The organism is Micromonospora sp. DT231 (assembly GCF_049847025.1).
GTDB lineage: Bacteria > Actinomycetota > Actinomycetes > Mycobacteriales > Micromonosporaceae > Micromonospora.
In genome coordinates this window covers 1-55,784 of record NZ_JBNCNO010000002.1, presented here as the reverse complement: position 1 = coordinate 55,784, position 55,784 = coordinate 1, and the positions used below count along the sequence as shown (strand labels likewise).

50 protein-coding genes and 3 tRNA genes (1 of these 53 running past the window's edge) are annotated in these 55,784 nt (G+C 69.8%); 25 read left to right on the top strand and 28 right to left on the bottom strand.

The genetic code is table 11. The features are described from left to right. Together ACPXBU_RS05025 and ACPXBU_RS05020 are read right to left on the bottom strand one after the other, a co-directional pair. Positions 1-288 carry the 5' end (the start) of a transketolase family protein gene (locus tag ACPXBU_RS05025; RefSeq protein WP_425756798.1) on the bottom strand. Its footprint begins 606 nt before the window's first position, so 288 of the gene's 894 nt are visible here — the first part of the coding sequence; the start codon lies at positions 286-288; its stop codon lies beyond the left edge, outside the window. A 5-nt stretch (positions 289-293) separates the two neighbouring features. Then, complete coding sequence (locus tag ACPXBU_RS05020) at positions 294-989, bottom strand: transketolase (protein WP_425756796.1); 696 nt, start codon at positions 987-989, stop codon at positions 294-296. A gap of 47 nt (positions 990-1,036) precedes the next feature. Here ACPXBU_RS05020 and soxR point away from each other — a divergent pair, with 47 nt between their 5' ends. Then, on the top strand, positions 1,037-1,495 hold the full coding sequence (gene soxR / locus ACPXBU_RS05015; protein ID WP_387196171.1) for a redox-sensitive transcriptional activator SoxR: 459 nt from the start codon (positions 1,037-1,039) through the stop codon (positions 1,493-1,495). A gap of 5 nt (positions 1,496-1,500) precedes the next feature. Here soxR and ACPXBU_RS05010 read toward each other — a convergent pair whose 3' ends face one another. Continuing rightward, positions 1,501-2,475 carry an NAD(P)H-quinone oxidoreductase gene (locus ACPXBU_RS05010; protein WP_425756793.1) on the bottom strand — a complete coding sequence of 325 codons (975 nt, stop codon included), beginning with the start codon at positions 2,473-2,475 and terminating at the stop codon, positions 1,501-1,503. Positions 2,476-2,637: 162 nt separating this feature from the next. Between ACPXBU_RS05010 and ACPXBU_RS05005 the strand changes: the two genes are divergently transcribed. After that, a tRNA-Ser gene (locus ACPXBU_RS05005) sits at positions 2,638-2,724 on the top strand. 276 nt (positions 2,725-3,000) lie between these two features. On the opposite strand, the gene ACPXBU_RS05000 is transcribed toward ACPXBU_RS05005, so the two are convergent. Further along, positions 3,001-4,401, bottom strand: coding sequence for a pentapeptide repeat-containing protein (locus ACPXBU_RS05000; protein WP_425756791.1), 1,401 nt, complete (start codon positions 4,399-4,401; stop codon positions 3,001-3,003). 495 nt (positions 4,402-4,896) lie between these two features. Between ACPXBU_RS05000 and ACPXBU_RS04995 the strand changes: the two genes are divergently transcribed. Continuing rightward, positions 4,897-6,108 carry a helix-turn-helix domain-containing protein gene (locus tag ACPXBU_RS04995; protein WP_393364711.1) on the top strand — a complete coding sequence of 404 codons (1,212 nt, stop codon included), beginning with the start codon at positions 4,897-4,899 and terminating at the stop codon, positions 6,106-6,108. A gap of 644 nt (positions 6,109-6,752) precedes the next feature. Here ACPXBU_RS04995 and ACPXBU_RS04990 read toward each other — a convergent pair. After that, a complete protein-coding gene (locus ACPXBU_RS04990; RefSeq protein ID WP_425756789.1) occupies positions 6,753-6,905 on the bottom strand; it encodes a hypothetical protein in 153 nt (50 codons plus the stop codon). A 135-nt stretch (positions 6,906-7,040) separates the two neighbouring features. On the opposite strand from ACPXBU_RS04990, the gene ACPXBU_RS04985 reads away from it, so the two are divergent. Beyond that, a complete protein-coding gene (locus ACPXBU_RS04985) occupies positions 7,041-7,583 on the top strand; it encodes a YbhB/YbcL family Raf kinase inhibitor-like protein (protein ID WP_425756787.1) in 543 nt (180 codons plus the stop codon). Positions 7,584-7,692: 109 nt separating this feature from the next. On the opposite strand, the gene ACPXBU_RS04980 is transcribed toward ACPXBU_RS04985, so the two are convergent. Beyond that, positions 7,693-8,403: a class I SAM-dependent methyltransferase gene (locus ACPXBU_RS04980; protein ID WP_393364702.1), complete on the bottom strand. Its 711-nt coding sequence runs from the start codon at positions 8,401-8,403 to the stop codon at positions 7,693-7,695. Positions 8,404-8,615: 212 nt separating this feature from the next. Between ACPXBU_RS04980 and ACPXBU_RS04975 the strand changes: the two genes are divergently transcribed. Further along, positions 8,616-10,451 (top strand): hypothetical protein, encoded by a 1,836-nt coding sequence (locus ACPXBU_RS04975; RefSeq protein ID WP_393364699.1) that lies wholly within the window; start codon positions 8,616-8,618, stop codon positions 10,449-10,451. A gap of 12 nt (positions 10,452-10,463) precedes the next feature. On the opposite strand, the gene ACPXBU_RS04970 is transcribed toward ACPXBU_RS04975, so the two are convergent. Further along, positions 10,464-11,240: a hypothetical protein gene (locus ACPXBU_RS04970; RefSeq protein ID WP_393366993.1), complete on the bottom strand. Its 777-nt coding sequence runs from the start codon at positions 11,238-11,240 to the stop codon at positions 10,464-10,466. A 318-nt stretch (positions 11,241-11,558) separates the two neighbouring features. On the opposite strand from ACPXBU_RS04970, the gene ACPXBU_RS04965 reads away from it, so the two are divergent. Then, entirely contained in the window at positions 11,559-13,088 is a 1,530-nt protein-coding gene (locus ACPXBU_RS04965) for a peptide deformylase (protein WP_425756784.1), read from the top strand. A 70-nt stretch (positions 13,089-13,158) separates the two neighbouring features. Here ACPXBU_RS04965 and ACPXBU_RS04960 read toward each other — a convergent pair whose 3' ends face one another. Continuing rightward, positions 13,159-14,274 carry a globin domain-containing protein gene (locus ACPXBU_RS04960; RefSeq protein WP_425756782.1) on the bottom strand — a complete coding sequence of 372 codons (1,116 nt, stop codon included), beginning with the start codon at positions 14,272-14,274 and terminating at the stop codon, positions 13,159-13,161. Between the two features lie 145 nt (positions 14,275-14,419). Between ACPXBU_RS04960 and ACPXBU_RS04955 the strand changes: the two genes are divergently transcribed. Continuing rightward, complete coding sequence (locus tag ACPXBU_RS04955) at positions 14,420-15,190, top strand: CPBP family intramembrane glutamic endopeptidase (RefSeq protein WP_425756780.1); 771 nt, start codon at positions 14,420-14,422, stop codon at positions 15,188-15,190. Between the two features lie 4 nt (positions 15,191-15,194). Here ACPXBU_RS04955 and ACPXBU_RS04950 read toward each other — a convergent pair whose 3' ends face one another. Next, entirely contained in the window at positions 15,195-16,823 is a 1,629-nt protein-coding gene (locus ACPXBU_RS04950) for a hypothetical protein (RefSeq protein ID WP_425756778.1), read from the bottom strand. A 146-nt stretch (positions 16,824-16,969) separates the two neighbouring features. Here ACPXBU_RS04950 and ACPXBU_RS04945 point away from each other — a divergent pair. Together ACPXBU_RS04945 and ACPXBU_RS04940 are read left to right on the top strand one after the other, a co-directional pair. Continuing rightward, positions 16,970-17,060 (top strand) — tRNA-Ser (locus tag ACPXBU_RS04945). 35 nt (positions 17,061-17,095) lie between these two features. Next, positions 17,096-17,168, top strand: a tRNA-Arg gene (locus ACPXBU_RS04940). A gap of 78 nt (positions 17,169-17,246) precedes the next feature. Here ACPXBU_RS04940 and ACPXBU_RS04935 read toward each other — a convergent pair. The 7 genes from ACPXBU_RS04935 to ACPXBU_RS04905 all read right to left on the bottom strand — a co-directional run bounded on the left by ACPXBU_RS04935 (position 17,247) and on the right by ACPXBU_RS04905 (position 25,836). After that, positions 17,247-17,720, bottom strand: coding sequence for a tyrosine-type recombinase/integrase (locus ACPXBU_RS04935; protein WP_425756776.1), 474 nt, complete (start codon positions 17,718-17,720; stop codon positions 17,247-17,249). A gap of 357 nt (positions 17,721-18,077) precedes the next feature. Next, entirely contained in the window at positions 18,078-19,340 is a 1,263-nt protein-coding gene (locus ACPXBU_RS04930; protein WP_425757522.1) for a M6 family metalloprotease domain-containing protein, read from the bottom strand. A 475-nt stretch (positions 19,341-19,815) separates the two neighbouring features. Continuing rightward, positions 19,816-20,232 carry a hypothetical protein gene (locus ACPXBU_RS04925; RefSeq protein ID WP_425756774.1) on the bottom strand — a complete coding sequence of 139 codons (417 nt, stop codon included), beginning with the start codon at positions 20,230-20,232 and terminating at the stop codon, positions 19,816-19,818. Positions 20,233-20,301: 69 nt separating this feature from the next. After that, positions 20,302-20,946 (bottom strand): response regulator transcription factor, encoded by a 645-nt coding sequence (locus tag ACPXBU_RS04920; RefSeq protein WP_425756772.1) that lies wholly within the window; start codon positions 20,944-20,946, stop codon positions 20,302-20,304. Beyond that, the gene (locus ACPXBU_RS04915) at positions 20,934-22,172 is read right to left on the bottom strand and encodes a sensor histidine kinase (protein ID WP_425756770.1); all 1,239 of its coding nucleotides are present in this window, start codon (positions 22,170-22,172) and stop codon (positions 20,934-20,936) included. Before ACPXBU_RS04915 ends, ACPXBU_RS04920 begins: the two co-directional genes overlap by 13 nt. A 230-nt stretch (positions 22,173-22,402) precedes the next feature. Next, positions 22,403-23,350 (bottom strand): alpha/beta fold hydrolase, encoded by a 948-nt coding sequence (locus tag ACPXBU_RS04910; RefSeq protein WP_425756768.1) that lies wholly within the window; start codon positions 23,348-23,350, stop codon positions 22,403-22,405. Between the two features lie 182 nt (positions 23,351-23,532). Then, positions 23,533-25,836 carry a hypothetical protein gene (locus ACPXBU_RS04905; protein ID WP_425756766.1) on the bottom strand — a complete coding sequence of 768 codons (2,304 nt, stop codon included), beginning with the start codon at positions 25,834-25,836 and terminating at the stop codon, positions 23,533-23,535. Positions 25,837-26,122: 286 nt separating this feature from the next. Here ACPXBU_RS04905 and ACPXBU_RS04900 point away from each other — a divergent pair, with 286 nt between their 5' ends. From ACPXBU_RS04900 to ACPXBU_RS04885, 4 genes are all read left to right on the top strand, one after another. Further along, entirely contained in the window at positions 26,123-27,055 is a 933-nt protein-coding gene (locus tag ACPXBU_RS04900; protein WP_425756764.1) for a GNAT family N-acetyltransferase, read from the top strand. Between the two features lie 111 nt (positions 27,056-27,166). Next, the gene (locus tag ACPXBU_RS04895) at positions 27,167-27,760 is read left to right on the top strand and encodes a TetR/AcrR family transcriptional regulator (protein WP_393364650.1); all 594 of its coding nucleotides are present in this window, start codon (positions 27,167-27,169) and stop codon (positions 27,758-27,760) included. 26 nt (positions 27,761-27,786) lie between these two features. Beyond that, positions 27,787-28,422: a DJ-1/PfpI family protein gene (locus ACPXBU_RS04890; RefSeq protein ID WP_425756761.1), complete on the top strand. Its 636-nt coding sequence runs from the start codon at positions 27,787-27,789 to the stop codon at positions 28,420-28,422. A gap of 15 nt (positions 28,423-28,437) precedes the next feature. Next, positions 28,438-29,106: a lysophospholipid acyltransferase family protein gene (locus ACPXBU_RS04885; RefSeq protein ID WP_393364645.1), complete on the top strand. Its 669-nt coding sequence runs from the start codon at positions 28,438-28,440 to the stop codon at positions 29,104-29,106. Between the two features lie 58 nt (positions 29,107-29,164). Here ACPXBU_RS04885 and ACPXBU_RS04880 read toward each other — a convergent pair whose 3' ends face one another. After that, positions 29,165-29,440: a hypothetical protein gene (locus tag ACPXBU_RS04880; RefSeq protein ID WP_425756760.1), complete on the bottom strand. Its 276-nt coding sequence runs from the start codon at positions 29,438-29,440 to the stop codon at positions 29,165-29,167. Between the two features lie 96 nt (positions 29,441-29,536). Next, positions 29,537-30,178, bottom strand: coding sequence for a hypothetical protein (locus tag ACPXBU_RS04875; protein WP_425756758.1), 642 nt, complete (start codon positions 30,176-30,178; stop codon positions 29,537-29,539). A gap of 81 nt (positions 30,179-30,259) precedes the next feature. On the opposite strand from ACPXBU_RS04875, the gene ACPXBU_RS04870 reads away from it, so the two are divergent. Then, entirely contained in the window at positions 30,260-30,991 is a 732-nt protein-coding gene (locus ACPXBU_RS04870; RefSeq protein WP_425756756.1) for a maleylpyruvate isomerase family mycothiol-dependent enzyme, read from the top strand. On the opposite strand, the gene ACPXBU_RS04865 is transcribed toward ACPXBU_RS04870, so the two are convergent. Further along, on the bottom strand, positions 30,942-31,541 hold the full coding sequence (locus ACPXBU_RS04865; RefSeq protein WP_425756754.1) for a GAF domain-containing protein: 600 nt from the start codon (positions 31,539-31,541) through the stop codon (positions 30,942-30,944). The genes ACPXBU_RS04870 and ACPXBU_RS04865 overlap by 50 nt on opposite strands. A 451-nt stretch (positions 31,542-31,992) precedes the next feature. Here ACPXBU_RS04865 and ACPXBU_RS04860 point away from each other — a divergent pair, with 451 nt between their 5' ends. Both ACPXBU_RS04860 and ACPXBU_RS04855 read left to right on the top strand, forming a co-directional pair. After that, positions 31,993-33,606 (top strand): serine/threonine protein kinase, encoded by a 1,614-nt coding sequence (locus tag ACPXBU_RS04860; protein WP_425756753.1) that lies wholly within the window; start codon positions 31,993-31,995, stop codon positions 33,604-33,606. A 412-nt stretch (positions 33,607-34,018) separates the two neighbouring features. Then, complete coding sequence (locus ACPXBU_RS04855) at positions 34,019-35,563, top strand: non-reducing end alpha-L-arabinofuranosidase family hydrolase (protein WP_393364623.1); 1,545 nt, start codon at positions 34,019-34,021, stop codon at positions 35,561-35,563. Between the two features lie 99 nt (positions 35,564-35,662). Here the strand turns inward: ACPXBU_RS04855 and ACPXBU_RS04850 are convergent, their stop codons facing one another. Beyond that, positions 35,663-36,154 (bottom strand): class I SAM-dependent methyltransferase, encoded by a 492-nt coding sequence (locus ACPXBU_RS04850; protein WP_425756750.1) that lies wholly within the window; start codon positions 36,152-36,154, stop codon positions 35,663-35,665. Positions 36,155-36,697: 543 nt separating this feature from the next. Between ACPXBU_RS04850 and ACPXBU_RS04845 the strand changes: the two genes are divergently transcribed. Continuing rightward, positions 36,698-37,420 carry an SDR family NAD(P)-dependent oxidoreductase gene (locus ACPXBU_RS04845; RefSeq protein ID WP_393364617.1) on the top strand — a complete coding sequence of 241 codons (723 nt, stop codon included), beginning with the start codon at positions 36,698-36,700 and terminating at the stop codon, positions 37,418-37,420. Between the two features lie 116 nt (positions 37,421-37,536). Here the strand turns inward: ACPXBU_RS04845 and ACPXBU_RS04840 are convergent, their stop codons facing one another. After that, positions 37,537-40,767, bottom strand: coding sequence for a S8 family peptidase (locus tag ACPXBU_RS04840; protein WP_425756748.1), 3,231 nt, complete (start codon positions 40,765-40,767; stop codon positions 37,537-37,539). Between the two features lie 181 nt (positions 40,768-40,948). On the opposite strand from ACPXBU_RS04840, the gene ACPXBU_RS04835 reads away from it, so the two are divergent. Together ACPXBU_RS04835 and ACPXBU_RS04830 are read left to right on the top strand one after the other, a co-directional pair. After that, a complete protein-coding gene (locus ACPXBU_RS04835; RefSeq protein WP_393364612.1) occupies positions 40,949-41,449 on the top strand; it encodes a sigma-70 family RNA polymerase sigma factor in 501 nt (166 codons plus the stop codon). After that, positions 41,442-42,158, top strand: coding sequence for a hypothetical protein (locus ACPXBU_RS04830; RefSeq protein WP_425756746.1), 717 nt, complete (start codon positions 41,442-41,444; stop codon positions 42,156-42,158). Before ACPXBU_RS04835 ends, ACPXBU_RS04830 begins: the two co-directional genes overlap by 8 nt. A 42-nt stretch (positions 42,159-42,200) precedes the next feature. Here the strand turns inward: ACPXBU_RS04830 and ACPXBU_RS04825 are convergent, their stop codons facing one another. After that, positions 42,201-42,863, bottom strand: a complete 663-nt coding sequence (locus ACPXBU_RS04825; RefSeq protein WP_425756744.1) for a hypothetical protein — start codon at positions 42,861-42,863, stop codon at positions 42,201-42,203. A gap of 20 nt (positions 42,864-42,883) precedes the next feature. Here ACPXBU_RS04825 and ACPXBU_RS04820 point away from each other — a divergent pair, with 20 nt between their 5' ends. The 4 genes from ACPXBU_RS04820 (at position 42,884) to ACPXBU_RS04805 (ending at position 48,698) form a co-directional block, all read left to right on the top strand. Next, positions 42,884-44,251 carry a HupE/UreJ family protein gene (locus tag ACPXBU_RS04820; protein WP_425756742.1) on the top strand — a complete coding sequence of 456 codons (1,368 nt, stop codon included), beginning with the start codon at positions 42,884-42,886 and terminating at the stop codon, positions 44,249-44,251. A gap of 143 nt (positions 44,252-44,394) precedes the next feature. Beyond that, on the top strand, positions 44,395-46,368 hold the full coding sequence (locus ACPXBU_RS04815; protein WP_425756741.1) for a fibronectin type III domain-containing protein: 1,974 nt from the start codon (positions 44,395-44,397) through the stop codon (positions 46,366-46,368). Positions 46,369-46,459: 91 nt separating this feature from the next. Next, positions 46,460-47,527 carry a WxL protein peptidoglycan domain-containing protein gene (locus tag ACPXBU_RS04810; protein WP_425756739.1) on the top strand — a complete coding sequence of 356 codons (1,068 nt, stop codon included), beginning with the start codon at positions 46,460-46,462 and terminating at the stop codon, positions 47,525-47,527. 199 nt (positions 47,528-47,726) lie between these two features. Then, complete coding sequence (locus tag ACPXBU_RS04805) at positions 47,727-48,698, top strand: NADP-dependent oxidoreductase (protein WP_425756737.1); 972 nt, start codon at positions 47,727-47,729, stop codon at positions 48,696-48,698. 4 nt (positions 48,699-48,702) lie between these two features. On the opposite strand, the gene ACPXBU_RS04800 is transcribed toward ACPXBU_RS04805, so the two are convergent. The 4 genes from ACPXBU_RS04800 to ACPXBU_RS04785 form a co-directional block, all read right to left on the bottom strand. Further along, positions 48,703-49,296: an HAD family hydrolase gene (locus tag ACPXBU_RS04800; RefSeq protein ID WP_425756735.1), complete on the bottom strand. Its 594-nt coding sequence runs from the start codon at positions 49,294-49,296 to the stop codon at positions 48,703-48,705. Between the two features lie 16 nt (positions 49,297-49,312). Next, a complete protein-coding gene (locus ACPXBU_RS04795; RefSeq protein ID WP_393364592.1) occupies positions 49,313-50,569 on the bottom strand; it encodes an RNA polymerase sigma factor in 1,257 nt (418 codons plus the stop codon). Between the two features lie 2 nt (positions 50,570-50,571). After that, positions 50,572-50,919: a YciI family protein gene (locus tag ACPXBU_RS04790; protein ID WP_425757520.1), complete on the bottom strand. Its 348-nt coding sequence runs from the start codon at positions 50,917-50,919 to the stop codon at positions 50,572-50,574. Positions 50,920-51,027: 108 nt separating this feature from the next. Then, entirely contained in the window at positions 51,028-52,215 is a 1,188-nt protein-coding gene (locus ACPXBU_RS04785; RefSeq protein ID WP_425756733.1) for a low temperature requirement protein A, read from the bottom strand. On the opposite strand from ACPXBU_RS04785, the gene ACPXBU_RS04780 reads away from it, so the two are divergent. Then, on the top strand, positions 52,196-52,357 hold the full coding sequence (locus tag ACPXBU_RS04780) for a hypothetical protein (RefSeq protein WP_425756731.1): 162 nt from the start codon (positions 52,196-52,198) through the stop codon (positions 52,355-52,357). The genes ACPXBU_RS04785 and ACPXBU_RS04780 overlap by 20 nt on opposite strands. A 63-nt stretch (positions 52,358-52,420) precedes the next feature. Here ACPXBU_RS04780 and trpS read toward each other — a convergent pair whose 3' ends face one another. Then, positions 52,421-53,479, bottom strand: a complete 1,059-nt coding sequence (gene trpS / locus ACPXBU_RS04775) for a tryptophan--tRNA ligase (protein ID WP_393364582.1) — start codon at positions 53,477-53,479, stop codon at positions 52,421-52,423. Between the two features lie 266 nt (positions 53,480-53,745). Next, the gene (locus ACPXBU_RS04770) at positions 53,746-54,216 is read right to left on the bottom strand and encodes a PRC-barrel domain-containing protein (RefSeq protein WP_425756729.1); all 471 of its coding nucleotides are present in this window, start codon (positions 54,214-54,216) and stop codon (positions 53,746-53,748) included. Between the two features lie 502 nt (positions 54,217-54,718). Here ACPXBU_RS04770 and ACPXBU_RS04765 point away from each other — a divergent pair. Beyond that, on the top strand, positions 54,719-54,973 hold the full coding sequence (locus ACPXBU_RS04765) for an SCO4848 family membrane protein (RefSeq protein WP_425756727.1): 255 nt from the start codon (positions 54,719-54,721) through the stop codon (positions 54,971-54,973). Positions 54,974-55,784 lie beyond the last annotated feature (811 nt).

The window sequence follows — 55,784 nt, the reverse complement described above, 5'->3', positions numbered from 1 at the left end:
CAGGACCGCGCCCACGCCCTGGTGGTCCAGATCCAGCTTGATCTGCTCGTACGCCCGGTCCACCAGGAACGTCGCGTACGAGTGCACGATCGGGCGGAGCCCGGTCAGGGCGAGCCCGCCGGCCACACCGATCATCAGTTGCTCGCGGATGCCGACGTTGAGCACCCGGTCCGGGTGCCGTCGACCGGCCGGGGCGAACTGGCTGGCCGAGATGTCGGCCACGACGAGCGCGGTACGCGGATCCCCGTCGAGAAGCGCGGCGGTGGTGTCGATGAACGCGGTACGCATGGCTGTCATCCCCTGCTCTCGACGCGGGCGACCACCAGGTGTGGCTGCCGTGGGCGGTGCCCGGTCAGCGCCCCGTACAGGGCGGTGTGGTCCCGGCCGTCGACGGTGTCGGCGGTCCAGCCGTTGACAGTGAATCGGCTGGCGATGCCACCGGACCAGCCGTGGGTGGCCGACGAGTTGTCGACCACGATCGCGGTGAGGCTCTCCAGTCCGATTGCCCCGGCGTACGCGATCGCCTCGTGGTTGGATCCCTCGTCCAGTTCGGCGTCGCCGAGCAGCACGTACACCCGGGGGGTGAGCAGCCCCTGGGCCCGCAGGCCGAGGGCGGTGCCGACGGCCAGCCCGAGGCCGTGGCCGAGTGAGCCGGAGCCGATCTCGACCCCGGGCACCAGCGACCGGTCCGGGTGGTGGCCGAGCCGGCTGTGCGGCCCGGCCAGGTCGTCGAGCCAGGCGTCCGGGATGAAACCGTGCGCGGCGAGCACCGCGTAGTAGGCGGCCGGCCCGTGCCCCTTGGACAGCAGGAACCGGTCCCGTGCCGGGTCGTCGGCGGTGTCGGGGGTGACCCGCAGCACCCGGTCGTAGAGCACCTGGAGCACGTCGATGGTGGAGTGCGCGCTGGGCGCGTGCTTCTCGTCGCCGGTCAGTCGTCGGATCAGCCCGGGGAGCCGGGACCCGGTGTCGGTTTTCAGTGCTGTGGTCATGCCACTACTGTGTGACTTGAAGTGCACTTCAACTCAAGGACCTGGTGATGCAGGATCTACTGACGATCGGCGACCTGTCCGCCCGCTCCGGCGTGGCGCCGTCGGCGCTTCGCTACTACGAGCGACTCGGGCTGATCCGCGCCGACCGTACCGGCGGCAACCAGCGCCGGTACGCCCGCGCCGAGCTGCGCCGGGTCGCCTTCATCCGGATCTCCCAGCAGGTCGGCGTCTCGCTCGACGAGATCCGGGCGGCGTTGGAGTCGCTCCCCGAGGCCCGCACGCCCAGCCCGCAGGACTGGGCGCGGCTCTCCGCGAGCTGGCGGGGCCGGTTGGACGAGAAGATCCGACTGCTCACCAACCTCCGCGACGACCTGGACGGCTGCATCGGCTGTGGTTGCCTGTCCCTGCAACGCTGCACGCTCAACAACCCGGGTGACGCGCTGGCCGGCGAAGGGCCGGGCGCCCGCCTGATGCTGCCCCGCCCAACTGACGACACGCTCGTCTGACGGCCTCATCCGCGTGTGAGCAGCACCTTGCCGAAGTGGTCGTTCGACTCGACGAGCCGGTGCGCCGTCGCCGCCTCGCTCATCGGCACCCGCCGGTCCACGATCGGTCGGACCGTGCCGGCCTCGATCAACGGCCACACCTCGTCCCGTACGCCCTGGACGATCTCCGCCTTCTCGGCGAGCAGCCGGGAGCGCAGCGACGTCGCGGCGACACTCGCCCGCTTCGAGAGCAGCGCGCCGAGATCCAACTCGGCCTTCCGCCCGCCCTGCATCCCGATCACCACGAGCCGGCCGCCGGTGGCCAGCGCGGAGACGTTCCGGCCCAGGTAGGACGCGCCCATGATGTCCAGGATGACGTCCGCGCCCCGACCGTCGGTGGCCTGCCGGACCTCCTCGACGAAGTCCTGCTCCCGATAGTCGATCGTGTGGGCAGCGCCCAGCTCACGCAGCCGGGAGTGCTTGGCCTCCCGCGCGGTGGTCAGCACTGTCGCGCCGAGGGCCGCCCCGAGCTGGACCGCGAAGGTGCCGATTCCGCTGCCCCCGCCGTGCACCAGCAACGTGTCACCCGCGCCGAGCCGACCGACCTGGATCAGGTTCGACCAGACCGTACAGGCCACCTCCGGCAGCGCCCCGGCGTCCACCGGGTCGCAGGCCGGCACCGGCAGCAACTGCCCGGCCGGGACCGCGACCCGCTCGGCGTACCCCCCGCCGGCCAGCAGCGCGCACACCTGCTGCCCGACCGCCCACCCGGCGACCTCCGACCCGACCTCCGTGATCACCCCAGAGCATTCCAACCCGGGGTACGGGGACGCGCCCGGCGGCGGCGGGTAGTGCCCCTGCCGTTGCAGCAGGTCAGCGCGGTTGACCCCGCTGGCCCGCACATCCACGATCACCTCGTCGGGGCCCGGCTCGGGGTCGGGCACCTCGGCCCAGACCAGCGCGTCGGGTCCACCGGGTTCGGGAATGGTGATGGCTCGCATGGGCCCAGTCTTCCCGATCTCGCCGGGTGCCGCAGGCGCAACCGCAAGCCCACAGTGGACGGACGGGACGGCCTGGTCACCGCGATGGGGGAGGGACGCCGGGCCGACTGGCGGGAGCCGTGGCAGACTGTGCGTGGCCGTACGCCCGCGGGTGGCGGCCCAGGAGGGTTCGCCTAGTGGCCGATGGCGCTGGTCTTGAAAACCGGTAAGGCAGCGATGTCTTCGTGGGTTCGAATCCCACACCCTCCGCCCACCTGACAGTAAACGCCCACTGGCCAGCGCGAATGCTGGCCGGGGGGGCTTCCGTGAATGGCGAGGCAGTCTCACTTCGTCCCGTTCGGGGTCGCCGCGTCTCACTCGTCGCGGCAAATGGGCGGCAAAGTTCGTCGGCCGCTCCGGCGCTCTCGTGCTGGCCAGGAGTGGCTAGCGCCGGGCCGATGGCGGTCAGTGGTGGAGTCGGCAGAGAGGCTCAAGTGAGACCTCACCAATTATGCGAGCTGCCACCCGCTCTCGCGGCACCGTTGGTTATCGCGGCTCGTCAGCAGCTGAGGTAGAGCAAATTTGTTCTGCCGCCGTTTCATCTTCGGCCCGACGAGGTTGCGGAATTGCTATTACGGTGTAGAGGTCTCGAGTGTCTTCGTGCTTTGGTCCGCGTTTCCAGCCGGGAGGCAAGTGCTCATCACCGGAGGTGCCAGGTGCGAGAATAGCGCCTGCGAGATCGGCATCCTTATGAAAGGTGGAGGTGATGAAGAGATTCCCGCCACCTAAGCGCGTATTCAGAAATGTTGCATGACCACTGAAGTGGCAACCTTCAAAGTTTGCGTTACGCACGAAGTTCGAACTGTTGAATGTGACGTCGGCTTCGAACTGGGTTTCAACGAAGGTCGGCAAGTGGTAAAAAACGTTACGAAATGACGCGTAGTGGGAGAAGGTAGTGCCGGAGAAATCGCATACATCGCTGAGTGTGCCGAAAGTAGACTCATCGAATGTGGCTGTTCCACCGAACTTGGCTCGATCAAAGCTAATCGAAGTGGCCGCCGTCTTCGCAAAATCGGCAATCCCCTCGAACACTGCCTGAGAGAATCCGGCACGGTTGCCGAAGGTAGCGGAAGCGAAGGTGACGGGCCCGAACGTTGCACCATCGAAGATAGCGCCGAATGTAAAGTTGCAGTCCTCGAAGCTGCTGGAGCCCTCGAAGGTTGCTCCGGAGAAGTCCGCGTATCCGATGCACGCTCGCGTAAAAGTGAAATCGACTAGTCTTGCTCCCACTAGGCTAATAGCAACGTCCATGCCGCCCCAGAAGGCCGACTGGTGCCTGCGGCTCGCAAACTCCTTGAAGAGGTGTCGGTGCAAAATCCGCTGAACGGTAGAACGAACTTCTAGTTCCTCTCGAGCTGCAGCATGCTTGGCGGATTCATCATCAGTAGGTTCGGGGGACACTCTTACAAGTTGCGGGGAAGTGAAAGGCATTCTCAGGTAGGCGCACATCAAATCGATCACGGTTTGCCGGTGTCCTGAATTGTCCTGGGCTAGACGTTCCAGCGCATATAGGCTCGCTAGCCGTACCGCCGCCTTGTCTGACCCGAGTTGTTCGGCCGCCTTGACATACAGCTCCGTGATGCGGCGTTCAGTCGCGTCATGCTCGGTTGCGAGCTGGGTTTGCTCTGCGAGCCATTGCCGCCGAGCGGTAAGGAGCAGCAGTACCGCCCCGGCGGCTCCGGCACCTACGGTGAGTCCTGTTCGGATCGTCTCAACACGCAGCTTGGCTGCCTCAAGTGGGTCGGCATCTGAAGGTGGCCGTACCTCTTCCAGTAGCAGGCTGACCGCGAAGTAGGTGACCGCCCCGACAGCTAGCGTGGCAAGAGGGATCAACCAGACCGGCATGGCACGCCACGACTTACCTGCTCCGCTGTCTCGTTTAGCCATCGACTCATGATGCGCCGAATGTGACCCAAGCTCGCCGCGACGCAGCGTTTTGTCGTTCATCCGACGGCCAGTCGCCCCGAACGTAAGGCTTGCGGCAACGCGCCGGGGGTGCGCTGGCACTTGGACGCCTGGCCGCTCATCAAGCAGGAAGCTCACGACGCCCCGGCTTGCGACAACCCGACGGCGGTAAATGGCCGGCGATCACCAGTAGTTCAACGGTATTGGCCCTGGTCGGAAGGGGGTAGAACTAGGTCTTGAAACCGGTAACGCAGCGATGTCTTCGTGGGTTCGAATCCCGCACCCTCCGCTCACCAGGACGCCGCGCTTACCCACTCGGCTTCCCGGAAGGGGCGTCCCAAGCTCAGGAATGCCCCCGATATCACTGGGCCCGAGTGGATCATCTGCGTCGAGGAGCGCAGCGAGTAGGCATCGACGGGTGCCTCATCGCGGCGTACGGTCGGGGTACACGATGTACCCGATACGGCGAGGTGCCTCATGGCGGATCAGCAACTCACCCCCGGCCAGCGCGTCGAGCGGCTTCGTCGAGCCGCCGGCCTCTCCCGCGAACAGCTCGCCGGCCTTGCCGGACTGTCGCCGACCACGATCAAGTTCGTGGAGAACGGGCGTCGGAGCCTGACCTTGCGAGCCGCTCAGCAGGTCGCTCCGCACCTCGGCGTACGTGACCTTGGAGATCTGTTCGGGCCGCAGGTGACCTTGTCCCTGGATGGAAGACCCAGTCACCCCGCGATCGGTGATGTCCGTCGGGCGTTGACCGCCTGGCACATCTCCGTCTCTGGCGAGCCGGAGTCCCCCGACTATCTGCGCGGCGCTGTGGACTCCGCGTGGCAGACCTGGCACACCTCTCGGCATCAGCGCACCGAGGTGAGCGTCATCCTTCCCGGGCTACTCGACGCCACTCAGCGAGCTGCCCGGCTGCACACCGGCGACGACAGGCGGGTCAGCCTGGCCCTGCTGGCCCAGGCACATCACCTCGCGCAGGCCTACCTTGCTTGGCACGGTGACCGCGAGCTGTGTTGGCTGACTGTCGACCGCGGTATGGCGGCGGCCCTCGATGCTGACGACCCCCTCGCCATTGCCCAGTCCACCTGGTACGCGGCGCACCTGTTGCGCGCTGTCGGCCGGGGTGACGAGGCGTTGGAGCGTTTGCGGGAGGCGCGCGATCTGATCGAGCCGCGAGTCGCCGATGGTGGGAGCGAGTGGGCCGAGATGCTTGCCGACCTGCATCTCTGTACCGCGTTGACGCGGGCTCGTACCGGTGACCAGGGTGCCTGGTCCGACTGGGATGCCGCTCGTCGGGTGGTCGAGCAGGCCCTGCCGGCCGGCTTCGTCGGCCTTCGCACCCGGGTGTCGCGGCCATTGGTCGACGTGTACGCGGTGATGTGCGCGGTCGACCTGGGCGATCCTGACGAGGCGCAACGGCGGGCGCACTCGCTCGACCCGGCATCGATCCCGTCGACTGAACGGCGAGGCCGGCACTACGTGGAGTTGGCGCGCTCTGCCGACCTGGAAGGGGCACAGGAGGCGACGCTTCACCTGTTGGGCCTTGCGGAGGCCACCTCCCCTGAGACGGTCCGTTACTCACCGGCGGCTCAGGAGTTGGCAGGCCGATTGGCTAGGGAGGCGCCGGCGGCCATCCGCGCCGAGGCGATCCAGTTGGAGAGCAGGATCGCCGTACCGGAGCTGTAGGGGTACCTCCTGTCGCCGGGTACGCCGCGTACCCTTTGCGCCCTCCGTCGCTGCATACCGTGTTCTCGCGATTGCAGTGGGTTTGCGGCGTCACCCCCGATTTGAGGGCGATGTCCGCCGCCCCTGAGACGGGAGGGCACCGCAATGATGTGGCCGTTCAACCTGCTCCGTCGGCAAGCTAGGCGACTAGCGGCTTCTGTACCCCTCGGTGCTACCGGCCCGGCGATCCAACGCGCGGAGCAGGAAGCTGCCCGGGAACGCTTGTTGGCTCAAGCACGGCGTCACTCCGCCGGCAATCGCGACGGCGGTGCGGGCCGATGATGGGCGAGGTCCCCACCACGGTCAGAGCGGCCACGGATGCCCGATCGGTACAGGGGCAACGGGCCGCCGCCGTCTTGGCGAGCCGCCTCGCCGACCAACACATCCCGCGTCGACCCGAGTGGACCTGCCGTACCTGCGAGCAGGACACCCCGTGGCCCTGCGCCCCAGCCCGAGTACGGCTGTCCGAGGCGTACGGCGGTGATCGGGTCGGTCTGTCGATGTACCTGGGCAGTTTGCACGTGGTGGCGGTGACTGAAATGCCCGCCATCCCGGCGGCTGAACTGTTCGAGCGTTTTGTTCGGTGGGCGCGTTGAGCGGCCTGGTCACTCCGGCGGGTCAGTGGGCCGCTGCTCCCGGCGGATCGTCTCTTCGGCCAGTCGCTCGACCGCGCGTCGGCGTTCCCGGGCGAGCGACTGCTCGTCGAGCCTGCGGAGCGCGCTGATGACGGCGACCAGGAAGTCACGCCATATGCTCACGAATTTCCCCCGTGGACGTTGCGGCGGTGAGCATATCCGCGCGGCGACTCCGGACAGTGCCTAACCGGTCGTCGGCGGCCCCGGAACGGGGTAAGAAGGGGCTGATATCTCCGCACACCGGAAGGACGCGTTCTGATGACCCTGGAACGACCGATCGCCCCGGACCCGTACGAGCTGCTGCCGACGCTGCCCGCGTTCACGCTGACGAGTGACGACGTGCAGAACGGCGAGCCGATGGACTCCCGGCACGCGCACGGCAGCACCGGTGGTGACAACGTCTCGCCGCAGCTCAGCTGGTCGGATTTCCCCGCCGAGACCAAGAGCTTCGCGGTGACCTGCTACGACCCGGACGCGCCGACCGGCAGCGGCTTCTGGCACTGGGTGCTCGTCAACGTGCCGGTCGGCGTCACCCAACTGCCCAGCGGCGCGGGCGGCGCGGCGGGCACCGACCTCGGCGGGGCATTCTCGGTCCGCAACGACTACGGCGAGCAGGGCTACGGCGGTGCGGCTCCGCCCGCCGGTGACCGCCCGCACCGGTACGTCTTCGCGGTGCACGCGGTAGACGTCGACCGCCTGGAGCTGACCCCGGATGCGAGCCCCGCCTACGTCGGCTTCAACCTGACGTTCCACACCCTGGCCCGAGCGGTGATCCGCCCGACCTACCAGATCAAGGAGTGACCCGTACCCCGCGATCTTGCACTTTCTGTTCCGACATTCTCGACCTAAGGGGCGTCTGGACGACAGAAAGTGCAAGATCGCGGGGGCGGCATGCGGGGCGTGGGCAAGGTCAGGACGGGACTCGGGCCACCGCGAAGACCGACTGGCCGAACGGGGGGCGGACGAGCTGCTCGGCGGCCTTGGTGGCGGGCAGCACGAGGGTGTCGTACACCTTGACCATCGGGCCCTCCTTCGGCATCAGCCGGAAGACCTTCGTGGCCATGAAGTAGCCGATCAGCCCCAGCGCGTTGGCGTAGTGCATCTTCTCGATGGTCAGGCCAGCCTCGGTCATCGCCGCGCCGAGCGTCTTCTTCGTGTAGCGGCGGACGTGCCCGGTGGCGATGTCGGCCGGGCCCATCGCGAACTGGAACGCCGGCACGATGATGATCACGGCGCCGCCGGGTCGAACCAGGTCGCGCATGCTGCTCAAGGCGCCCACGTGGTCCTCGATGTGCTCCAGGACGTTGTACGAGACCGCAGCGCTGTAGTCGCCCCGGTCGTTGTGCGGCAGCAGCATCTGCCGGACGTCGATGTTTGGCCGGTCGGCGAGGCGCTCCTTGAGCTGCACCAGCCGGTCCGGGTCGGCCTCGGTCGCGGTGAACCTGGGCAGCAGCTCGGACCACTCCAGCGCGTAGTCACCGAGGCCGCTGCCGATCTCGATCGGGTCGTCGCCGAGGTACGGCACGGCCAGCTCGATGAACCAGCGACGGTGGTTGACAGCGGTCGCCAGACCTTCCAACACCTCGGACTGAACGCGCTGATCCCCAGTGATTTCTGCCATGCGTCGATTCCTCACGATATGAACTCGACCCGTGCCTGGACCGACAGAGTGAATCATCCGCTGGGACGGCAGAAGAATCGGGGCATCGGGGGTGGCCGAATTATGGTCGGGGGTGGGTTCGTGATCGGCGGTCGGCGAACCCGGCACATAGTACGGCAGTACCCCGAAACATGTCACGGCAGCGCGATGCCCTGACTACCCTGTGAATTGTCATGACTACTCCTGAGCCGGACGCGCCCAGCGACAGCGACGGTCCGGCCGTCGCACCGTCGGCGCAGGGGGAGTCGGGTCGCGCTCGGCCTTCCCGCAGGGGGAAGGTGGCCGATCTGGTCGCCGTGCTGAGCTTCGTGGTTCTCGGCCTGTGGGTGACCGCTCGGCTCTGGTTGGAGCCGGGCAGCGGCGTACGGGACAACCAGTCTGATCAGTCGCAATTCGAATGGATGATGGCGCACGGTGCGCGAGTCGTCACGCAGTTTGCGTATCCGTTCCATTCCAATCAGATGAACGTCCCGGACGGCGTGAATCTGATGGCCAATACGTCCGTATTATCCATTTCGCTGCCACTGACGCCTGTCACCCTGCTCCTGGGGCCGAGAGTGGCATTCCTGGTCTTCCTCACCATCGGCATGATCGCCACCGCCACCGCCTGGTATTTCCTGCTCTCCCGGGTCCTGATCGGCAGCCGCGGGCCGGCGTGGCTCGGCGCCGGCTTCTGCGCGTTCGCGCCGGCCATGGTGTCGCACGCCAACGGCCACCCGAACATCGTGTCGCAGTTCGTCGTCCCGTTGATCATCTGGCGGACCCTGCGACTCGGCGAACCGGGCCGCTGGCTGCGCAACGGGGTCCTTCTCGCGCTCGTGATCGTCTGGCAGGCCTTCCTCAACCTGGAGATCCTGCTGATGACCGCGATCGGGCTCGGCCTGGTCATCGGCGTCCTCGCCGTCGGCCGTGCCGAGCTACGGTCCCGGGCCCGGTCCTTCCTCGCCGGCCTCGCGGTCGCCGCCGGACTCGCCGCGCTGCTGCTGGCGTACCCCCTGTACGTGCAGTTCTTCGGACCGGACGCGTACTCCGGGCTGTCCCGGCTGATTCGCGGCTACTCCAGCGACCTGGCGTCGTTCGTCGCGTACTCCCGGGAGGCGCTCGCCGGCAGCCCACGCACCGCCGCCGGCCTGGCCAAGAACCCGACCGAGGAGAACAGTTTCTTCGGCTGGGCGTTGGTGGTGCTGGTGATCGCCCTGGTCTGGTGGTTGCGGCGCTCGATAGTGGTGCTCGCGCTGGCCGCGCTCGGGCTGCTCTTCGCGGTGCTCTCGCTGGGCCGGGAGGTCCGCTTCGACAACCGGGGTACGGGGGTGCCGGGCCCGTGGGCGGCGCTGGAGAACCTGCCGATCCTGCACTCGGTGGTGCCGACCCGGTGGGCGTTGGCGATCACGCCGATCATCGGGCTGCTCCTCGCCTACGGCGCCGAACGGGCCCGCGAACTGGCCGGCTCGCATCCGGCCGCCAGGGGACAGGTCCGCTTCGTCACCGCGACCGTGCTCACGATGGCCCTGTTGCCGATCGTCCCCACTCCGCTGCCCGTGGCCCACCTCGACCCGGTCCCCACGTTCGTGACAAGTGGGGCCTGGCGGGCGTACGTGACGGGTGGGCGCAGCGTGGTGACCCTGCCGCTGCCGGACAGCACCTACGCGGAGCCGCTGCGGTGGGCGGCGGAGACCCGGCTGGACATGCCGCTGGCCCGGGGCTACTTCCTCGGTCCGGACACCCGCCCGAGCGCCGATCCCCCGCGTGTCGCGTTGTTCGGTGCGCCGCCCCGCCCGACCAGCAGCTTCTTCGCCACCATCAGGCGTACCGGGGCGGTGCCGCCGATCACCCCGCAGGCGCGGGTCCGAGCGGTCGACGACCTGCGCTTCTGGCGGGCCGGGGTGGTCATTCTCGGGCCGCACGAGCACGAGACCGCGCTGCGTCGGGGGATGACCGAGCTGACCGGGATCCAGCCGGTCCGCACCGGGGACGTGTGGGTGTGGGACGTCCGGTCGTTCACCGACTGAGCCGACGAGGGGCTAACGGACGCAGCAGCCCTGGCAGACCTTGGGCCGGGGCAGGGTGAAGGCGAGGCAGCAGGTGCGCCGCTGCACGCTCGGCTCACCTGTCGGCCCCGGCACCAGCTCGATCAGGTCGGCCAGGTCGAGCGCGCCGAGCAGGGTGTCGATGCTCTGCACCGTCGAGCCGGGCAGGCCGTCGGCGGCCCGCAGGATGCCGTGCGCGATGCCGGAGGCGACCGAGCCGAGCAGCGTCCGGGTGCCCACCCGGACCTCCGACTGGATCGCCGTGATGAGCGGTGCGAGGTGCGCGTCGAGCAGTGCGGCGCGCAGCGCGGCCAGCAGCTCCGCCTCGTCGGCGACGACCCGCACCTCCGGCAGGCCGGCGAGCGCCAACGGGTCGTTCGGCAGCACCGCGACTGTGGTCCCCCGACGCAGGCCCATGGTGAGCAACTGCCGGTGGTCCTCGAAGTGGATCAGCACGTCGGCCGGGTCGACGAGCGGCACCCGGCGGGCCGAGGCCCAGCCGAGCACGACCGGCAGCGACGTCCAGTAGCTGTACGACTTCCAGGCCAGCGCCGCGCACGCGTGCGGCGTGCCACCCCAGCGGGTGGCGGCACCGTGCAGCAACTCCGGCAGCCGGCTGCCGTCGATCAGGGTGGTGGCGGGCGCCCAACCGAACTCGTCGTCGACAACCAGGCCCCGGGCGAGCCCGGGTACGTCGTCGGTGCCGAACATGGCCCGCAGCGCCGCGGTGACGGGGGCGAGCGGCGTGGCGACGGCGTCCCGCCTCGGCATCACCGCTGTCACCTGAGTCATCCCCCGTCTGCGTGACCGGGAGTGCCCCGGCGGACGACTCGTGCCGTCCTGAGCTAAGGCTAGCCTAACCAGGCCGTCGACCGTAAGGGAAGCCTCACCTTGGTCATATTCCGGCGAATGTCACACCCGTCCGACGGGAGTGGTGCGTCGCTTACTACCCGGAGTCGCCCCTGGGAAACGCTGCCGCACCATCGACGACTGTCGGTGGATTGTCAAGCGGTGTGTCGAAAACATGCCAGTTGCGTGTGTGCTCGCGCACAGAACGTGAAACTTAATGCCCCGGCCACGAGGAAGCTGATGACGACCTCACCCCTCGAACGGGCTGCCGACTCCTTCGCGGCCGAACTCGCCCGGCAACGGACCGGGCGCGGGCTCTCCAAGAAACAACTGGCCATCCTGATGGGGTTCGACCCGTCCTACGTGAGCCACGTCGAGGGACGCCGGCACCGCCCCACCGAGGACTTCGCCCGCCGGGCCGAGGCGGTCCTGGAAGCCAACGGCGCGATCTGGCAGCGCTTCCGGGAGTACGACGACCTGCGGCACGCCCGCACGGGTCAGCCGCACCGCGAGTCGCACCTGCCCGGACAGTGGCTGCCGCCCGGCACCGGCCTCGTCGTGGAACGGGAACTCGCCACCCTCACCCACACCGACGGCGGTTACCGGTGCATGATCCACCGGGAGCTGTACAACGCCGGGACCGAGCCGGTCACCCGTTACCTGATCCGGGTCGCCGTCGACCGCTATCCGAACGATCCCGGCCGCTCCAACCGGCACCACCGCGAGCACCAACTCACGTTCGCCGAGCTGCAACTACAGGCCCGCCGAGACGACGGCGGCGGCGAACCGGAGCCGATGCACTGGCGAGCCAAACACGACCGGGACGCGTTCAAGGAGGTCTGGCTGCTCTTCGAGAACGGGGAACGGCGCTTCCCGCTCTACCCGGGCGACCGAGCCACCATCGAGTACTCGTACAGCGTCGGGCACGAGAAGTGGGGTCCCTGGTTCCAGCGGGCCGTCCGGCTACCCACCCGGCAACTCGCCGTACGCCTGGATCTGCCCGCGGCGCTCGACCCGCAGGTCTGGGGCGAGGAAACCTCGCTCTCCACGGAGGAGGGCCCGCTGCGGACGGCGCCGCAGCGGCACGACGAGGGCGACCGGGCGATCTACGAGTGGCAGACCGACGACCCACCCCTGAACGCCCGCTACCGGATGCAGTGGCGCTTCCGCGCCCGCCCGGAAACCGAACCCGACAGTGCCCCGAGCGGTGTCCGGGTACGACCCAGCGACCGGATGCGCGGCCTCGGCATCGTGCAGCGCGGCGACGACCTGCTCCGCCAGCGCGCCCGCCCGTTCGACCTGCCGGCGGAGGAGCACGTCGCGCGGGACGTCGTCGACCGGCTCACCACGGCCCTGGCCCGACTCGACGAGCTGCACCCGTTCAGCAAGGGGGTGGGCGTCGCCGCCCCACAGTTCGGCATCGGCCGGGCGGCGGCCGTGGTGCGGCCCCCCGACCGGTTGGCCGAGCCGGTCGTGCTGCTCAACCCACGGGTTGTCGACGCCGCCCCGGACACCGACGAGCAGTACGAGGGCTGCCTGTCCTTCTTCGACCACCGAGGTCTGGTGCCCCGGCCGCTGCGGCTGGACGTGGAGCATGCCCAGTGGGACGGCAGCCGGATCATCACCTCGTTCGAGTTCGGCATGGCTCGGCTTGTCGCACACGAGATCGACCACCTGGAGGGCCAGCTCTACGTCGATCGGATGGCGCCCGGCGTGCCGCTGGTGCCGGTCGAGGAATATCGGGAGACCGGGCACCCCTGGCGCTACTGACGGACGAGGGGGACCGGGGCGCGTGCCCCAGGGGGCGGGGGCACGCGCCCCGGTGTGGGGGGAGGAACGTCTAGAGGTCGCCGAAGGTGTCGTAGCGGATGTGCGGCGGCGGCACCTCGTCGGCGGCGAGCACCCGCAGCGTGGACCGGACCATCCGGGCCGAGCCGGAGACGTAGCAGTCGTGCGCGGTCCACGGACCGTACCGGGCCACCACCTCGGGAATGTCGCCCAGCTCACCGTCGAAGTCCGGGTCGTCGCTGCACGCCGCGGTGACCGACAACCACGGGTGTGCGGCGACCAACTCCTGCAACCCGTCCAGGCCGTAGAGGTCCGCTGCCTGGCGAGCACCGTAGAAGACGTGCACCCACCGGGTGCGGTTGAAGGTGGCGAGATCCTCCACCAGCGCCTTGATCGGTGCCAGGCCGACACCGCCGGCCACGCAGAGGATGTCCCGTTCCGAGGAGCGGTCCAGGGTCATCGACCCCATCGGCGCCGCCAGGCGGAGTAGCTCGCCCGGCCGCACCCGACGCACCAAGGCACCGGACACCCAACCGGCCCCCGGCGACCGGACGTGGAACTCCAACACGTTGTCGTCGTTCGGGGCGTTCGCCACCGAGTAGTTCCGCCACTCCCGGGGGTGGTGGCGCGGCACCTCCAGGCTGACGTACTGCCCAGCCTGCCAACGCAGTGGATGCTGCAACGCCTGGCAGGTCAACACGGCGGTGTCCGGGCCGTAACGCTTGTGGGTCAGCACCTCGGCGTGCCAGAACGGCGGGCCGTCGTCATCGGCCGCGCCGGCCACCATCAGGGCGGCGACCGCGTCGTACGCCTCCCGCCACGCCTGGTCGTACTCCAGGTTCCAACCGTCGCCGGCGATGCGGCGCAGCGCGTCCAGCAGCGCGGTGCCCATCGTCGCGTAGTGCCGATCGTCGACGTGGTACTTCCGGTGGTCGCGACCCAGCGCCCGGAGGAACTCGGCGAAGGTCTCCGGGTCGTCGACCGTGTGGATCGCCCTGATGATCGCTTCCAGCAGTCGGTCGCCCTGGCCGGTCATCTGCACCGGAAAGAGGTGCCGCAGGGCGGGGTCGAGCAGGAACACCCGGGCGTAGAAGTGGTCGGTCAGTCGGGCCCGATCGTCCTCGACCAAGGTCCAGCTCTCCTTCAGCAACCGTGCGAGGTTGTCCACGAGGCGCTCCTCCTCCAGTCGACAGCGGATCGGGCGCCCATAGAATCTCCACGGAGAGTGTCGACTGGTCGCACAGAATGTGCGATCGGCTCATGCTGGTCGGTCGGCCGTGCCGCCGGTGCCACTCGTCGGGCAGAGTGGTGCGGTGACAGTTGAGCTGACCCGCCCGGTGTCCCGCCGCCTGCTGGGCACCGAAACACTGCTGGTCCTCGGCCTGTCCCTCGGCCAGTCGGCGGTCTACGCGGTGGTCTCGATCATCGCGAAGCTGACCGCCGAGGGCCCGCTCTCCAAACAGACCGCCTCGCTGAACACGTCGGCGTCGACCCGGCCCTGGCTGGACCTCACCTACCAGCTCCTCGGCATCGTGTTCGCGCTGCTGCCGGTGCTGCTGGCCGTACACCTGCTCAGCCGTGACCCCGGCGACCCGGCGCGGACCCTCGGCGTGGACGCCCGGCGGCCCGGCCAGGACCTGGCCCGCGGCGCCGGCCTGGCCGCGCTGATCGGCCTGCCCGGACTGGCTCTGTTCTTCGTCGCGGCCCAGCTCGGCCTCAACGCCACGCTGGTGCCGGCCGCGCTGCCGCAGGTCTGGTGGGCGGTCCCCGTGCTGATCCTCGCCGCCGTGCAGAACGCCGTGCTGGAAGAGGTGATCGTGGTCGGCTACCTGATCACCCGGCTGCGCCAGCTCCAGTGGCGGCTCGCCGCGATCATCGCGGCCAGTGCGCTGCTGCGCGGCTCGTACCACCTCTACCAGGGCTTCGGCGCGTTCGTCGGCAACGCGGTGATGGGCGTGATCTTCAGCCTCTTCTACCTGCGCACCCGGCGAGTGCTGCCGCTGATCATCGCGCACACCCTGCTCGACGTGGTCGCCTTCGTCGGCTACGCGTCGCTGCCCCGGGAGTGGTTCGACTGGCTCTGACGGATCAGCGCCGGTAGACGGCCACCGTCCGAGCGGCGAGCCGGTCGGCCGCCGCCGCGTCACCCAGCGCCGCCGCGAGGACCGCCGCACCCGGCAGCAGCCGAGCCACCAGCCGCAACGCCACCCAACCGCCGGCCTGCGCGACAAGCGGCGCGGCCAGCCGCCAAGCCGCCTCCGCGGCCCGCGGCCACGCCCCCTCGACCGGGTCGCCAGCCGTCTGCGCCGCGGTCAGCGCCTCCCGCGCGCTCGCCGCGTCCGGGTGCACCTGGGTCAGCACCAGCAGCTCGACGGCCCGGTCGGGATGGGCCGGATCCCTGCCGTACACCGCCGCCAGGTGCAACACCAGGTTCGCCTGCGTCCACAACACCGAGGCCAGCTCGGCGAGCGGCGCGAAGAAGCCAGCAAGCGCCGCGGTCGCCCCACCCACGCCCGCCGCCCGCACGTACCGCCGGGTCACCATCCGGGCCAGGCCGTCCGCCGGAGCGTCCGGATACCTGTCCCGCAGCCGCGCGGCCCACTCGGCCGCGCCGGGCCCGAGCGACCGCACCGCGGCAAGCGCCAGCAGCTCCGGCGCGAAGCCCGGGTGATCGAGCACGCGCGCGGCGACCGCCCGCAGCTCCGATTCCGGGGTACGCCCCAAAGCCGGCACCGGGTCACCGACCAGCACTGGGGTCGCCGGGGGTTGTGGTGTCGGGGTGGGTTCGGTGGGTGTGGCGTTCTGGGGCGGGGTTGCCGCGGGTTGTGGTGTCGGGGTGGGTTCGGTGGGTGAGGCGCTCCGGCGCGGGGTCGCCGCGCGCTTGGCCGCCGAGGCAGTGCGTCTGGCCGGGGTGGCGGATTGCGTGGTTGGGCTGGTCGCGCTCGTGGTCGGGGCGGCGCTCTCGGTCGGGCTGGCTGCCTTCCTGGTCGGGGTGGCCTTCCTGGTCGGCGCGGTCGCCGCGCTGGCCGGGGTTGGCGCCTGGCCGGTCGGCCTGTCTGTCGTGTCGGTCACAGCTGGCGGAGCCGGGGCGGTGCCGGTCGATTTCGTGGCCTTCCGGGCGGTGGCCTTACGCGGGGTGGCGCGAGCCGACGGCGTGCGTGCCGACATTGCGGCGGATGGTTGCCGACCGCCTGCGGCTGGATCGGCCGCCTGGTCGGCGGCGGCTGAATCGGCCTGGTCGGCGGCGGGCGGCGTCTCCTCGGGCGGACCGGGCTGGTCAGCGGCGGGTGGGGTCTCGTCGGCCGGGCCGGTCCGGTCGGCGGTGGGTCCGGGCTCCTGCGGCGGGCCGGCCTGGTTGGCGGCGGGTGTGGCCTTCTTGGGTCGGCCGGCCTGGTCAATGGCGGGCCGGGCCGTCTCGGATGGGCCGGCCTGGTCGGTGGCGGGTGCGGCGTCCTCGGGTGGGGCGCTCGGTGCGGGGGACGATCGGCGCGGCTGCCGAGGCAGCGGGCGGTCCGGTTCCGGAGGCTGGAAGAGCACCGCCGGGGCGGCCTTGGCCCGTCGAGGGCGCGGGCTCGCCGGAGCGGCCGCCGGCGGTGGCACCGTCTCCCCGGGCTGCTCGGTGGCGGTCGGAGGTGTGAAGGTGGGCCGCGGGGAGCGCCGACGCGCTCGTTCAGCAGGCTCTCGACGGGTCGACTCGCTGGGCGGCTGCTCCTGCATATCGATGGAGCGTAGTCCCGATCACGCCGTCGCACAGCGCCGAAACACGGGGGCGGGACGGCCCTGGTCGGCGTACCCCGGAAGTCGTTTTGCTCCGGGCGGGTGGCGACCTGTATCCTCGGGCGCGGTGGTCTGCGGATCACCGGGGAGACTTCGCCTAGTCTGGTCTATGGCGCCGCACTGCTAATGCGGTTGGGGTCTTAAAGCCCCTCCCGGGTTCGAATCCCGGAGTCTCCGCGCGAAAGCCGGGTGTGTAGACTGGCTGAGCACGAGCGCCCGTAGCTCAATGGATAGAGCATCTGACTACGGATCAGAAGGTTAGGGGTTCGAGTCCCTTCGGGCGCACAAGATCATCAAGGGTCTGACCTACGGTTGAGTAGGTCGGGCCCTTTTTGCTGTCTGGCTCTTCGCGACCCGTGGGTGTCACGTGGGTGCGATGTGGGTGTCGTCGTTTGTGTTGACTTGCCGCCGCGCTTCGGCGTCTTGACCTGCGACTTCGTGCCGTGAGCTGGGGTGGGTGCACCCGTTTCGGTCGGGGGTTCGGCCGGTTCTTGCGGGCCCTTTCTTGATCTTTCTGCGGCTGCGGCTGCGGCTGCGGCTGCGGCTGCGGCGGGCTGAGGCGAGGACGAAGCGGGCGGTGGCGTTGGCGTTGGCGCAGCAACGTTGTACGTCGGGTAGGACGCTGGTGTGGGTGTCGGCGGTAGTGACGATGCTGGCGTGTCCGAGTAGGTCTTGCAGGGCTTTGAGGTCGAGGCCGGCTTCGTGGGCGAGGGATGCGGCACCGTGGCGCAGGTCGTGCAATGCGACCGGGGGCAACTCGGTGCGTAGGACGAGTTTGTGGAATCGGGTGGTGGCGTAGTTCGGGTTGATGGGTGGTCCGTCGGTGCGGAAGAACACGTATTCGCTGTCGGGTCAGGGTTTGCCGTCTTCGGTGGCTTGGGTGCGTTGGTCGAGTCGCCGACGTCGGTGCGCGCGCAACACCTGCACTGTGCGTTTGTCGAGGGCGATGGTGCGGTGGCCAGCGGGGGTTTTGGGGCTGCCTTCGACGTTTTGGTAGCCGGCGGTGGTGCGGTTGCGCTCCACGGTCAGTTCGCCGTGGTCGAGGTCGATGTTCGTCCAGCGCAGTCCACAGGTCTCGCCGCGGGTCCCATGCCACGTTGGCCTCGGCGTACGACTCTCGGCTGGCTGACCCGGGCGCGTCCGGCCCGCCCGGGAAAGCATCCCAGGCGGGCCGGACCAGCGGCTATCCGTGTGTTAGGGAACAGTGACCTGGACGCTGCGGTTGGACCCGGAATGCCCGGTCACCCGGACCGTCACGCCGGCGACGGTGACGGCGTGATTGACGGCCGTGAGGGTGGCATTGGCGAGTTCGGCCGCACGCGCGTCGCAGCCGGCGATCGTCGAGTTGGGCAGCCTGTCGGCGACGCGGATCGGCCGTGGACCGTCCGGGACGGGGGTGTTGCTGCCCGGCGGGATGCCGCCCCCGCCGACCGTCGTGGTCACCCGGTACACGAGCACCCCCGGTTGGAAGCAGGAAGAACTCACATCGAGCTGGCTGACCTGCCGGTTCTCGACCACGACCGCGTCGCGCTCGCCGGTGCGGACCACCAGCGCCTTGGTGCCGCCGCTCGCGCCCAGCGGCGTCAGCGTGGCGGGCGTGCTACCCGAGCCGTCCTGGCAGACGATCTGGGTGTCGGCCAGCCAGCCGAGCTTCCACTTGTGCCAGGCGAACAGATCGGGCGCGGGACCGGAGATGAGCCCCATCAGGTCCCAGCCGCCGGCCGCCTGGTGCTGGTCGGCGGCGTACGCGTAGAGGTCCGGCAGCCCGAAGACGTGGCCCGTCTCGTGGTTGAGGACCTTGTAGCCCCAGTGGGACAGGTCCTGTCCGAACGTAGCCCCGTGTCGCAGCTCGACGCCGTCGGCCCACGCACCCCAACCCACGCTCGCGATGAACGACGGCGAGTTGGGTAGCGACGACGCATTACTCGGGGCCACCACGTAAACGAGGTCGTACTGGCTGAAGTTGATCGCTGGGTCTGCGACATTCACCGCGTCCTGCACGTACGCCCGCTGGACGTTGAAGTCCACGTTGTATCCGCTGTACGTGGTCTGGGAGTTCGGCAGCTGACGCCACACCGTGTCGAAGGTGAGTTGTAGCGTCACCCCGCCATACGAGGACTGGCTGAACCAAGCCGGCGCCCCCGACAGCAGTCTCTTCCGCTGCGCCAACTCGCCAGCGGGCGGAGTCACACCAGGAAACCCTACGAACAGTACGATCCCCCGCAACGTACCGGTCGGTTGGAGCCAGCGTCCGTAGTCGGCCGGTCCCTCATGCTCGTTGTAGACGTCCGCAGCTGGTAACAGGCAGTCCGTCGGCGACGCCGGAACCGCCGCGGCCTGGTTCGACCCGGCCGGGCCGGCTGTGGGCGGGGCCGATGCCGCCGGCACCGCCGTGATCCCGAGAGCGACGGCGACCGCCCCCGAGATGACAGCGGCAGCCTTCGATCGGAGAGGCATTCGCATCCAGATCCTCCTATGCGTAGCGCCAAATGCTCTTAGCGCCAATCCTGCCAACGGGTTTGCTGGGTTCGCGTCGGCAGAAATTGCCTAGTTGCTGGGGCGGCTGCGGTCGTGTTTCGTTCGGACGCGGACGCGGACGCGGACGCGGACGCAGGCGCGTCGGTATCTCTCGGCGCTGGTCATTGGGGTTCCCAAGCGCAACGGTTGGGCCATCGCGGAGCAGGTCGGGGACATGTGTTCGCTGAGCGCAGAGGCTTTCGAGCCGACGGTGCCGGCAGCACGTGTGGGTGATGGCGTCCGCTCGAGCCAGGTGGGTCCGTCCGCTCGACGACAAAGCTCAGCGGCGACCAGGTCAAGCCGGCGGTAGGGCGAAGGCGGCGTCAGCCGACAGGACGAGCAGGCCGGAGACGATGGGCGACATGGGCCGACAGAAGTCTTGATCTTTGCAAGGCAGGGGCGGGAACCATTCGTTCTAGGCCAGGCAGTGCGCCCACACCACGACCCTCGACGGCCCGTGGCCGCTGTCGCGGATGGTGAGAATCCCGAGCTCCACCCGCTGCCCAAACGAGCCGGGGGCCAGGCAGGTGGGACGGGTGCCGCCGTAGGTCTCGCCTGCGGCGTCGGTCCACGGAATGTCCGCTACCAGCGGTAGACCCTCGCCGTCGCGATCCCCACCGTCGGCGGTAAAGCCGATCGCCGTACCGTCGGAGTTCACCGCGGTCACCGTTCCCTGGACGATGGCTGGCTTGCCATTGTCGGCAGTCATGCCCCAGGTCGCCGCCCCGCCCAGTAATACGCCGGCGACCACCATGAGGAGTAGCGCCCAGACCGGAACCCGCAGAGAGCGGGACAGTCCCGGCGGCACGTGACCTGTGGCAGGTGTCGTCATTGCCGCAGTTTAGTGATCCAGCCCCGTCCGTTGTGGACGCTCGGCCTTGGTGGGGCAGAGGCCAAGGACTCAGCCTTCCAGGTAGGCGAGGACCGCCAGGACGCGGCGGTTGTCGTCCTCGGAGGGCTTGAGACCGAGCTTGGTGAAGATGCTGTTGCTGTGGTTGCTGACGGTTTTCTCGGTGACGAACATCCGGGCGGCGATCGCAGCGTTCGAGCGGCCCTGGGCCATCAGGGTGAGGACCTCGTGCTCGCGTGGGGTCAGCTCCAGGAACTTGGGGTCGCTGGAGCGGTGGGTGAGTAGCGCACTCACCACGTCGGGGTCCATAACGGTGCTGCCGGTAGCGACCTGCCGGACACTGGCGACGAATTGCTCGACGTCCGTAACCCGGTCCTTCAACAGGTAGCCCACCGCGCCCGCGCGATCTGACATCAGCTCCCTGGCGTAGATCTGCTCGACATACTGCGACAGCACCATGATGGGCAGCCCTGGAATCTGGCGGCGGGCCTCGATCGCGGAACGCAGCCCCTCGTCGGTGAAGGTCGGCGGCAATCGCACGTCGACGATGGCGACGTCGGGGCGGTGCGTCGTCAGCGACCGGATCAGCGCGGGGCCGTTGTCGACGGCTTCCACGACCTCGAATGAATTGGCCCGCAGGATCCTGATCAGGCCCTCGCGGAGCAGGGCGAGGTCCTCGGCTATCACGATACGCACGGCAGTGACATCCTCACCTCGGTAGGTCCGCCCGGCGGGCTGTCAACGGTCAGCGTGCCGTCGAAGGCCGCCAGGCGACGGACGATGCCGCGCAGGCCCGTGCCGGAATCGATCGAAGCACCCCCACGGCCGTCGTCGGACACCAGCATCGTCAGTTCCCCGGCAGCGCCGCCCCGGTGGGGTGCGAACTCCACGGTGATCCGGATCTGCTGGGCCTGGGCGTGCTTGATGGCGTTCGACAATGCCTCGGCGACGGCGAAGTAGGCCGCCGACTCGATCGGGGCCGGCAGCCGTCCGGGTAGGCGGGTCACCACCGTGGTCGGGATCGGATTGGCCAGGGCCAAGGCCTTGAGTGCGCCGTCCAGGCCACGGTCGGCAAGTACCGGCGGATGGATGCCTCGTACCAGGTCGCGCAGCTCGGTGAGGGCGCTGGAGGTCGACTCGCGGGCCTCGGCCAGCAACTGCTGGACGGCCTGCGGATCGTTGGGCAGTAACTGTTCGGCCAATCCCAGGCTCATGCCCAGCGACACCAGCCGGGCCTGCGCGCCGTCGTGCAGGTCGCGTTCGATTCGGCGCAGTTCACCGGCCTGGGTGTCGACGGTCTCAGCTCGGGAGGTCGCCAACTGTTGGACGCGGGCCCGCAGGCGCGCCTGTTCGGTGGGGCCGAGCAGAGCGCGGATCACCCGAGCGTTGAGGTTCGCGAGGCGCACCGCGGTGACGTACCAGAGCAGAAGGAAAACCGGACCGAGCGGTACCAGCCCGAACGACTGCGCGACGCTGTGCAGCCGGAAGCCCTCCCCCAGCGGAGTGCGGAATACCTGAGAAGGCGTCAGTTGGTAGATGAGCGGATAGGTCAGGTAGACGACTCCGAGAAGGAAGAACAGCAGCGACAGTCCGCAACTCAACCAAATGGTGATCGAGTTGACCGCCAACCAGATCCAGTCCCGCCACGTCGCCGGGTCGCGCAGGATCGTCCAGAGCCGCACCGGCCACCCGGCGTCCGGCGTCGGCTGATAGGGCCGGGCGGGCACCGGTTCGCCGAGCCGGTCGGCGGCCCACTGGCGATGCAGGTCGGCAAACCAGCGCACCAGTACGGTCGCGAGCAGGGTCAGTGGGATTCCGACGCCAAGCGCGGCGACCGATATCGAGGTGATCCAGAGTGTGGCCAGCACGGCACCTAGGGCCGCGCCCGACAGCAGCACCAGCGACCAGCCCAGCAGGCTCATCCGCTGGGCCAGCGCGGAGCGCGGATTCGTACCGCTGCTCGTGACGCGACCCGGCCCGGAGCCCTCCCGCGAGGGCGAGGAACCGCCGGACCTGGCGGTTCCGCTGTTATCGGTCATCTCACTCCATCATCGCGCATCGTGCCGTCTCCGCGGACTTGTTGACCGAGAACGCCGGGGCGGCGCCGGTCAACCAGGCCCGTCGGTCCCGTCGGCCGTCGGCCCGATGGCCTTTACTTGACGCTGGTGGTCATCTGTTCGATTTCCCTGAGCACCAGGGCGGGCTTGTCCTGGGGAACGTCGTGCGAGCTCCCCTCGGCGATGACGAGTGCGCGGTCGGGCCCCGCCTTGGTGAACGCCGCTGCCGCGTCGCGCCAGGCCTGCGCGTCCTGCGGAGATCCCTCGAAGGGCGTCTTGTCCGACACGATGTAGATGACGGGAACGCCGTCGGGCCAGGAGACCTTGTGGTACGCCTGGTGCGTGGGACCGAAGTTGTCGGCCGTGGCGATGAGCTGGCGGTTCGCCTTCGTCGACGGCGCCTTCTTGAGCTCTTCGATCTGCGGTGTGGTCAGCGCGACGAGGCGTTGGGTCTGGGTGTCGGTGAAGAATTGCGGCACGTTGGCATCGACGAGCACCGCCCCGGAGACAACGCCGGGGTTCGCGAGGACGAAGTAGTGGGCCACCTCTCCGGCCTGCGAGTGGCCCGCGAGGACCACGTTCTGGGTGACGCCGAGTTCACGCAGACCGGCCTGCAGGTCGGAGGCGGCGGCCTTCGGGTCCCATGGGCCCTTCACCTCCTCACTGGCGCCCAGACCGGCCCGGTCGTAGGTGATGATCTGCGATCCGGTGGCCTGCGACAGCTGCGGCACCAGGGCATCCCAGTACGAGGAGTCCTCGCCACCGCCGGCGTCCAGCACGATGGTGGGAGAACTTCCGGGCGTGACGTGGAAGGCAAGCTGATGCCCGTTGTTGGCGATCATGTGCAAGCCCGCTGCGGGGGCCGCACCTGCCGGGGCGGCCGCGCTTGTCGAGGTCGAGGGAACCGCGGCTACCGAACTGGCCGCGGGCGGGGCCTTCGGCGCCGCCGAGTCAGCACACCCGGCGACTGCCGCTGTCACGGCGACGGGAAGGACGAGGGCCAGGGCGGCCCGCTGGAACCGGAAGATCTTCTGCGTGGTCATGGAAATGAGCTTCCACGGTTTCTAGATCTTGCTCGATCCTGCTGCCGCCCAGTCGGGTTGGGAGTTACCCCTACCCTCGCAGCGCCCGGCTGAGCCGCACCTGCCGAACGCCTGACGCTCGGGCGGCGGTGGGCCCCGGTCGCACCGGGACCCGCCGCCGCCGCTCTGTCCTAGGGCGTGTCCTATCGCGTGCCGATGGTGACGGCGCGCCCGCCGGGCCGGTACAGCAGCAGATGGTCCGCGCTGCCGGTCTGCCCGAAGTCATAGGCGACGATCCGGTCCTGGGCGTTGCGCAGGTCGAACCAGCCGACGCTGCCGACGCCCTGGTGGGAGACGTGGACCGCCGAGTACGTGTCGGTGGGGTCGTGCCGCACCATGTCCAGGTAGCCGGTGCCGGGCCGGTAGACGGCGAGGTGGTCGGCCATGCCGGCGTGGGCGTAGTCGAAGGCGACGATGCGGTCCCGCGGGTCGGCGAGGTCGTAGCCGCCGATGCCGCTGGACGACATGAGGTGCGGCCAGAAGGTGTTGCCGGCCGCGTGCCCGACGATGGTGACGAGCCCGGCGCCGGGGCGGTACAGCAGCAGGGCGTCCTGCTTGCCGGTGTGCGCGTAGTCGTAGGCGATGACCTGGTCGTTCGGGCTGGTCAGGGCAAAGCCGTCGATGCCCTGACGCGACCCGACGACAGTCGTGAACGGCCCCGCGGCGCTGTGCTGCAGGATGAACAGCACGTTGTCGCCGGGCCGGTACGCCACGAGGTGGTCGAGCTTGCCGGTGTGCTCGTAGTCGTAGGCCACGAGCCGGTCCTTCGGCGACGCCAGGTCGTAGCCGCCGATGCCGCTGGTCGAGGTGTACACCGGCCAGAAGCTGCCGTCCGACGCGTGGCCGACGACGTGCACAACGCCCGTCCCCGGCCGGTACAGCACCAGGTAGTCCTGCCGGCCGGTGTGCGCGAAGTCGTAGCTGATGATCTGGTCGTTGGCGCCGGTCAGATTGAAGCCGCCGATCCCGTTCGTGGACCTGAACACCGTCTCGAAGCTGGGCCGCTCGGTGCCGACCGTCGTCTTCCGCCGCAGCACGTAGACGATCCCGGTGCCCGGCCGGTAGACCAGCAGGTGGTCGAGCCGCCCGGTGTGCTCGTAGTCGAACGGCACCACCCGGTCTCGGGGATCGGCCAGGTCGTACCCGCCGATCCCGCCCTGCGACTTGAACGGCACCCGCAGGTCGGGGTTGGTGAACGCCAGGCTCAGGTCGTCGTAGAGCGTCACGTCCTTCTTGACGAAGCCCTCCTCGGTGACGACGCCGTACGGGTTGTTTTCGGAGTCGCGGTACGAGAACAGGACGAGCGGGCCGGTGTAGTCCAGCGCCTGCCACATCCGGACGCCCTTGACCAACTGGTCCCGTTTCTCCGACCACCACGAGGCGGGATTGGGGTAGATCAGCCCGTAGCCCCACTCGGTGCCCCAGATCTTCTTGTCCGCGTCGCCCCTCCGCACCATCACGTCGCGGACCGCAGCGAGCTCACCACAGATCTGCCCGGGCGTGTCATCGGCCGGCGGTCCGAACAGGTTCTCCCAGGGCGCGCCACACTTCGGCGTGTCCGGGGCGTCGTGCATGTCGGAGTACGGATGATGGGCGACCGCATCGAACGTGTCCTTGTAACCGTGGGCGTAGCCCCAGTCCAGCCACGCCGACGGCGACCTCGCCGCGCTGAGCCCCGCCGACCCGCCGGCCAGCACATAACACTGGCCGCACGTGGTGTGGATCTCCGTGGACGCGATCCTGACCAGCTCCCAGTACCGGGCCAGTGTCGCGGTCGCGTCGGCGGCCGGGTCGTAGATCCCGTCCCCCGGCCGGATGACGCCGTCGTCCCCGTACACGCCGTCGTACTTGCCGAAGCCGACGATGTTCGGCTCGTTCCACACCTCGAAGGCGTCGACGATGGGCGGGGTGCCGGGCGGCGAGCCCGGCGGCGGCCCGTAGTGCTGCACCGTCTGCTCCACGAGCGTCTTCCAGCCCTCGCTGTCCATCGGCAGCCAGGTCTCCGGCGGGTCCTGGTTCGGTTTCTCCGTCCAGCCGTGGCCGCCGTTGAGCCAGCTGGGCGAGCCGAACAGGGTCACGAGCGGTCGCATGCCTTTGCGGTGCGCCTCCATCACCACCTCGTCGAGGTGGTCGAAGTTCATGGTGATGGCACCCGTGACATCGTCTTTCGACGCGAACGTGTGAAAGTCGGTCCATGCCCTGATGATCGGCGTGCGGCCCGGGACGAACCCCTGCATGCGGTCCAGATGGTCGCCGATAGCGCCCGGGGTGTCGAACTTGAAGCCGACCTCGGAGAAGCCGACGTCACGGTTGCTGTAGGGGTAGCGCGACTGCACCGGGTCAGCGGACGCCGGGGCGGCGTCGCCGCCGGCGGCGACGAAGACCGTGGCCGCCAGCGCCATGAGGGCCGCCGCCGACAGGGAGACCGGGCGTTGTGCTCGGATCATCGGTGACCGTTCCCGCCTTCCGCTCAGAACGCGCCGTGAAACGGTCGCTCATACACGCGGACCCGGGGCGGACAGGCTTGTCACCGTGCAACGCACCCGCGGCGCCCCATGCTGACATCCGCGTGCCAGCCGCCGCGCGAGGAATGTAGCTGATCTTCGATTCGTCAATCAAGAGCGTAAGGTGAACAGCTCACTACCGCCCGTACGGTGAGCGCCGGTCGGCCCCGGACCAGCGGAGCCCCTCGGCGCGCGCGGATCATGGGCTGAGTTTCGCTAGCCTCTGCAGGTGATCTCCTATCGCGCCACCGCAGCCGCGGACCTCGACCGCGTGACCCCGTGGATCGTGACCGAGCCCGTGGGGTGGATCCCCGCCGACCGTTACCTGGCCGAACTGGCCGAGGACATGTACCGGCCGGAATGGACGTGGATCGCCGAGCACGACGGCCAGGTCGTGGGACGGGCCTTGTGGTGGGGGCCGAAGGGCAGCCCGCATCCGGTCGCGCTCGACTGCCTCGACGTGGATCCAGCCGTGGGCGACCGTGCCGCCGTCGCCGCCGAGCTGATCAGGGCCGCGCTGGCCGGATTCCCGGAGCCGGTGGAGTACCTGATCGAGGTCACCGGTGGTTGGCGTGACGATCCGGCCACGTTGGCGGCCGTGGAGTGGCGGCGGGCGGCGGCGCATGCGGCGGGCCTCACCCGCGAGGTGGAGCGGCTGCAGTTCGAGTGGGCACCCGCCGACGGGGCGCCCCCCGCGGCCGGCAGGCTGCGGTTCACCGAGGCCTCCGACGAGGAGTTCCTCGCGGTGTTCAGGAGAATCGCCGAGGGCAGCCTGGATGCCCAGACCCGTGCGAGCCTTGCCGCCAAGGGCGTGGACGCGACCGCGCGCGAGGAGATGGGCTTCTATCTCGGGGCGCCGGGCAAGCGGGAGTGGTGGCGGATCGCCTACACGCGCGAGGGCGAGGTGGCGGGCCTGGCGATTCCCTCCGCGACCCCGTACAACGTGAACGTCGGCTATCTCGGGGTGGTGCCGGAGTTCCGGGGGCGCGGCTACGTGGACGAGGTGCTCGCCGAGATCACCCGCCTTCACGCGACCAACGGGGAGTCGCGCATCACCGCCACCACCGACATGGGCAACGCGCCCATGGCGGCCGCTTTCCGTCGCGCCGGGTATCGCAACACGGGGATCCGGATCAACCTTTCCAACGACGCCCAGCCCTAGGGCGGTGCCGACATCGCGACGCACGAGCTCGGACCGCCTCGCCGACGTTATGGATCGCAGGAGATAGCGACGCGATAGACACCGTCTACGTCGACCTGGTAGACAGTGTCTATGCCGGAGTCGGACGGGGGTCTTCGCGCTCGCCTGGTCGAGGTTGGTGTCGACCTCGTGACGCGAGAGGGCACACCAGCCCTCTCGTTGCGCGAGATCGCCCGTCGAGCGGGGGTGTCGCATGGCGCGCCCCGTCGTTACTTTCCCAGCCACCACGCCCTGCTCGCCGCCATCGCGCGGGAGGGCTATCTGCGCCTCGGTCGGCAGGTCACCGACGTGGTCGGCGACGACGACGGGGACCCGTACGGGCAGCTACTCGCACTGGGCCGGATGTACCTGGAGTTCGCCCAGGCCAACCGCGGCATGTTCGAACTGATGTTCCGCCACGACCTGTTGCGGGGCAACGGCATGGGCCTGCGGGAGGCCAGCGGCCCCCTGTTCGGAGTTTTGGTCGACCTGGTCACCAGAGCCTCACCCACACCGCCCGGCGGCCCGGCGCCTTCGGTCGTCGCCGGCGCACTGTGGGCCAACCTGCACGGCATCGCCCAACTCTGGCTGTGGGGCAGCCTGCAGACGGTGATGGAAACCGACGACGCCGAATCGCTGCTGCACGCCGCGCTGGACGCGCATCTCCGGCCGACACGCAGCCTCTGATCAGCCACCTCACGGGAGCGGCCCAGATGCAGATCGCCATCCTTCTCTTCGAACGGTTCACCGCACTCGACGCCGTCGGGCCCTACGACGTTCTGTCCCACCTGCCCGGCGCCGAGACCGTCTTCGTCGCGCAGCACTCGGGTCCGGTCGTCAACGAGGTGGGCACCCTGCGTCTCACCGCCACCGCCACCCTCGCCGACGTACCGAGACCAGACGTCATCGTGGTGCCGGGCGGGCCGGGCTGGCACGCCCAGATGATCGATGGCCCGGTACGGCAGTGGCTGCGTGCCGCGGACGAGCACAGCACGTGGACCGCGTCGGTGTGCACCGGATCGCTCCTGCTCGCCGGGGCTGGCCTGCTCACCGGTCGTCGAGCGACCACCCACTGGCTGGCGCATGACCAACTGGCGCCGCTGGGCGTCGTCCCGGTCGCCGAACGCGTCGTCATCGACGGCAAGTACCTGACCGCCGCCGGGGTTTCCGCCGGCCTGGACATGGCATTCACCCTCGCCGGACGCATCGCCGGCGACACCGTCGCCCAGACCATCCAGCTCGCCCATGAATACGATCCCCAACCGCCCTACCGTGCCGGTTCTCCGGACCAGGCCCCGCGTGGCATCGTCGACGCGCTGCGCGCCCGCCGCAACGCCATCCTCTACTGACAGCGGAGGGGACACATGCTGCTGCAAGCGACCGTGCGGCTGGTGATCGCACCGCTCGCCCGGCTGCTCTACCGGCCCGTCATCGAGGGGAGCGAGAACGTCCCGCGGCGCGACGCCGTGATCCTGGCCGCCAACCACCTGTCCTTCATCGACAGCATCGTGATCCCACTGGTGACGCCGCGACCTGTCGCATTCCTCGCCAAGGCCGAGTACTTCCGACAGCCCGGAATCAAGGGATGGCTCACGCGTACCTGCCTGACCGGCATCAACGCCATCCCGGTGCAACGAGGCGGCCACCGGGCAGCCCAGACATCGCTACAGGTCGCCCTCGACGTCCTCGCAGACGGACGAGCCTTCGGCATCCATCCGGAAGGCAGCCGGTCACGCGACGGGCGGATCTACCGCGGCCGTACCGGCGTCGCCTGGCTCGCGCTCGCCTCCGGCGCTCCGGTCATCCCCGTTGCCGTCCTCGGCACCGACCGGATCCAGCCCGTCGGTGCCCGACTCCCCCGAGTCGGCCGGATAACCGTGCGCTTCGGCGCGCCGCTGTACTTCGCGCAGCCTCCGACCGGCAGTAACGGCCAGACCCGACGCGCTGTCACCGACGAAATCATGGCCGCAATCCAGGATCTGTCCGGTCAGGAGCCGGCCAACCGCTACAACGAACTGTCGACAGGTGCCTAGCGACCGACGAACGCCCGCAAGTCGGCCGGTCTGCGCCGGTACGAGCGGCGCCCGTCGGTCACTGGGCCCGCACGCCCGGTACGCCTGCTATCCGGCGCTGCTCCTCGGCAACCATTGCCATGAAGCTGATCAGCACGGGCAACGGCAGCTCGCCGACGTCCAGGAGCACGCGCGGGTCCGCGGACGCCTCGTCGGTGAACAACACCGTCATGAGGGCCGGTCCGAGCCCGTCGCTGGCGAGCTCGGCCAGCTCGATTGCCTGGGCGTCATGCATGGCGTCGACGTAGGCCATGACCTCGAACCGTCGCTGACCATGATTCAGCTCGATGCTCACCCACGAATCATCTCCCGCGTGCCTCCGTTATTGACAGCGTTGGTGACGGCAACCCCCGACCGCGTGCGACGGACTGGCGCACCTGTGCGCGGAGTGTCAGCGTGCCCGGCTGACGGACACGACCCGCGGGTCCGCGGAGTAGCGGCGAACGACGTCGTCGGCGTCGCCAGCGGTGGCACCGGGATCGAACAGCACCTCCAGGCACGACGGTTGCAACTCCTCCAACCCGAAGCCCTCGACCACCTGATGCGGGTCGAAGCGGTGGTTCTCGCGTACCAGCTCAGCAGCGGACTCCCCCTGCCGTACGCAGACCACCGCTTCGGGTTGAGGACCACCCCAGGCCAGTGCGGGAGCCGCCACACCGATGGTGAGCACCACTGCCGAACCCACGCCGATCACTGTCGTCCGGCCAAGCCCTGGCCGGCTGGCCGGCGAGATCACCGCGACCAGGGCGGACAGCGCGTACACCCAGAGAGCCCGCTTGTCCGCCGAGTCATGGAGGGCCAACGCGACGACGCCGGCCCCGACGGCATGGGTGACCAGGCTGATCCTCCGGAACCCCGGTGAGTCGACGAGCGCCGCCGGTATCGCGGTAAGCGCACCGAGCACCAGGAAGAGCACGACCAGCCCGTACGCACTCCATTCGTGGCGCGCGTCCAGGGCGAGCAGCACGAGGGCAACCACGAATCCGCAGACGACGAGCGGCGGACGGAGGAGCGCCAGGAGGCGTACGACCATTGGAAGACCGTACGCGAAGTGGCCGACGTGGATAAGGTTTCTCCTCGGCCGTGCCCGGGAGAACTCAGTATGGTGATCTCTATGCCCGCGCCGTCCTTCGCGGATTCCCCCACCGGCCTGCTGCCGCGCGTCACCGAGGCTGCCGGCCGGGTGCTGGCGACAATTGAACGCCTGGGTGAGGACGAGGTACGCGGCCCGTCCCGGCTGCCGGGCTGGAGCCGCGCGCACGTCATGGCTCACCTCAACCGGGGCGCTGACTCCCGGGTGCGGCTCCTGGAATCGGCCCGGACCGGCCGGGTGATCCGCCAGTACCCGGACGAGGCCTACCGGGAACGGGAGATCGAGCAGTGGGCGGGTCGTAGCCTCGCGGACCTTGTGGCGGACTTCCGGGTCTCGGACGAGCGACTGCGCGCCGCCATCGCGGACCATCCGGCCGACTGCTGGGGGCGCAACGTCCGTTGGCTCGGTGCGGAGGAGCGCAGCGTCGACGACGTGGTGCCCAGCCGGCTTCGTGAACTGGAGGTCCATCACGTCGATCTCGACGCCGGATACGGGCCGCGAGACTGGCCGGATTGGTTCGTCCAGGCCGAGCTGCCAGGTGTTGTCGACAGTCTGCGGGATCGGCCGGAGGTCCCCGACCTGCGACTTGTCGTCTCGGGGGAGGACGCGGCCTACCAGTTCGGGGCGCGGCCGACCAGGACGGTCGAGGGTGAGTCGAGTGTGCTCCTGGCGTGGCTGACGGGGCGCGGTGACGGCGGAGGCCTCACCGTCGAGCCGGCTGGCCCCCTGCCGCAGCTGCCCGACTGGAAATAGGAAGCGCGGTCGCCTCGTGCAACTGCCGGGCGAGGCTGGCGGTGCTATCGCAGAGCCTCGCGTTGGCCAGGGCCACGGCGGCGTACGCGGCGAGGGTTTCCAGCACGGTGATGGTGTCGTCGTCGAAGGCGAGCGGGGTACGGGCGTGGACGTTGAGCGCGCCGACGACCGCCTCCTGGACGGGCATTCCGATCGACACGGAGCTGCCCACTCCGATGCTCCTGGCGCGCTCGCCCCACTCGGGCCAGCGGTTCTCGGTGCCGAGATCGGGCACGGAGAGGACGGCGCCGGTGGTGGCGGCGTCCAGACACGGGCCGCTCCTCGGGGCGTACCGCGGCTCGTCCAGGTCGAAGGCCAGGTCGCCGGCGGACGCCGCGACGTGCGCGGCCTCCCCGCGAAACAGCGTGACCGACACCTCCACCGGCACCGGCAGCACCCGTTGGGCCATCTCCGCGACGTGTTGCAGAACGTCGTCGAGGCTGGTCTCGCCGAGCGCGATGCGGCCAAGTTCGGTGAAGGCGTCGGTTGGGTCCATCGGTGAGTGGGTCATCGCGTCAGGTCCTCACGACCGGCGTGCCCGTCGGGGAACCAGATAGACGGTCTGGGTGGGCACGCGGATGGCAGCCCGCGGATCGTGGGCCACTGCACGGACCCTTAATGGGCGGAGCCGGGACCAACGCCGGTTGCTCGACGCCGATTCGCCACATCCGCAAAGACGGGTGTGAACTACAGGTACCCGACGATACTCCCGGCCGTCAGTCGGCGACCACGAGCGCCTGGGGTGCGGCGGCCTTCATCCGGGTACGCGGCGGCCTGACCACGCCGGCACCCGCTGCGGCATCCGCCCCCACGGCGTGCCGACGGGTCACCTCGACGTGTGGACGGCATCGACGGGGGTTGGTGGGCGGACGATAGGCTGCGGGCGGCAGTCGAGTGACCTAAGGGGAACGGGTGACAGGCGGAACGGTTCGCGCGGTGATCGCGGTCTGCGGGCATCCGGCGTGAGCAACGGGTTGCGTCCCGGGGACCCGGCCCGCCTCGGTGGGTACGAGGTGCTCGACCGGCTCGGCGACGGGGGCATGGGCACTGTCTTCCTGGCTCGGTCACCGCAGGGCCGACAGGTGGCGGTCAAGGTCGTCCGTCCGGAGTTCTCGCATGACGAGGAGTTCCGTGGGCGGTTCCGAAGTGAGGTGAACCGCGCCCGCCAGGTTCCACCGTTCTGCACCGCCGAGGTCCTGGACGCCGACCCGGACCACAACCCGCCGTACCTGGTGGTGGAGTACGTCGAGGGCCCCAGCCTGGCCCAGGTGATCAGGGATCGAGGGCCGCTGGGGGTCGCGCAACTGCACAGCATCGCGGTCGGGGTGGCTACCGCGCTCACCGCCATCCATGGCGCCGGGGTGATCCACCGGGACCTGAAGCCGGCGAACGTCCTGGTCGCGCCGGGTGGGATCAAGGTCATCGATTTCGGCATCGCGCGAGCTTTCGAGGCGACGAGCCACCACACCCGGACCAACCAGATGGTCGGGACCGTCTCGTACATGGCTCCCGAGCGGTTCGACGCGACGTCCGGCCGCCCGGTGGGCCCGGCTGCGGACATCTTCGCGTGGGGTGCCCTCGTCGCTCACGCCGCTACCGGCCGCAACCCGTTCGGGGGCGACTCCCCGACCGCTGTCGCGATGCGGATCCTCACCCAACCGCCGGACCTGACCGGCCTCGGCGGTGCGCTGCGGGAGTTGGTCTCCCGGGCGCTGGAGAAGGATCCCGCTGCCCGGCCCACCGCCCGGGAGTTGCTCGACGGGCTGTTGACCGCGGCGAATCAGGGGAATGCGGACGCGACGGCCCAACGCCTGGCGGAGATGCCGACGGTGCGTGCGGCGCAGGCTGGCGGTGGCGCCGACCAGGGGCGGCGTGCGAAGTCCTCCGGCCCGGCCGGTCGCGCGGGCTCGGGCCGGCGTGGCTGGCTCATCGCTCTGGGCTCGGTCGTCGCGGTGGTCGCGGTGCTGGTGCCCGCCTTCCTGTTCGGCCCGCGTCTGCTGGATGACAAGGCTGGACCTGCCCCGACCGGCTCGAAAGCGGCCGGGAGCCCGGCGACGGGCGGGGCGTCGGCGTCCGCGTCCACGCCGGCGGCGACTACGCCAACCAAGCCGCCGTCGGCCGCCGCGGACCCTACCGAGGCCATTCTGGCCGGACAGCGGCGAATCCTGGTGCACGTTGTGGAGATCGACCGCGATCTGTCGTTGCCGTCGGACGGCGAGATCGCGGTCGGCGGCGGGACCGGCAAGGACGCGCTCTTCGTGCTCGAACCGGTAGGTGTCAACTTCATGATCAAATCGACGAACCCGGAGATCGCCCACCGACCGTGCCTCGGGGTCGAGCGGGACGGTGAGGGAGACAAGTCGCTTGTGGGAGCCGACTGTCGGCCGACCAAGGCAACCCTGTTCGCGATATCCCCGGAGGGCAGGGATGACAAGGGGCGCACCTCCTACGTCATCTCCAACACGGAGTACGGCGTGGTGCAGTGGAGCCCGACCCTGAGCGAGATCTACGTCGAGTTCATGGGTGACGCCCCGGTCGACACCACCTTCAGCCTTGTCGACCGAGGCGCGGTCTGAGGCGGGGGTACCCCGACTGAGGTTGCCCAAATAATGGGCAAACGTCGATGTTAGCGCCAACGCGGCGGCTCCTCAAGGGCTCTCGTCGCGGTCGGTGCTGACGAGCTGGGGGCAATGCCCGCAGAGGTTCTGTGGGAGGCGATCTCGTCCTGGGCCACGACCCGTCACCGCCTGATGTTCCCAGCACGTTACGTCTTGACGAACGGCATGTTATCGCTCACAGTCGATGGCTAAGGACGACGACATCCATGGCTTACCGGGGAAGCCTGCTTCGTCGACCCTCGAATCGGTCGTGCGTCAGGGCATGTAGGCGTGTTGTTAGCGCTAACTTCCCCGACACATCGCCCGGACACGCGTCGCGGTGCGCCCACCCTCGGGCAGGCCGTTCGGCTTTGGTCACTGAAGGAGGATCATGTCTGCCCTCGATAGGTCTCCATCGATCGCACCGCCGTCACGGCGGCGTTGGTGGTTGCCCCGCATTATCGCCGCCGGCGCGGCGGCGGTGCTGGTCGGCGGTGCTGCCGTAGCGGTGGTGTCGTCACCCGCCGCCGCGGCGACCGTCGACACGAGCGCGTGGTACGTGTTGATCAACCGCAACAGCAACAAGGCCCTGGACGTGTACAACCTGGCCACGACCGACGGTGCCCGGATCACCCAGTGGACGCGCAACAACGGCAACCAGCAGCAGTGGCAGTTCGTCGACTCCGGCGGTGGCTACTACCGGGTGAAGTCGAGGTTGTCGGGCAAGGTGCTCGACGTCTCCGGCCGCTCGACCGCCGACGGCGGGCCGATCGTGCAGTGGTCCGACAACAACGGCACCAACCAGCAGTTCCGGTTGGCCGACTCGGACAGCGGCTACGTCCGGCTGGTCAACCGCAACAGCAACAAGGTGATGGAGGTGCAGGGCGCCTCGACCGCCGACGGCGGCAACATCGTGCAGTACGCCGACTGGAACGGCACCAACCAGCAGTGGCAGCTCGTCCGCGTCGATGGCGGGAGCAACCCCACCACGCCGCCGCCGTCGTCCCCGCCGCCGGGTGGTGTGTGTGACCTTCCCTCGACGTACCGCTGGTCGTCGAGTGGCGTGTTGGCGACTCCGAAGTCGGGTTGGGTGTCGCTCAAGGACTTCACCGTGGCCCCCTTCAACGGCCAGCAACTCGTCTACGCCACCACGCACGACTTCGGCAAGAGCTGGGGTTCGATGAACTTCAGTCTGTTCTCGAACTGGTCGCAGATGGCCTCGGCCACGCAGACCGGGATGAGCTCGGGGACCGTCGCGCCGTCGTTGTTCTACTTCGCGCCGAAGAACATCTGGGTGCTCACCTACCAGTGGGGGGCCGGGGCGGCGTTCCACTACCGGACCTCGACCAACCCGACCAACCCGAACGGCTGGTCCGCGGCGCAGCCGATGTTCACCGGGAGCATCACCGGTTCGGGTACGGGGCCGATCGACCAGACGGTCATCGCCGACGACACGACCATGTACCTGTTCTTCGCCGGCGACAACGGCAAGATCTACCGGACCAGCATGCCGATCGGGAACTTCCCCGGTAACTTCGGCAGCAGCTACACGACCATCATGAGCGACACGCAGAACAACCTGTTCGAGGCCCCGCAGGTCTACAAGCTGCAGGGTCTGAACAAGTACCTCATGATCGTCGAGGCGATCGGTTCGACCGGCCGCTACTTCCGCTCGTTCACGGCCACCAGCCTGAACGGTACGTGGACGCCGCAGGCCGCGAGCCAGAGCAACCCGTTCGCCGGCAAGGTCAACAGTGGCGCCACCTGGACCAACGACATCAGCCACGGTGAGCTGCTGCGCACCAGCGCCGACCAGACGATGACTGTCGACGCCTGCAACCTGCAGTTGCTCTACCAGGGTCGTTCCCCCAGCTCCGACGGTGTCGACTACGGCCTTCTGCCGTACCGGCCGGGTCTGCTGACCCTGCAGCGCTAACACCGCCTGATCGCGAAACGGGCGGGCTCGGCATTCGCCGAGCCCGCCCGAATCGTGTGGCCGACGTGCGGTGCCAGGAGCACCGCGATCAGCCCAACCTCATTCGACGGCGGTGCCGGTGACGCAGGTGAGCACCTGGCGCTGACCACGAGTGGCGCTCGACGTGGTCGTGTCGAAACCGTGGGATTCGAGCAGCAGCCGGGTCGTGGTGAGGTTCGCGGTGGCGTGTGCGGCCGTGGGTCGCTCGCCGAACACGTACAGTCGCCCGCCCGGGGCCAGCAGGCTTCGCATCCTGGCGATCTGCTGCGCCGCGTCGCCCAACCAGAAGAGGCTGACGTTCACCGCGAATATCTTGGTGAAGCGGTTGGCGGGGAGGTCGGCCGACTCGAACCCGGCACATCGAATCTCGGCCCTGCCGGCGCTGACGTGGTTCAGGTTCCGTTGGGTCGCGAGCCGCACCATCGTCGCGGCGCGGTCGATGGCGACGATCCGGCCGGTGGTGAGTCGGCTGGCGACCAGGGACACCGCGGCCCCCCGACCGCACCCGATCTCCAGCACCTGGTCGTCGGGTGCGACGGCCATCGTTTCCACTGCCCAACGTTGCCGGTGGGCGGTCGTGGCCCGGACCGGCTCGTCCGCCGCGAAGGCGGGGCCAGCGCCCGGGGAACCCGGATCGCGGTCGGAAAGGGTGGACCTCACGACGTCACCCGCCGGTGCCTCTTCTGCTCACACATCTGATTCCACCCCCTCCGACGTGTCCGTGCACCGTGTCCTCGGTCACCACAACGCCGGGAGTCGTACCGGTCGGTACACGGGCACCGCGCCAGACGCGATTATGGAACGAGCACCACAGAATATTGCGTCACCAAGAGTCCCCGCACCTCATCCTAGGGCAACGACGGGGCCGTTTTGGACGTCTGTATCGCACTATTGGGTGGGCCGTGTGAGCGCAGTTACTTTGTCGAGCGTTCCAGAACTGGCTAGCGTTCCGCCTCGTGAAGCCCCACGGACCGTCGATGAGGTCCGACACCTCCGTTGTCAGTCCGTGGATCTTCAGCCCCGCCGCGCAGCGGCACACCGGTCGAGGAGATGTGGGACGAGATGTCTGGACGGTTGGATTCGAAGGTGCTGGTCGTGACCGGCGGTACGCAGGGCATGGGCCTGGCGTTCGCGCAGCGGGCGGCCACGGAGGGGGCGCGCGTCGTGATTGGCGCCCGGGACAAGGACCGGGGCGAGGAGGTGGCCGCGCAGATCCGCGACGCGGGCGGTAGCGCCCTGTTCGTGCCGACCGACGTGACGGTCGAGGAGGAGATGGCACGGCTCGTCGAGACCGCGGTGTCGGAGTTCGGGCGGCTGGACGGCGCGTTCAACAACGCCGGCGGCGGCCCGATGGCAAGTGTCCGCGAAACCGACAGTGACGACTGGCAGCGGTCGCTCGCCCTCAACCTGACGAGCGTCTTCTACGGCCTCAGGTACGAGATCCCGGCGATCATCGCCTCCGGCGGTGGCGCGATCGTCAACAACGCCTCCGTCTCCGGCATCAAGGGCGACGCGACGCAGGCCGCCTACAACGCGTCGAAGCACGGCGTCATCGGCCTGACCCGCTCGGCGGCACTCGACGTCGCCCGTTCCGGTGTGCGGATCAACGCCCTGGTCACCGGCCTGATCGACACGCCGCTCTGGCAGGGCGTCGTCAGCCAGGCCCCGGAGATCGCGGAGCGCTACCTGTCGGCGCAGCCGACCGGACGAGCCGGCACCTCCGACGAGGTCGCCGCGCTCACCGCCTTTCTGATCAGCGACGAGGCCACCTTCATCAGTGGCGCGTCCATCGCCATCGACGGCGCCCTCACCGCCTGAGGCGTCGCGGACGCCCCGAGTGCGGGAGGCGCCCTCACCGCCTGAGGCGTCGCGGACGCCCCGAGTGCGGGAGGCGGCCCGAAACAGCCGCCCGCCTCGCACTCGGGGCACGCCCGTCAGGCGATCCGGTAGGCCCGCTGGATCGTCTGCGTGACCGTGTTGCCAGCGGTGTCCGCCGCCGTCACCCGCAGCGACACGAAGCCGGGCCGGCGGGGGTGAGCGATGAGAGCGACACCCCGCAGCACCGGCAACGCGATCCACGTCCTGCCGTCGTCGAACGACGCGGAGACGCCGAGTTTCCGATTGGCCGCCGCCGTCGACCCCGCCTGCCGGTCCAGCGCCACCGGGATGGCCATGACCCTGCCCGTCCGGGCCGTGTTGGTGTCATCCAGCGCCGGTGTCGGCCGGGCCGTCGTCAGCGGCAGTCGCTGCGGTGACGACGTGTGCGCCGAGGTGAAGGTCCACGCCACCGAGACCGAGGTCGACAGCGTGTCCGGGGCGGCGCGGGTGATCGTCGCCTCCAGTCGGTAGGTGGCCTTGCCGGCGGGCACGGCGAACTCCGCCCACGGGCTGTCCGAGCTGCCGATCTCCGTGCCGTCGCGCAACAGCCGGAGCCGCACCGGCCGGTCGTCGCGGCTCGCGGGGCGTCCCGCCGCGTCGCCGAACAACGGCAGCGACGCGACCGAGATGGTGTCGCCGTCGCGGCCCGCGTACCCCAGGGGCGCCAGGCTGGGTGCGTGGGCCACCGTGGGGCCGAAGGGCGCCGCGTTCCAGGTCTGGGCGTACGTCCGGCCCGCCTGGAAGGTGGAGTCCTGCGTGCTGGAGTTGTCGCCCTCGAGGAACGTGGACGTCCAGGTGATGCCACCGTCGGTGTTGTAGTACTCGGTGCCGTGGAACGGCAGGTCGAGCGGCGTGCTCGAACCGATCGGGCCGGACCCGCCGGGTGCCGACGCGCGGTGGAACCGGACGGCTGTCGCGGCCGTGGACTGGCTCCGGTAGGTCGTCCGGACCGTGGCGAGGTTCTTCGCCGAGAGCTTCCCGGCCAGACCCGTGAACATGTCGCCGGGGCGGACGTACGCCAGGTCGTACGTGTAGGGGCTGTTCCGGAAGGTCCCGTCCGCGCCGGGGCGGGCGAGCCCGACACCAAGCGTCGCGGTGAACTCGGGTGCGGCGACGGCGGGCCCGATCCGGCCGAAGAAGACGTCCCCGAACGACACCCCGCTGAGCTGGACACCCGGGTAACGGAAGCCGTCGTCCCAGTTCGCGCTCACGTTGATCGCGATGGGTGCGGCGTCACGCTGGGGCACCGTCAGCGCGACCGGCTTGGCGGTGCGGGCGTCGACGGCCTCGGTCACCGGGCCGCGTACGTCGAGCACGGGCTGGACCAGCAACGTCGACGCGTCGCCCTCGTGGATGGTGCTGTAGAGCGCGTACCGGCCCTTGGGCAGCCGCAGGGTGCCGCCTCCCGGTGCCCCGTCGAGGGTGCTGAACTCGCCGGTGGCCAGGTTCGCCGCCACTGTCGTGTACCCGGTGGCCGGTCGGCCGTCGCGCCCGGTGTGGGTGAGCCGTACGTCGTAGCTCTCGATCTCGCGGTTGAGCGCGAACGGCGTGCGTACCCGCAGGTCTCCGGCACCTGTCGCGGTCAGCGCGCCCTGGTAGACGCCGTCCGGAGCGTCCACCCGGGTGTCCACGGTGATCGTCGCCTCGGCGCGACCGCCGGCCGGCACCACGAGCGTCGCCGGGCTGACGGTGAGCATGCCGGCCGGGGCCGGGACGATGCCCAGCGTCAGGGTGACCGGCGTGCTGCCGGTGTTGCGGTAGCCGACGACCTGGGTGATCGGGGTGTCGTCGGCGTGCGGCCAGCGCTGGACCGGAAAGTCGATGGCGGCGACGTCGGCGGCGACCGGCTGGGCGACCGCGCGGGCGATGTCGACCCGGCCGGCGCCCTGCTCGTAGATGGTGTCCTCGCCGGTCGGCTTGGCCGAGTCCATCAGGGCGGCCTTGAGCTGCGGGCCGGTCCAGTCCGGGTGCTGCCCGGCGAGGATCGCGGCGGTGCCGGCCACGTGCGGAGTCGCCATCGAGGTGCCCGACATGGTGGCGTAGTCGCCGCCGGGGGCGGCGGCCACGATGTCGACGCCGGGCGCGCTGATCTCCGGCTTGATGTGGTTGTCGCCGATGCGCGGGCCCCGGCTGGAGAAGTACGCCCGCTTGTCGTCGGCGTCGACCGCGGCGACGGCGAGGGCGTCGTCGGCCGAGGCCGGCGAGGAGACCGACTTCGGTTTGCCCTCGTTGCCGGCCGCCACCACGAAGAGCGTGCCGTACTGCTTGCTCAGCTCCTGCACCGCGGTTTCCAGCGGGTCGAGGCCGGGAGCGTCGTCGCCACCCACGCTCAGGTTGACCACCCGCGCCTGCGGCGCGAGCCACTGCATCCCGGTGATGATGTCCGAGTCCTGGCACTCGGTGGTGGCGCAGACCTTGCCGACGAGCAGCTTCGCCCCCGGCGCCACACCGCGATACCTTCCGCCGGAGGCAGCGCCGCTGCCCACGATCGTCGACGCCACGTGGGTGCCGTGGCCGACCGCGTCGCCGGGGTCGTCGCCCCCGGTGAAGTCCCGGACCTCGGTGAGGTGACCCGCGAAGTCGGGGTGGCTTGCGTCGATCCCGGTGTCCAGCACGCCGACCGTGACACCGGTGCCGTCGAACCCGGCCTGCCAGGCCGCCGGGGCGCCGATCTGCGGCACACTGCGGTCGAGGGAGACCCTGCGTTTGCCGTCCAGCCAGATGTGGGTGACCCCTGGGGCCAGGGTGCGCGCGGCGGCCGTCCCACCGGTGAGCGAGCCCCAGAGCGTGACCCGGTCGTCCGGTTTCGCCCGTACGGCCAACGCGTGGGTGGCGGGCAGGTCGGCCCGGACCCGCGCGGCGCCCCCGACGGTCGCGGCCCGCGCCTGCGCCGCCGCGTTCTCCGGGTACGCGACAAGCAGCGGCAGCTCGGCGGCCCGGTCGTCGTAGCCGAACCCGCCGAGCACGGTGAGGTCGAACAGCCGCCGGTCGAGGCGTCCGTCCCGCAGCAGTGGCATCGCGTCCACCGGGATGACGATCTGGTGGCCGCCCTCGCGGCTGGTCACGAATCGCATGCCGGCCCGCCCCGGCCCGCGCTGGATCGTCGGGTGACCGTTCGCGTCGAGCGTGACTTCGTCGCCGGTGATCAGCGTGAAGGTGCCGGGTCTGCCGTCGACAGTGGCCCCCGGCTTCACCCCCGCGTTGGCCGGGGTGGCCGTCAGGCCCGCCGCCACCAGCGCGGTCGCGAGTACGCCGGCTGTCAGCGCGCGTCGTTGCCGTCGTCGCACATCGTCCTCTCCGCCACGGGCGTCTCCCGGGACGGCACGATGACGCCTGGCCGGGGCGTTAGGTTGATCACTCTGCTGTGATGGGCGTCACAAACCGGCCCCGCGCCGAGGTGTCCGATTCACCCCGAGGGGTTGCATGCGGCGGTGACCAGCGGAAACGGCAGGGGAGGGCACCGGTCGGATGCGTGATGCCGAGGAGTTCGACGCCCTCTACGCGGCCTGTGCCGGCCGGGTCGTGGGTCACGTGTACGCGCTGACCGGCAACCGGGCCGAGGCGGAGGATGCCGTCGCCGAGGCGTTCATGCGGGCCTGGCAGCGCTGGCGGACGGTACGGGAGGCGGACAGCCCGGAGGCGTGGGTCCGTCGCGTCGCGTCCCGGATCGCGGTCAGCAGTTGGCGCAAGACGTTCAACCGGATACGCGCGCATCGCCGGGCCGCTGTCGACCAGGGCGTTCCCGGGCTGAACGAGGACCATGTCGCCCTGTTGCAGGCGTTGCAGCGGCTGAGCGCCAACGAGCGCCGGGCCGTCGTGCTGCACCACCTGAACGATCTCAGCGTCGCCGAGGTGGCGGCCGAGATGCAGGCTCCCGTCGGGACCGTGAAGACGTATCTCGCCCGTGGTCGACGAGCGATGGCCGGGCTGCTGACCGACGCGCACCAGGAGGAGACGTCCCATGGCTGATCCACGCGACGAGCTCACCGCGATCGTCGACGAGGTCCGGCGGGTCGCGACGCTCCCCTCCGCGCAGACGTTGCGGCAGCGCAGCGACAGGCGTCGGCGGCATCGGGTGACTGTCGCCGCCGGCGTGGCGGGGCTGGCTGTCGTGGCCGTTGCCGCTGGCACCACTCTGTGGCAGGCGCGGGCCGGCGTCGAGACGCCGGGTGCCGGCCCGGCCACCCAGGTCGCACCGTCCGTGCCCCCGTCCGCGCCAGCCCCGTCCGCAACCGCCTCGGCGGGACCGCAGCAGATCCTCGGCGGCGGGCGCCAGGTCCGGATCGTGCTGCCCGGCATGCGCGGCGCCACCTTGGCGATCGACCGCGACGGCGATCAGGTGCGGGCCACCAGCGAGCAGGACGTCGAGGATCGGGCGCTGTGGGTTCTCCACCCGGAGGGCGACAGGTACCGGATCCGTCTGGCGTCCGGTGCCAACGCGATCTGCATGACCGTCGTGCACGACGCCGCGCCGGGCAGCGTACGCGGCCGGGCGTGCGATGCCGCCGCCTCGACGCAGCTCTTCCGGATCGAGCGGGTCCCCGACGGCAGCTACTCGATGTTCCAGGGGAAGCGCTACGTCCAGGTGGTCGACGGCACCAACGCCCTGGTGCCCGACCTGCCCGAGGGCCTCACCACCACTTACGAGTTCGAGGACCGTGGGCCCGCCCCGCGCTGAACCGCGAACGGCCCTGGTGCGGACAGTCCTCGTCCACCGCCCTCAGAGCCAGACCACGATCCCGGTCAAATCGTTGAGGACCGCCGCCACACCCGCCCGGACGGCGGCCGCGCAGCGCTCGGCGGTGAACGACTTCGGGTCGTACGTGGAGGACATGCCGAGCCCTTCCCCGCGGAACGACGCGCCATCCCAGTCGACCGATGTCACGTTGTGGGTGGGCTCCGCCAGCTCGGCGCCCACCACGAGGAACTTCTCGTCCAGGTGGTTCGGGGTGACCAGGGCGAGGGGATCGATGAGGTCGCCGCCGGCGCTGACGATGAGGTCCGGGTTCATCTCCATGGCCTTGGCGATGCTGGGAATGGCATCGTGGGCGTTGCCGACGACGATCGTCCGGAGATCCGCGTGCTCGTCGTCGGCCCACTCCCGCACGGCCGTCACCAGAGCCTTCGTCGGGTCGTCAGAGCCGGCGGTGAGCAGGACGACCCGGTAGTCCTCCGGTGGGTGGACCCCGGCCCACGAGCCGGGTTGCGGCGTGATCGTCGCCTCCGGAGCGGGGGTGGTGGAGGGGTCGACGAATCCGGGGCCGAGCGTCCCGACGGCGCTGGGTGCGGGGTGCGGCTGTGACCAGTCGTCGCCGGAGTCGCAGGCGGCGACCAGCGCGGCGGTCGCGGCCAGCATGGCGACGGCGCGAAGCGGGGGGCGCAAGGTGGTCGTCCTCTCGAGTGGTGGCGGCAGCCTCGTATTCCTATCTCAATTCCCTGCGCCGTTTGTCCACGGGCGGTCGTCCGGGGCCGTTGTTTTCCGGCGGTTCGTCGGCGCGCGGGCTGGTGTTAACCCGTGCCCTGCAACGTGCACTGGCCTACCGAGGGAGTCGCATGTTGGGGCGCGTTCGCCGTACCGTTATCGTCATCGCTGTCGGGATTGCTGCGGTGGTGCTCCCATTCTTGGCCGCCGGACCGGCCTCCGCGCACGGCTTTTCGTCGACTGTGTACGCGAAAATAATGGCCGGAGACGAGGGTCACATCCGTACGGCGATGGACCTCGAATACGACCTTCTCGTCGTGTCCGCCGCGGATTCGGGTCACGACGACCCGCTCTTCCAGGCGGGCACGGCCGCGTTCGACGCGGGCGACGGCGACGCCCAGGCCGCGGCACTGAAGAGCCATTCGTCGACGGTCCTCAGGTATGTCTCCGACCGGTTCTCGGTGAGCGCGCGGGACGCGGCCTGTCGGCCAACCCAGGTGGGCGACGCGACGATCGGCGAGCGCGAGGGCGTGCCGTACGCGAATCTGCTGCTCGACTGGACCTGTCCCGAGCGGGTCGGCGAGCACGAGGTGCGCGGCGCGCTGTTCCCGGACGCCGAGGGCTACGTCAAGGGCACCAAGACGATCGTCACCTACGACATCGACGGCCGGTCGGGCAGTGCGGCGCTGGACAGCGCCCACCCCACCTTCTCGACGGGGCAGGCGTGGTACCAGCGGTTCGGGGAGTTCTTCCTGCTGGGCGCCGAGCATCTGCTGTCCGGGATCGACCACATCCTGTTCCTGCTGGCGCTCATCGCCGGATCGCGGCGGCTGCGGGAGATCGTGCTCGCGGCCACCAGCTTCACCCTTGCGCACTCGGTGACGTTCATGCTCGCGGCGCTCGGCCTGGTCGAGGTGCCGGGGGCGATCGTGGAGCCGGTGATCGCGTTGTCGATCGCCGTCGTCGCCGGCTGGCACCTGTGGGGTATCTGGCGACGCGGCGAGCACGCGACAGACCTGGACACGGCGGGGCAGGGGCACTTCAGCCTGGATCGGGCGGGGTGGATCCGTCTCGGTGTGGTGTTCTGCTTCGGCCTCGTGCACGGCCTGGGCTTCGCGGGCGCGTTGGGCATCGACGAGGCGTGGTCGTGGACTCTGCTGTGGTCGCTGTTGGTGTTCAACATCGGCATCGAAGCCGTTCAGTTGACGATTATCGCGGTGGTCTTCCCGCTCCTTCTGGTCCTGCGCCGCCGTGCGCCGAAAACCGGGATCTGGGCGACCGGCGTTGTTTCCGCAGCCGTGTCCGTCATGGGCCTGATCTGGTTTGTGCAGCGCGTTTCCGGGTCCTGAGTAAGGCTAAGTAGTTCGTGAAGTGCAGGCTTTCGCAAGATCACGTTCATGGTCGGTTAACCGGGCGGCGAAAGCGTGGATTTGCTTCCCCGCGTCGGGTGAAGTCACCATCCATTTCTCTATTTGAAAAGGGAACAATGTCGATGACATTGAGCACCTCGACACGGGCCCCCGGGCTTGTGCGGCGGCGCGTGGTCGCCGGGGTCGCAGCCGGCTTCCTGGGAATGGGCGCGGCCCTCGGTAGCGGCCTGATGGCCACTGCGAGCGCGGCCGAGTCCACCACGATCACCGGCGTGGTCCTCGGCGTCGGCGCCAACGAGACCCAGCGGATCGTGAGCTGGTACTCCTCCGCGGACACCGCGCAGAAGATCCAGCTCGCCCCGACCGCCGAGATCGTCAACGGCGAGTTTCCGGCAGGCGCCGTCAGCTTCGACGCCGTCGGCGCGGCGAACACCTCCACCACCGGTTTCAACAGGCACGCCACGATCAGCAACCTGCGGGAGAACACGGCGTACTCGTACCGGGTCGGCGCCGAGGGCGGCTGGTCCCCGGCGTACGCCTTCAAGACCCAGGACTTCGAGGGCGACTACGACTTCCTGTTCTTCGGTGACCCGCAGATCGGCTCCTCCGGCGACCGGCTGAAGGACCAGGCCGGCTGGGAGGAGACCCTGAAGGTCGCCACCGGCGCCAACCCGAACGCCGAGCTGCTGGTCTCCGCCGGTGACCACGTGGAGAGCGCCAACGACGAGGGGCAGTGGAGCTCGTTCCTGGCCCCCGAGCAGCTCCGTCAGTACCCGCTCGTGGCCACCATCGGTAACCACGACGTCGGCGGCAAGTCCTACGAGCAGCACCACTTCACCCCGAACACCGACCGCTCGGCGCAGTACTACAACGGCGACCAGGCGACCCGGTCCGGCGGCGACTACTGGTTCATCCACAAGGACGTGCTGTTCATCGACCTGAACAGCAACAGCTACGCCAACCCGGCGGACGGCTCCGCCGGCGGCGACGCGGCGCACGTCGCGTACGTCACCGACGTGATCAACAAGCACGGCTCCGAGGCCAAGTGGAAGGTGCTCGTCTACCACCACTCGATCTACTCGCCGGCCAGCCACGCGACCGACACCGACAACAAGCAGCGGCGCGAGGACTTCACCACGGCGTTCTCCAACCTCGGCGTGGACATGGTGCTCCAGGGCCACGACCACAGCTACACCCGCAGCTACTCCATCAAGAACGGCCAGAAGGAGAACCCGGCCGAGCAGCCCGGCGCTGCCGACGTGTTCCCCGGCCCGGGCGGCGTCATCTACGTGACGGCGAACTCGGCCTCCGGCTCGAAGTACTACGACATCAAGAAGCCGGACGACAGCGGCACCGGCATCCGGGGCAACGGCCCCGACCCGCTCGACCCGGGCAAGTACTGGTACAACTCGGTGCAGAACCAGGAGCACGTCCGCAGCTACGTCAAGGTGCAGGTGCGCGGCGACAAGCTGGTCCTGGCCAACGTCCGCAGCGGCACCTGCGCGGCGCCGAACGCGGCCGTCGAGAAGGGCCTCTCCTGCGTCAACACCCCGGAGGGTCAGCCGGTCGGCTCGATCGTCGACAAGGTCACGGTGCACCCGTACCACGGTGACGGTCAGGCCATCCAGGTCAACGTGCCGAACCCGGCTCCGGGCGAGTTCGGCTGGACGATCGACGGCTACAACGGCCTCGTCGACCTGGGCACCGCCCAGGAGCGCGACGGCACCTTCTTCGAGGCGGCCGGCAAGATCAACCCGATCCTCGTGTCGGACAGCCGCCGCTCGCTCGCCCCGTGGTCGATCTCGGCGAACGTCGGCGACTTCTCCGACGCCGACAAGAAGTTCTCCGGCTCCTACCTGGGCTGGAACCCGTACGTGCTCGACGGCGGCGCGGGCGCCGAGGCCGGTGCTCCGGTCCTGTCGTCCTTCGACGACCAGGGCAAGGGCCTCTCGGTCTCCAGCGCCCTCGCCGCTGCCGCGCAGGGTCACGCGCGGGGTGGTGCCCGCCTCGGCGCCGACCTGGATCTGAAGATCCCGGACAGCATCGCGAAGGGCAGCTACCGCACCACGCTCACGATCACCGCGCTGAGCAGCTGACCGACCTGTTCCATCCGGCGGGGTAGGCACCTTCGGGGGCCTGCCCCGCCACCCATGTGCAGTCCTCCCAAGATCACCTCAAGGAACCGACATGTACCCGTCCGTAACGCGCTGGAAGAAGCGTGCTCGTACCACCGCGCTGTCCCTGCTCGCCGTCGTCGCGACAGTCGGCGTCGGCGCCGGCCCCGCCCTGGCGGCGGACGGCAACGTCGCCTGGACGGTCCGCACGGCCTCCAACGGCTACGGCGAGGCTCGGTCCAGTTACAGCTACAACGTCAACCCCGGCGGCGCCGTCGAGGACGCCATGGTCGTCGCCAACCGCGGCAAGGCGCCGCTGACCCTGTCCGTGTACGCCGCCGACGGCTTCACGACCGACGCGGGCCAACTCGACCTGCTCACCAGGGACGCCAAGTCCGTCGCGATCGGCGCCTGGGCGAAGCCGAAGGCCGGCAGTGTCGTGATCCAGCCCGGCAAGACCGCGCAGGTCCCCTTCACGGTGGGCGTCCCGGACAACGCCACGCCCGGTGACTACGTCGGCGGGATCCTCACCACGCTCACCCAGGCCGACCAGGCCGAAGGCATAAACGTCGACAGGCGCCTCGGCATCCGGATCAAGTTGCGGGTCGGGGGCGAGCTGAAGCCGAACCTCGCGATCGAGGACCCGCACGTGACGTACGGCGGTTCGGTCAACCCGTTCCGCAAGGGCGACGCCACCATCACCTATAAGATCCACAACGTCGGCAACGCCGCGCTCTCCGGGCAGCAGGCGGTCTCGGTCTCGGGGCCGTTCGGCGTGCTGCGGGTCCGGGCGAAGGACATCGCCGCGCCGCCGGAGCTGCTCCCGGGCGAGAGCTGGGACGTGACCGTGCCGATCGCCGGGGTCGCCCCCGCCGTCTCGCTGGCCGCGACCGTGACCGTCACGCCGCTGCTCACCGACGCCTCGGGCTCCACCACCTCGCTCAAGCCGGTACAGGTCACCGCGCACGGGTGGGCGCTGCCGTGGATGTTGGTGCTGGCGCTCGTCGTCCTTGTCGCCGCGATCGTCGGGGCGTACCTCTACCGGCGTCGCAACCGGACGCGGCGCGCGGTACGCGAGGACGCCCGCGTACGCGACGCCGTCGAGCAGGCCCTTCGTGGCCCGAAGCCGCAAACCTCCTGACCACGCCCCTCCCTGTCCCTCTCCCGCGATCGTGCACTTTCTGCGCCGGCACAGCAGGGCGTTCCACGCGTACCGGCACCCGGAACCGCACGATCGCGCGGCGGTCGCCCTTGTGGGTGAACGGCACTCGGCTCCGGACCGCGCCCGTCCCCGAGCCGGCATGCTGCGACGGTGACGCCGGCACAGAGGGGGAATCCACATGGTTGACGGGGATGTGCCAGAGCGGATGCAGGCCGCGGCCCTGGACGAGTTCGGTGGGCCGGAGGTGATCACGCTGCGGAAGCTGCCGATCCCGCAGATCGCCGACGACGAGGTGCTGATCAAGGTCTGGAGCGCGGGCGTCGGGGTGTGGGACGTGTACGAGCGGCAGGGTGTGCTCGTGCCGGAGGGCTCGGCCCTCCCGATCGTGCCCGGCTCCGACGGCGCCGGCACCGTCATCGCCGCCGGCAGCAAGGTGTCGAACGTCGGGGTCGGCGACCTGGTCTACGTCTCCGCCACCACCCGCCCGAAGGGTGGCTTCTACGCCGAGTACGCCGCGGTCAAGGCGGAGTACGCGGCGAAGGTCCCCGCCGGTGTGCCGGCCGAGCACGCCGGGGCCATGCCCACCGACGCGCTGACCGCGCTGGCCGGGCTCGACACCGTGAGCCTGTCGGCGGGCGCCTGGTTGTTGATCTTCGGTGCGAGCGGCGGCCAGGGCCACCTGGCCGTGCAGTTGGCCAAGCGGCAGGGCCTGAACGTGATCGCCGTTGCCTCCGGGGCGGACGGCGTCGCGCTTGTGACCCGACTCGGCGCCGACGTGTCCCTCGACGGCCACGCCGACCCGACCGAGGTGCTCGCCCGCATCCGGGACGCGGCACCGGCCGGGGTGGACGCCATCCTGGCGATGGCGGGCGGCAAGACGCTCGACCGGCTCACCGAGGCACTTACCGACGGCGGTGTGGTCGCCTTCGCCCACGGGGTGCAGCCGGAGCCGCAGGAACGGCAAGGTGTGGTGGTCCGGGCGTACGACGGCGAATCGGGCCCCCGACAGCTGCAGCGCCTCAACGAACTCATCGAGGCCGGCCCGTTCGTGGTGCACGTCGCGGAGAAGTTCCCGCTGGGCAAGGTGCGGGAAGCGCACCAGCGCCTGGAAACCTCCTACCCGGGCAAGCTGCTGCTGACGGTGGCCTGAGACCTCAGCGCGGCGAGCGCTGCTGCGGCACGCGTACCGACGCCATGCCGGCCGCGGTCGCGGCCTGGATGCCCAGGTCGGTGTCCTCGAAGACCAGGCACGACCCCGGGGGTACGCCGAGGTGCTCCGCCGCGAGCAGGAACGCCTCCGGGTCGGGCTTGGCCCGGGTGTAGTCCTCGGCGCAGACCAGCACGTCGAACCGGTCCAGCAGGCCGAGCGCGTCGAGCGAGGCGGTGACCGAGGCGCGGGTGCTGCCGGACACCACGGCGAACGGAACCCGCCGGTGGGCGTCGTGGATGTGCGCCACCACCTCGGGCACGGCGGCGAGCTGCGGCAGCAACTCCTCGTAGTAGCTCTCCCGGCGCTCGACGACGGCCGCCACCGGCATGGCCAGACCCTGCTGCTCGTTCAGGGCGACGATGATGTCGGCGGTGGGTCGCCCACCCCAGGCGTAGAAGAGGTCCTCCGGAAACTCGCAGCCCCACTCCTCAAGGGCCCGCTGCCAGGCCAGGTAGTGCAGCGGCATCGAGTCGACGATGGTGCCGTCGCAGTCGAACAGGTACGCCGCGAACTCACCGGATGGCAGAGGCAGAGTCATCGGGGAAGGGTACAGCTCACTCGGTCGTGACGGTCTTCAGCCGGCTGAGCAGGTACGCGCGCTCCGGTTCGGTGCCGACGAGCGTCAACGCGCTGCGGTACGCGGCAGCGGCCTCGTCGTACCGGCCGAGCCGGCGGAGCAGGTCGGCCCGCGCCGCCGGGTAGGGGTGGTGGCCGCGCAGGCGGGGATCGTCGGCCAACTCGTCGAGCAGCGCGAGCCCCGCCTCCGGCCCGTCCCGCATGGCCACCGCGGCGGCCCGGTTCAGCGCGACGATCGGTGAGGGCACCAGGCCGAGCAGCACGTCGTAGAGCGCCACCACCTGCGGCCAGTCGGTGCTGGCCACGTCGGCGGCCTCGTCGTGCAGCGCGGCGATGGCCGCCTGCACCCCGTACGGGCCGGGCGCTCGGCCGGTCAGCGCGACCACCACCAGGCCGCGCCCCTCCTCGATCATCTGATGGTCCCAGCGTCTCCGGTCCTGGTCGTCGAGGAGGACCATGGCGCCGTCCGGCCCGGTACGCGCGTCCCGTCGGGCGTGGACCAGCAGCATCAGGCCGAGCAGCCCGGCGACCTCCCGCTCGGCGGGCAGCAGCCGGCGCAGGATCCGGCCCAGCCGGATGGCCTCCTCGGCCAGGCCGATCCGTTGCAGGTCCGGGCCGGAGCTGGCCGCGTACCCCTCGGTGAAGACCGAGTAGACGGCCTGGAGCACCGTGGGCAGACGAGCGGGCAGCTCGTCGGGGCCCGGCACCCGGAACGGGATGCGGGCGTCGCGGATCTTCCGTTTGGCCCGGACGAGACGCTGGGCCATGGTGGCGGGCGGCACCAGGAAGGCCCGGGCGACCTCGACAGTGGTGAGGCCGGCCAGGAACCGCAGGGTGAGTGCGCCGCGATCCTGCGCGGCCAGGGCCGGGTGCGCGCAGGTGAAGAAGAGCGCCAGCCGGTCGTCGGGCAGGTCCCGGTCCGCGTCGGCGGGCGGCGCGTGGTCGGCCCGCTCGGCCTCCGCCCGGAGTACGGCGAGCCGCGTCGCCAGCACCCGGTCGCGACGTAGCCGGTCCACCGCTCGACGCCGAGCGGTGGTGAGCAGCCAGGCGCCCGGCCGGCTCGGGACGCCGTCGGTCGGCCAGTGCGTCAGCGCCGCCTCGATGGCCTCGGAGGCGACCTCCTCGGCCAGGTCGAGGTCGCCGAAGCGGCGCACCAGCGAGGCGAGCAGTCGGCCGCGTTCCTCCCGGAACACCGCCTCCACCGACGACCCGACGGCTGCCTCCTCACCCGGCACGGTCAGAACTGCGTGTCGATCTCGAAGATCGGACGGACCTGTACCGATCCGGTGGCGATGGCCCCCGGGCTGCGGGCCGCCCAGTCCAGCGCGGCGTCGAGGTCCGGCACGTCGATGACGTCGTACCCGCCGAGCAGTTCTCGGGTCTCGGCGAACGGCCCGTCGGTGATCGTGCGCTCGCCGTCCGAGCCGACCTGCACAGTCGTGCAGGTCGTCAGGTCCTGCAGGGGATGCCCGGAGACCCAGACCCCGGCGTCCTTCATCTCCCGGTCGTAGCGGATCCAGTCCTCGAAGCTGCACCCGTTGTCGACGACCTTCCCGTCGACCATGGGGCTCATGAACAGCAGCATGTACTTCACGTCTCGGCTCCTCTCGGTGCGGCGTGTCGCCGTACAGCATGACGACGGTCGAGGTCCGGGGATATCGACACGGCCGGTCAGGTTTCTCGGGCCGGGACCTCACGACGCCGGGTCACGTCGCTCCGTCCGTCGCTCGAACCAGGTCACCCCGATCAGGAAGGCGGTCAGCAGGGTGAGCGCCGCCAAGGGTGGCAGGGACCGACCGATCGGCAGCAGGGGCAGCGGCAGCAGCGCGGCGACGACCTGCGTCGGGTACACCACGCGAACGGTCAGCCGCTGAAATACCAGCCTGCTGAGCAGGTAGAGGGCGGCGCCGCCGTAGAGCGCGGTCGCGGCCTGCCAGCCCAGCCGGCCGGGATGCGTCGACTCCTCGGTGAGCTGGGTGATCACCTCCTCGATGCCGAGCGCGACGTAGATGACGCCGATGATCAGCGTGGAGTGCCCGAGGCCGTACGCGTCGCCGGCAACGCGGGCTCGTCGCTCACCCGGCACGTTGCCGACGGCCTCGCGGGCGGCGGACGCCAGCCGATCGAAGTAGAGCCACCACAGGCAGACCGTGCTGGTGAGGCCCAGCAGCGCGGCCAGCAGGGCCGAGCCGACCGGCGCCATCGCCCTCGGACCTGCGCCCGCGGAGATCAGGGACTCACCCAGCGCGATGATGAGCACCAGGCCGAACCGCTCGCTGAAGTGGTCCACGCTGCGGAGTTGCCATGGCCGGAAGGTGGACGCGATCCGGGCGCCGCCGATGTTCAACAGGAACGCGACGGTCCAGAGCGCCGTCTGGGCCGCACCGCCGAGGAGGGCACCGATGATCAGCGGAACCCACCCCAGCACCACCGGCACGGTGAAGAACCGCAGCGTCGAGCGCAGCGCGGGGTTCGTCGCGCTCGCCCAGAACAGGATCACGAGCTGTACGGCCCGGCCAACCACGTAGGCCAGGGCCAGCGTCAGCGGCGCGTCGAACAGCTCCGGGCTCTGCTGCCACGCGTCCGGCAACACAAGCGCGGCCACGAAGATCGCTGCCATCGCGACCAGGGTGATGGCGCGGACCGGGCCAACGTCCGCCCGGACCAGGTTTCCCACCCAGATGTACGGCGACCAGGAGTAGAGCAGCAGGAGCAGGAGGAGCAGCCCCTGGGCCAGGGTGAGCGCGCTCGGCGACACCGCCATGAACGTGATGACGCGGGTGAGCGCGAAGACGAAGACCAGGTCGAAGAAGATCTCGAACATCGTGGTCCGGTGCGGCACCCCCGCCGGCACCGGACGAATGCCGAGTATCCCCCTCATCCTCGCATTCTGCGCTATCGGGACTGCTGGCTCATCCGGTCTGCTCGCCCGACGCCGGATCCACATCCGCCAGGAGGACCGCACCCCGGACCTCTCCTGGACGCCGATCACCCTCGACCTGGCCGACGTCCGGATCCGCTGAGACCCCGATGGTGTCGCAGCGGACCCGGTGTCACGTCGCCGACCGGACGCGGACGCCCCGGCCTCAGGTCGAGGTGTCCGTCCGGCGCCGGCTCCGCTCAGCCCGCCGCCGCACCTGCTGGTACGCGCCGGTCAGCCCCATCGCCCGGCGTACCTCGACCAAGGTCTGGCGTACCTCCTGACGGGTCCGCTCCGTACCCTCGACGATCAACCGGTCCACGAACCCCCGGTCCGCCTCGATCTCGGCCCGGCGCTCCCGGATCGGCGCCAGGAACCCCTCCAACGCGACCACCAGGCGTTCCTTGACCTCCACGTCGCCCACCCGTCCGGCCCGGTAACGCCGGGCCAGGTCGGCCACCTCGTCGCGGTCCGGGTTGAAAACCTCGTGGTACGCGAACACCGGGTTGCCCTCCACCGTGCCCGGCACGTCGGCGCGCACCCGGTTCGGATCGGTGTACATGCCGAGCACCTTGCGACGCACGGTCGCCGCGTCGTCGGAGAGCGCGATGCTGTTGCCTCGGCTCTTGCTCATCTTGGCCGCCCCGTCGGTGCCCACCAGGCTCGGCGTGTCCGCCGCGATCAGCTCGGGCACCGGGAAGACCGGGCCGTACAGATGGTTGAACCGCCTGGCGATCTCCCGGGTCACCTCGACGTGCGCGGCGTTGTCCCGACCGACCGGGACCACCTCGCCCTTCACGCAGAGGATGTCCGCGGCCTGGAGCACCGGGTAACCCAACAACCCGTACGGCATCTCCTCCTTGCCGGCGTCGCGGGCCATGTCCTTGAGCGACGGCACGCGTTCCAGCCGGGGGACCGTCACCAGGTTCTGTAGCAGGGTGTTGAGGTCGCCGACCTCCGGGATCGCCGACTGGAGATAGAACGTGGCCCGTTCCGGGTCGACGCCGGCGGCGAGAACGTCCGTCACCATCTCCCGGGCGTTGCCGGAGACCTGGTCGATGTCCTCGCGGCGGTTACGAGTGGTGAGCATGTGCAGGTCGGCGATGATGAAGAAGCTCTCGTAGCGCTTGTGCAGCCGTACCCGGTTGGCGATGCTGCCGACATAGTGGCCGAGGTGCAGGCGGCCGGTCGGCCGGTCGCCGGTGAGCATTCGTGCGACGGACATGGTGATGCCTCTCGTTCCGTTGGTGGGTCACGCGTGGGCGCGCGCCGAGCGGGGCGGGTCAGCCCCCTCGGTCAGCGGGATCGGCTCAGCGAGCCGTCCGCCATCGCGCGCCGGCGCGGAACCGCAGACCACCGGCACGGAGGACACTCAGGAGTTGCTCACGGCCGTCGCCGGAGCTGGTCGGGATCCCGGGCACCGCACCGAGCGGGAGGCCGTCGACCATGTCGACAGCCTCCGGTGCGCAGTTGCCCGTCCGGACCACGACCTCACATTACCCGCGGGACGGCGCCCGGCGGGGGAAGGTGAGTGTCGGCGTAGTAGCTCCCGACGCGTTCCCGGTACGCCGGGTCGGCCGGATCCGCATCGAGCGGCGGCGCGTCCTTGATCTGCTGCTTGGTCCGGTCGACATGCACGACGCGTTCCTGGTGATCCACCCGCTCCACGGTGCCGGCGGGCAGCAGCACCTTCTGACCGAAGATCCAGGGGCCGGTGTCCACCACCAGGTGTCCGGCACCCGCCTCGTTGCTCGCCTCGTCGATGGTGCCGATCCGTCCGTCACTCGCCTGCACCTGGTAACCCACCAGGTCAATGGGCGTACCGGGACCGGGAGCGTCCGGACCGTCGTGGCCACCGTCCTGGCCTTCCGGCGGGGTGACCGACGGGGTGGTCTCGGTGTATCCGCCAGCCAGGGCGGACGGGTCGCGCCAGGCCCAGGGATTGAAGATCGACGGTTGCACGGGGCACCTCCGGGGGACGGTCCTCAGCTGTCCTCTTTCGAAGTGCCCACCGCTGCGGCGTCGAAAACGGCCCGATGAAGGCCCGAGCCCGTCACGCCGTCCGACCCGGCCTGGTTGGTGGGCCGTGGCTGGTGGGGCTTGGCTTGGGCGGGCTTGGCTTGGGCGGGCTTGGGTGGGGCGGCTTGGGTGGGCGGCTTGGTGGTGGGACGGGGAGCGCGGTGGCTGGCCGGGCTGGTGGTGGGACGGGAAGCTCGGTGGCTGGCCGGGCTGGTGGTGGGACTGGTGTCCGCTGCCACGCCGAGCTGGTGGCGCGGGTGGGTGTGCGCGCCGTGCCGAGCTGGTGGCGCGGGGTGGATGTGCGTGCTGCGCAGGGTTGGTGCGCGGGTGGGTCTGTGCTGCGCCGGGTTGGGTGGTGGGTGGGTGTGCGTTGCCATGCCGACGTGGTGGCGGGCGGGTGTCCGCGAACGGCCAGGTGAAGCGGTCGCTGGCATACTCGGCTGCCATGGTGCTGTCGCGTGGGTGGGCCGTCTTCCTGGTCGGGGTCGGGGTCTGGACCTGGGTTATCTGGCCGAGGTTCGCGGTCGCGATCTGGCAGGACCCGCGCTCCTGGACGTCCGGCACCGTCGCCGACGGCCCCGCCACCAGCTTTCTGTGGGTGCACGCGCTGCTGATCGCGGCGTCGCTGGCCATCGGGACGACAGTCGGTGTCCTCGGCATCCGAGGCTGGTTCGCCGCCCGTCGGCGGCAGGCTTCCTGACCCGCGCTGGTTCTGCCCTGCGCTGGTCTTGTCCCGCTGGTTCTGGTGCGCGCTGGTCTTGTCCCGCTGGTTCTGGTCCCGCCCCTGGCCTTGCCCCGCTCGTCCTGGTCCCGCGCTGGCCTTGCCCCGCTCGTCCTGGCCCGCTCGTCTTGTCCCGCTGGTTCTGGTCCGTGCGGCTGGTCTTGACCCGCTAGGTCCTGGCCCGCGTTGGTCCTGGTGGTGGTGCCGAGGCCAGGGTCGAGCAGTCGTCGGTCGGAGGCGCGCAACCGGTCGTCGGCGCGAGTGTGACGGGCGCCGCTGCTCGTGGATTTGACGATCAAACCCGCAGACGCGTAACTTTCTCTCTGCCAGCGCGGAACGGGGCAAACGGGACGGAAGTCCTGAGGCCCCGGAACGGACTGGCAACCGGGTCGAGTAGGGGTTCGCTCCTGCGAGACACGGTCCGGGCGGAGCTTGCCGGATCGGCCGCGAGGCGGATTTGGTGCGGCGAAGCCGACCGGGTAAGGTTCACGACCGGCAGGGCACCGGGCGAGACTGCGGGAAACCGCAGCGGCCGGCCTGCCAAATCCGACGACCTGACGCAGCGGTTCGCTGCTGCGTGAGTGCGCCGGCGCTAAGCCGTACGAAGCATGACAGACCGGGACACACGGTTTGACACGGCGAAGACGGTGAGGTAACGTAGTAAAAGTGCCCGGCGCGAGAGCGACGGGGACACGGAACGAAAAGCCCCGGTTGGGGTTCCACTGAGGTGGGGCTTCTGGTCGGTGTGTGGTTGTTCTTTGAGAACTCAACAGGGTGCTTGTAAAGCCAG

What these genes read in the sequence shown, in the direction of transcription:
- ACPXBU_RS04875 (WP_425756758.1), bottom strand. Translation starts at nt 30,178, where the DNA reads ATGGTCGTACGCCTCCTGGCGCTCCTCCGTCCGCCGCTCGTCGTCTGC.
- ACPXBU_RS05010 (WP_425756793.1), bottom strand. Translation starts at nt 2,475, where the DNA reads ATGCGAGCCATCACCATTCCCGAACCCGGTGGACCCGACGCGCTGGTC.
- ACPXBU_RS05020 (WP_425756796.1), bottom strand. Translation starts at nt 989, where the DNA reads ATGACCACAGCACTGAAAACCGACACCGGGTCCCGGCTCCCCGGGCTG.
- ACPXBU_RS04950 (WP_425756778.1), bottom strand. Translation starts at nt 16,823, where the DNA reads ATGCAGGAGCAGCCGCCCAGCGAGTCGACCCGTCGAGAGCCTGCTGAA.
- ACPXBU_RS04815 (WP_425756741.1), top strand. Translation starts at nt 44,395, where the DNA reads ATGACATTGAGCACCTCGACACGGGCCCCCGGGCTTGTGCGGCGGCGC.
- ACPXBU_RS04995 (WP_393364711.1), top strand. Translation starts at nt 4,897, where the DNA reads ATGGCGGATCAGCAACTCACCCCCGGCCAGCGCGTCGAGCGGCTTCGT.
- ACPXBU_RS04980 (WP_393364702.1), bottom strand. Translation starts at nt 8,403, where the DNA reads ATGGCAGAAATCACTGGGGATCAGCGCGTTCAGTCCGAGGTGTTGGAA.
- ACPXBU_RS04835 (WP_393364612.1), top strand. Translation starts at nt 40,949, where the DNA reads ATGCGTGATGCCGAGGAGTTCGACGCCCTCTACGCGGCCTGTGCCGGC.
- ACPXBU_RS04915 (WP_425756770.1), bottom strand. Translation starts at nt 22,172, where the DNA reads ATGAGCCTGCTGGGCTGGTCGCTGGTGCTGCTGTCGGGCGCGGCCCTA.
- ACPXBU_RS04790 (WP_425757520.1), bottom strand. Translation starts at nt 50,919, where the DNA reads ATGCTGCTGTTCATGAGCCCCATGGTCGACGGGAAGGTCGTCGACAAC.
- ACPXBU_RS04830 (WP_425756746.1), top strand. Translation starts at nt 41,442, where the DNA reads ATGGCTGATCCACGCGACGAGCTCACCGCGATCGTCGACGAGGTCCGG.
- ACPXBU_RS04925 (WP_425756774.1), bottom strand. Translation starts at nt 20,232, where the DNA reads ATGACGACACCTGCCACAGGTCACGTGCCGCCGGGACTGTCCCGCTCT.
- ACPXBU_RS04970 (WP_393366993.1), bottom strand. Translation starts at nt 11,240, where the DNA reads ATGCCGAGGCGGGACGCCGTCGCCACGCCGCTCGCCCCCGTCACCGCG.
- ACPXBU_RS04800 (WP_425756735.1), bottom strand. Translation starts at nt 49,296, where the DNA reads ATGACTCTGCCTCTGCCATCCGGTGAGTTCGCGGCGTACCTGTTCGAC.
- ACPXBU_RS04910 (WP_425756768.1), bottom strand. Translation starts at nt 23,350, where the DNA reads ATGACCACGCAGAAGATCTTCCGGTTCCAGCGGGCCGCCCTGGCCCTC.
- ACPXBU_RS04885 (WP_393364645.1), top strand. Translation starts at nt 28,438, where the DNA reads ATGCTGCTGCAAGCGACCGTGCGGCTGGTGATCGCACCGCTCGCCCGG.
- soxR (WP_387196171.1), top strand. Translation starts at nt 1,037, where the DNA reads ATGCAGGATCTACTGACGATCGGCGACCTGTCCGCCCGCTCCGGCGTG.
- ACPXBU_RS04805 (WP_425756737.1), top strand. Translation starts at nt 47,727, where the DNA reads ATGGTTGACGGGGATGTGCCAGAGCGGATGCAGGCCGCGGCCCTGGAC.
- ACPXBU_RS04765 (WP_425756727.1), top strand. Translation starts at nt 54,719, where the DNA reads ATGGTGCTGTCGCGTGGGTGGGCCGTCTTCCTGGTCGGGGTCGGGGTC.
- ACPXBU_RS04975 (WP_393364699.1), top strand. Translation starts at nt 8,616, where the DNA reads ATGACTACTCCTGAGCCGGACGCGCCCAGCGACAGCGACGGTCCGGCC.
- ACPXBU_RS04855 (WP_393364623.1), top strand. Translation starts at nt 34,019, where the DNA reads ATGTCTGCCCTCGATAGGTCTCCATCGATCGCACCGCCGTCACGGCGG.
- ACPXBU_RS04905 (WP_425756766.1), bottom strand. Translation starts at nt 25,836, where the DNA reads ATGATCCGAGCACAACGCCCGGTCTCCCTGTCGGCGGCGGCCCTCATG.
- ACPXBU_RS04865 (WP_425756754.1), bottom strand. Translation starts at nt 31,541, where the DNA reads ATGACCCACTCACCGATGGACCCAACCGACGCCTTCACCGAACTTGGC.
- ACPXBU_RS04810 (WP_425756739.1), top strand. Translation starts at nt 46,460, where the DNA reads ATGTACCCGTCCGTAACGCGCTGGAAGAAGCGTGCTCGTACCACCGCG.
- ACPXBU_RS05000 (WP_425756791.1), bottom strand. Translation starts at nt 4,401, where the DNA reads ATGGCTAAACGAGACAGCGGAGCAGGTAAGTCGTGGCGTGCCATGCCG.
- ACPXBU_RS04895 (WP_393364650.1), top strand. Translation starts at nt 27,167, where the DNA reads ATGCCGGAGTCGGACGGGGGTCTTCGCGCTCGCCTGGTCGAGGTTGGT.
- ACPXBU_RS04785 (WP_425756733.1), bottom strand. Translation starts at nt 52,215, where the DNA reads ATGAGGGGGATACTCGGCATTCGTCCGGTGCCGGCGGGGGTGCCGCAC.
- ACPXBU_RS04985 (WP_425756787.1), top strand. Translation starts at nt 7,041, where the DNA reads ATGACCCTGGAACGACCGATCGCCCCGGACCCGTACGAGCTGCTGCCG.
- ACPXBU_RS04780 (WP_425756731.1), top strand. Translation starts at nt 52,196, where the DNA reads ATGCCGAGTATCCCCCTCATCCTCGCATTCTGCGCTATCGGGACTGCT.
- trpS (WP_393364582.1), bottom strand. Translation starts at nt 53,479, where the DNA reads ATGTCCGTCGCACGAATGCTCACCGGCGACCGGCCGACCGGCCGCCTG.
- ACPXBU_RS04930 (WP_425757522.1), bottom strand. Translation starts at nt 19,340, where the DNA reads ATGCCTCTCCGATCGAAGGCTGCCGCTGTCATCTCGGGGGCGGTCGCC.
- ACPXBU_RS04965 (WP_425756784.1), top strand. Translation starts at nt 11,559, where the DNA reads ATGACGACCTCACCCCTCGAACGGGCTGCCGACTCCTTCGCGGCCGAA.
- ACPXBU_RS04890 (WP_425756761.1), top strand. Translation starts at nt 27,787, where the DNA reads ATGCAGATCGCCATCCTTCTCTTCGAACGGTTCACCGCACTCGACGCC.
- ACPXBU_RS04870 (WP_425756756.1), top strand. Translation starts at nt 30,260, where the DNA reads ATGCCCGCGCCGTCCTTCGCGGATTCCCCCACCGGCCTGCTGCCGCGC.